Below are 55,631 nucleotides of genomic sequence, written 5' to 3'. Positions count from 1 at the left end.
GCCGGAGGACGTGGCCGGTACATGGCCCGTACAGTTGCAGCGGCGGCCAGGACCGTTCGGTAAGCGGTACGACGGCACGCACACCGGTGGTACGGCCGCGTCCGGCCGACCCCGCCACGGCGAGCGAACGGAAGCACGCATGCACCACGCCTCCGGCCTCCCGGACGACGACTCCGGCACCCTGTTCGGGCTCGACGCGCTCGGACCCGCCCCCGCCGCACGGCACTCGGCCTTCCGGACCTCCGCCGGGGCCCGCCGTCTGCTGCCTGTCCGGCGGATCTACGCCGAGCCGGCCGCCGCGGCCTCCCCGCGGGGGCGGCAGGTCATCGCCCGGTACCCCGACGCCGAGGTGATCCCCGTCGCCTCGCACTGGCGCATCCCGGGCCTGCACGGCAACGAGGGCAACATCGACCGATGGGTGCGGGTCAAGGGCGAGACGCTCGTGCTCGGTGAGAAGAAGACTCTCAACACCCGGCCCAACGGCCGGTCGGCGGACTGGATCGCCCCTGGCCCCTCCAACGGCTGCGCGATGGCCTGCGCCTACTGCTACGTGCCCCGCCGCAAGGGCTACGCCAACCCCGTCACCGTCTTCACCAACATCGACCGGATCATCGCCCACCTGGGCCGGCACGTCGCCCGGCAGGGACCCAAGCCCGAGCCGAACCAGTGCGACGCCGAGGCCTGGGTGTACGACATCGGCGAGAACGGCGACTGCTCCGTGGACGCCCTGATCTGCGACAACACCGCCGACCTGGTGCACGCCTTCCGGCAGTGGCCCACCGCCAAGGCGTCGTTCGCCACAAAGTTCGTCAACCCCGACCTGCTGGCCCTCGACCCTCGCGGCCGTACCCGCGTCCGCTTCTCGCTGATGCCGCCGGACGACTCCCGGCTCCTCGACGTGCGCACCTCGCCGGTCGCCGACCGCATCGCCGCCGCGGCGGACTTCCTCGACGCCGGGTACGAGGTGCACTTCAACCTCTCACCCGTCGTCGTACGGCCCGGCTGGGAGGACGCCTGGGCCGGCCTGCTGCGCCACTTGGACGACGTGCTGCCCGCACGGGTGAAGGAGCAGGCGGCCGCCGAGGTGATCATGCTGACCCACAATCAGGAGCTGCACGAGGTCAACCTCGGCTGGCACCCCCGCGCCGAGGACGTCCTGTGGCGGCCGGAGATCCAGCAGGCCAAGCGGTCGCAGAACGGCGCCCGCAACGTCCGCTACCGCAACGGGACCAAGGGGGAGTCCGTGGCGACGCTGCGCGCCCTGATCGACCGGCACGCCCCGTGGCTGCGGGTGCGGTACGCGTTCTAGTTAGACGCGCCGTGTGCGGGGTAGTCGGGTGCCCCGTACGGACGGCTCATCCGGCGCCCCCTCAGCCGGTGGGCCGTACCCGTGTGGCAGAACACGGCGAGGCGCCTGACGATGGGTGGGCCATGCATAGTATCGAGCAGACAATCGAGGTCGCGGTGCCCGTGCGCACCGCGTACAACCAGTGGACGCAGTTCGAGCACTTCCCGCGCTTCATGACCACGGTGCGGGAAGTGGACCAGATCAAGCCCTCCCTCACCTCCTGGACCCTCGCCGCCGGTCCCCTGCGCGGAACCTTCCAGGCGGAGATCGTGGAGCAGGAACCCGACTCCCACCTCGTCTGGCGCAGCCTCGACGAGCGCCCCGGCCACCGGGGACGGGTGTCGTTCGCGCCGACCCCGGCCGGCGGCACGGCCCTCACCGTGCGCATGGAGGTCGGGCCGAACGGCCCCGCCGGGCTGGTGCCCGGTGTCTCCGAGGTCGCCGACCGCCTCGTGGCCCGCGAGCTGGAGCACTTCAAGGAGTTCATCGAGGGGGTGGGGCAGGAGAGCGGGGCCTGGCGCGGCACCATCCGCAACGGCCGGGTGCGGCGCGAGGAGTCCGAGCGGCACATCAGCGGAGTGCCCTCCTGGCCCCACGGCTGATCCCCCGGTAACCGCACGACTGAGAGGCGACTCGCGATGAAGAAGGCGCCCGGCGACGAGCCGGACGAGGCCCTGACCGTCACTCCGCCCAAGAAGTGGGCCGCGGGCGTCCCCGCGGTGGCACACGCCCTGGAGTACTCCCTGGAGGAGACGTCGGCCCGGCGCACCGGCACGACCCTGCTGACCATGAACCAGGTCGGTGGCATCGACTGCCCCGGCTGCGCCTGGGCTGATCCGGCCCCGGGCCACCGGCATCGCAACGAGTACTGCGAGAACGGCGCCAAGCACATCAACGACGAGGCGACCACCCGGCGGGTGGGCGCGGACTTCTTCCGCGAGCACTCCGTCACTGACCTCGCCCGCCGCTCCGACGCCTGGCTGAACCAGCAGGGCCGGCTGACCGAGCCGATGGTCAAACGACCGGGATCGGACCACTACGAGCCGATCAGCTGGCACGACGCCATCGGGCTGATGGCCGAGGAACTGACCTCGCTCGACACCCCGGACGAGGCCGTGTTCTACACCTCGGGCCGGGCGAGCAACGAGGCGGCGTTCGTCCTGCAGCTGTTCGCCCGCGCCCTGGGCACCAACAACCTGCCCGACTGCAGCAACCTCTGCCACGAGTCCAGCGGATACGCCCTGCACGAGACTCTGGGCAGCGGCAAGGGCACGGTCAGCCTCCACGACCTGCACCACGCCGACCTGATCTTCCTGGTGGGCCAGAACCCCGGGTCCAACCATCCACGCCAGCTTTCCGCGCTCGAACAGGCCAAGCGCAACGGCGCCCGCATCATCGCCGTCAACCCGCTGCCCGAGGCCGGGCTGCTGCGGTTCAAGAACCCCCAGAAGCCCCGGGGCGTGATCGGCCCGGGCACGCAGATCGCCGACCGCTTCCTGCGCATCCGCAACGGCGGTGACCTCGCCCTCTTCCAGGCCGTCAACCGGCTGCTGCTGGAGGCCGAGGACGCCCGGCCGGGCGAGGTCCTGGACCACGACTTCATCGACGCCGACACCACCGGCTTCGAGGAGTTCGCCCGGCACGTCCGCGGCATCGAGTGGGACGACGTCCTCGCCGCCACCGGCCTGACCCGCGGGGAGATCGAGCAGGTCCGCGACGAGGTGCTGCGCAGCGAACGCGTCGTCGTCTGCTGGGCCATGGGGCTCACCCAGCACAAGCACGCCGTGCCCACGATCCGCGAGATCGTCAACTTCCTGCTGCTGCGCGGCAACGTGGGCCGGGCCGGCACCGGCCCCTGCCCGGTGCGCGGGCACAGCAACGTGCAGGGCGACCGCACCATGGGTATCTGGGAGCAGATGCCGGACTCCTTCCTCGACTCCCTCAAGGAGGAGTTCGGCTTCGACCCGCCGCGCGCCCACGGCTACGACTCGGTCAACGCGATCAGGGCGATGCGCGAGGGCCGGGTGAAGTTCTTCCTCGGCCTGGCCGGCAACTTCGTGCGCGCCACCCCCGACAGCACGGTCACCGAGGAGGCCGTCCGCCGCTGCCGGCTGACCGCGCACATCTCCACCAAGCTCAACCGGTCCCACACGGTCTGCGGCGACACCGCGCTCATCCTGCCCGCCCTGGGCCGGACCGACCGGGACGTGCAGTCGACCGGAGAGCAGTTCGTGACCGTGGAGAACTCGATGAGCGAGGTGCACACCTCACAGGGACGGCTGCGGCCCGCGTCCTCCCTGCTGCTCAGCGACATCGCCATCCTGTGCCGGCTGGCCCGCCGCACCCTGGGCGACAAGCCCGACATCGCCTGGGAGCGGTTCGAGGCGGACTACGGCGTGATCCGCGACCACATCGCCCGCATCGTGCCCGGTCTGCAGGACTACAACAGGCGGGTGACCCGCCCCGGCGGCATCCAGCTGATGAACCCGGTCAACGAGGGCGTCTACGCCACCGGCACCGGCCGGGCGCTGTTCACCCGCAACAGCGCCGAGGCGCCGCGCGTGCCCGAGGGGCATCTGCTGCTGCAGACCCTGCGCTCGCACGACCAGTGGAACACCGTGCCCTACACGTCCAACGACCGGTACCGGGGTATCCACGGCAGCCGGCGGGTCGTGCTCGTCAACCCGGACGACGTGCGCGGCCTGGGGCTCAGCGACGGCCAGCGCGTCGACGTGGTGAGCGTATGGTCCGACGACGTCGAGCGGCGTGCCGAGGACTTCCGCGTCGTCCCGTACCCGACGGCCCGGGGTTGCGCCGCCGCGTACTACCCGGAGACCAATGTGCTGGTGCCGCTGGACAGTGTGGCCGACCACAGCAACCAGCCGACGTTCAAGTCGATCGTGGTCCGGCTGGAGCCTGCGCGGGTGGGCGCCCCGCAGGAGTGACAGGGGGGACGGCCCCGGACGCCATCACCGCGTCCGGGGCCGTCCCATGTCCCGGCTCAGCGGCGGGCCGGCCGTCCGCCGAGGTTGCGCCGGAAGGAGCCCGGGGCGCGCGGGGCCCGTTCGATCTCCACCGGCACCATGGTGGAGGCTCCGCCGACGGCGAGACCGAGGAGAAAGCGTGCCGCGTTCAGCGTCCCGAGGCGACGGCGGCCGCCGCGGCCCCGGCCGCGAAGACGACGGCCACCCACAGCACCACCCGGCGCCGCCCGTGCCGGGCGGCGAGCCGCCCCGAGCACAGCGCGCCGGCCATGGCGCCGACCAGGATGACGCTGACGACGATCCCCTGTCCCCGGGAGGACAGCCCGAGCTCCTCCCGCAGGTGCAGCAGCGCGCCGGAGATGATGCCGGTGTCGTAGCCGAACAGCAGGCCGCCGAGCGCGGCGACGGCCGCCACCGCGTACACCTGACGCGGCGGCCGGGCCGGCGCCGCCGACCCGGTGCGGGGCGGTGGCCGCCTCAGGCATCGCCCATGACCAGACCCTCGATGGTGTGCTTCTGCGTGAGGGGCGTCAGCTCGTCCACGACGGCGACGTCCAGGTGCCGGCGCACCCGCTCGGGCAGCGCCTCCCAGTAACCGCGCGTGACGGCGGCGTCGTGCCGCTCGCCGTTGGTGCCCTCCGGTCCGTCGACGCCGAGGACCAGGACCGGGCGCGACGTGCTGGACCGGTTGGCCGTGCCCCGGTGGATGGTCAGGGCGCTCCGGGCGGAGATGTCACCGCGCTGGGGGTACTTGCGCACGGCGCGCTCCGCGTAGCGCGGGTAGTGCGAGCGGGGCGGGAACATGCCGTGCCCGAACTCGGGGCCGTCGTCCCACTGCGTGCCCGGGGCTATCTCGAAGGGCCCCATGTCCTCCGCGGTGTCCACGGTCGTGACGTTGAAGGCGAGCGAGGTCAGCCGGCGCTCGCGCCGCGTCTCCTCGGGCATCGGGAAGTCACGGTGCCAGGGCTGGTTGACGGCGCCTTCCAGGGGGACGTCGAAGCCGAGCTCGACGATGCGGTAGCCGGGGCCGAGGACGGCGGCGCACACCGAGCGGACCCACGGGTGGTCGACCAGCTCGACGAAGCCCCGGATCTGCTCGGGGTGGATCTCGACGTAGTAGCGGTGGGGGCCGCGCCCCACGGCGCCGCCGGGGCGGGACAGCGCCTCCTCGAAGGCCGAGTCGACGTCCTCGCGCAGCCGGTCCACCCACTCGACGGAGAAGGCGCCCTTGCGGGCGGTGATCCCGTCGCCGTGGAGCGCCTCGACGTCGGGACGGACGTCGACGTCCAGGGTGGCCGGGTCGACTCCGGGGTACAGGTGCGCGGTCATGCGGTGCCTCCTTGTACTGCGATGGATCCCCCACATCGTGCAACGTTGCATGCAACGTTGCAATACCCCGCCGCAACGATGTCGGATCGCCGTGGACGCGTGGGAGGATGGCCACCGTGAGTAGTCGCCTGAAAGATGTCGCCGCCCTCGCGGGCGTCTCGGTCCGGACCGTGTCGAACGTCGTCAGCGGATCGGGCAACGTCGCCGAGGCCACCCGGCAGCGCGTCCAGCAAGCCCTCGACGAACTCGGCTACCGGCCCAACCTCGCCGCACGCAATCTGCGCGCGGGCCGCACCGGACTCATAGGTCTCGTCGTCCCGGAGCTGTACTCGCCCTACTTCGGCGAACTGGCCAGCCTCATCGTGGAGGCCGCGCAGCAACGCTCCTGGACCGTCGTCATCGACCAGACCTTCGGCGACGCCGAGGCCGAACGGCGCCTCCTCGACGGCACCCAGGGCCGGCTCGTGGACGGCCTGATCATCAGCCCCTGGGCCCTCGGCCCCGAGGAGGTCACCACCCACGCCCGCAACGCGCCCGTCGTGCTCCTCGGTGAGCGCCCGCCCCGCGGACTCGCCGACCGGGTCGCCGTCGACAGCGTCGCCGCCGCCGACGAGGCGACCACCCACCTCCTCGAAGCCGGCCGCCGCCGCATCGCCGCCATCGGCCTCCAGCCCCACCTGCGCAACGGCACCGCCGACCAGCGGCTGACGGGCTACCGCAACGCGCTGCGCCGGGCCGGCGCGGTCGTGGACGACGCGCTGGAACGCCCGGTCCGCCAACTGCACCGCAAGGACGGCGCCGAGGCCATGGCCTCCCTGCTGGACGACGCCCCGGCGGCACCCGACGCCGTCTTCGCGTTCACCGACGAACTTGCGCTCGGCGCCCTCCACGTGGCCCACGAACGCGGACTGCGCGTGCCGGAGGACCTGGCCGTCGTCGGCTTCGACGACATCGAGGACGGGCGCTACGCCCAGCCGCCCCTCACCACCGTCGCCCCCGACAAACGGCAACTCGCCGAACGCGCCCTGCAGTGCCTCGCCGACCGCATCTACAGCCCGGACAACGGCGTGCCCCCGCTCGACGTCGTCGTGCCGCACCGCCTCGAAGTGCGGGGGAGCAGCGGCCAGAAGGTGTGAGCACCCGGCGGGCCGTCTCCGTGGGGGTCGCGGGAGCGGCGGGTACGGGCCGCACGTCCGCACCTGACCCGGGCGGAGGCACCGACGCCCGGCACCGAGGACCGGGACATGACATGTTCACTGGAGGAGGTCATGGGGGTGTGACGTCCACCCGGAGGAGGGGGCAGGAAGCAGGACGAGGAGGACCTCGCCCTGCCGCGGTTCCGGAGGAGGTCGGCGCCACGCAGCAGCGACGGCCCGGCACCGCGCCGTCCCGGGCGCGCTCCTGGCAGCGCCGGTGCTGATGCGAGCGTGGCGCGCAGGCGGCACCAGGGGTGTCCCGGCGCGCCTCGAGTGGTCGAACTGCCTGCCCCTGAAGGCGGTTGCGTCCGTCTTCCACCGCTCGCGTGACATCATCCGCCCATGAGCGGCGACCTGGAAGTAAGTGCTCTTGCGGTCAATGTCGTGATCCCGGAGGCGCTCCGCTGGACGGACACCCGACGCGGTCAGGAGTTCTCGCTGACGACCCTCAACGTCCGGCTCCTCCCCGACGGCCATCTCGCCGTGAAGGCGTACGGCAGACCGGTCGGCGGTGGCCGCGGCGCCTACGTCTCGTTCCCCGTGCCCGACCGGCCGGAACTGGCCGCCCTGGTCTCCGACGCCGCCGACCGCGCCGGGGAGTTGTGGGCCGCCCATCGCGGTCTCGGCTGATCCCCGCCCGTCGTCGCCGCGGGTCCGCGGCCGGGTGACGCCGGCTACGCCACCTTCTCCGTACGCCCGGAGGCCCGTACGGGGGTCGACCGGGCCCGCACGTCGATCCGTACTCCCCCCGTCCGGGGCACCGCGGGCGTCTCCTGGGAGCAGAGCGCGACCGGTTTCCGGATGGAGCTGGGGATGCCGGTGGGCGCGGTCGCCAAGGTCCACGTCCCGGCGGCCGGTCCGCACGACGTGACGGCGCCGCAGGGAGCCCGGTACCTGCGGACGGACCGGGGGTTCGCGGTCCGTCGGGTCGCGCACGGCACCTGGTGCTTCGGGCCGGCGCCGAGCACCGATGAAGGAAGGCCGGGCGGCCGGGGGACCGGTCTGCTCGGCCTTCCGGCGGTGAAGGTGCCCCGTCGTCCTCCCGGTGTCACCGTGAAGAAAGCCCCGGACGGGGTATGCGAACCGAAGGAACGACGAGCGGAGGATCCCGATGTTCGAGGCCGGTGACATCCGGGAGTGGCGCGGTCACGACGTGGTCGACGCCGAGGCGCGCAAGATCGGCAAACTGGAGTCGATCTACGTGGACACGGCGACCGACGCCCCCCACTTCGCCACCGTCACGGTCGGCATGCCGACCCGGCACCGCCTGGTGTTCGTGCCCCTGGTGGGGGCGACGGTCGGCCCGGGGTATCTGAAGGTCGCGTATCCGAAGAACCTGGTGAAGGACGCTCCGTCCATCGACATGGACGGCGTCCTGCCCGCCGAGGACGAGAAGGCGGTCTTCGACCACTACGAGCTGAGCTACCGGCCCGGGGCCGGCGGCGAACGGCGGCTGGCCCGCCGCTGACGGCACCAATCGGCGGAGGCCACCATGGCACTGTTCCTGTTCCTGCTCCTCGTGGCCGTCGTGCTCGGCTTCATCGGGGTGCTCGCCAAGAGCCTGTTCTATCTGCTGGTCATCGGCGTGCTCCTGGCGGTCGTCGCGTTCCTCTACGGCGGTCTGCGCATCCGGCGCAGCGGCCGCCGCCCCACCCGCTGAACCGCCCCGACGACCGGTGCGCCCGCGCGTGACCGGGCGCGACGGCAAGCGCTTGCGCGCCCCGAACACGCCCCTTCGGCCCCGTGCGCGCCGGGGGTGACATCATCGCGCCGGCAGGCCCGTACAACTCCTTGTCAGTGCGCGGACGTCGCCTGTATAACGTTGTAAATGTCAAGCAGGGACTCGGCGCCAGGCTCACGGTGACGACACCGTACCCGCACCGACCACCCGAGTCGGGCCGCTCTGAAAGGAATGCCGTGCGGGTCAGCCTCAAGGACGTCGCAGCCCACGCCGGAGTGTCCATCAAGACCGTCTCCAACGTGGTGAACAACTACCAGCACGTCACCCCCGCCATGCGCGAACGCGTGCAGCGGTCCATCGACGCGCTGGGCTACCGGCCCAATCTGGCCGCCCGTCATCTGCGCAAGGGGCGCACGGGCATCATCGCGCTCGCCCTGCCCGAACTCGGCAACCCCTATTTCGCCGAACTGGCCGCCGCCGTCATCGACGCCGCCGCCGCCCACGACTACATCGTGCTCCTCGACCACACCGGCGGACACCGCGAACAGGAGGTGCTGGTCAGTCAGGGGTTCCGCGCCCGTGTCATCGACGGCCTCATCCTCAGCCCCATCGAGCTGGAGCGGGAGGACCTGCGCGACCGCGCGGAGAACGTCCCGCTGGTCCTCCTCGGGGAACGCGACTACGAACTGCCGTACGACCACATCGCCATCGACAACGTGGCCGCCGCCCGTGCCGCCGTCCGGCACCTTCTCGACCTGGGGCGCCGGGAGATCGCCTTCATCGGGGCGCGGCGGGGCCGCAGCGAGACCGCCCAGCTGCGGGTGCGCGGCTGGCGCGAGGAGCTCACCGCCGCCGGACTCCCCGCCGACGACGGGCTGGTGGCCGCCACCGAAGGGTGGGGTCATGCGGACGGTGCTGCGGCGATGACCCGCATCCTCGACTCGGGGCGGCGGCCCGACGCGATCTTCGCCTACAACGACCTGATGGCGATCGGCGCGATGCGTGTGCTGTACGAGCGCGGGCTGCGCGTTCCCGAGGACACCGCGGTCGTCGGCTTCGACGACGTCGTCGAGGGGCGCTTCGGCGCGGTGACGCTGACCTCCGTGTCGCCGGACAAGGAGGCCATCGGACGGCTCGCCGTCGAGTCGGTCCTCGCGCGGCTGGGCGGCGAGGCGCCCGAACCCCGGCGTGTCTGGGCGGACTACCGCCTGGTCGCCCGGGAGAGCACGCTCGGACGCGCGGCGCGGGAGGACGGCACCGCGAGGTGAGGGGCCGGTGCGCCCGTGTGCCCGTCGCCGGTCCGTCGCCGGCGCGGGCCGGCTTGTGACGCGCCGGGCCCCTCCCGGTACCGGACACCCCCTGGCCGACCGGCCGACGGGGGCGTTCGGCATGCCCGCCGGGCGCGCTCCGCGGCCCCCGCGCGCCCCGCGGACGGCCGCCCCGCGGTGGCCGTCCCCGCCCGCCCGCCGCACGCTTTCCCGGCGCGGGGGGCAACAGCTCTGTGCACAAGGGGTTTACAGCGTCCTTCCAACGATGTAAAAACCTCTTGCGCGGGCTGGACAACGTTGCCCGCCGGGGGAGAGGCACCGTTTCCTCACCTGCGTCGACTCCCCAGTTCCCTTTCAGCGTCGCCCGGATCGGGGTCACCATGCAGCGCACCACTCACCGTCCTCGCCTCTTCGCCCGCCCCGGGGTCGTGGCCCTGGCCGCCGCGGTGGTCTTGACCGCCGGCGCCTGCGCGAAGTCGGAGGACGACGCGTCGAAGGACACGAAGTCCCCGGCCGCCGCGGGCGCCGAACAGAAGGTCGTCACACCGAAGCCGGGCAGCAAGTCCTGCACCATCGACGCCTACGGCGCCAAGAAGATCGACCTGAAGAACGCCACCGTCGGCTTCTCCCAGTCGGAGAAGGAGACCAACCAGTTCCGCATCGCCGAGACCCAGTCCATCAGGGACGAGGCGAAGAAGCGGGGCGTCAAGCTGCTGACGGCCAACGCCCAGTCGCAGTTCTCCAAGCAGATCAGCGATGTCCAGGACCTGCTCGCCAAGGGCGCCGACCTCCTCGTCATCGCCCCGCTCAACTCCGACGGCTGGGATCCGGTGTTCCAGGCCGCCGCCGCCAAGAAGGTCCCGATCGTCACGATCGACCGCAAGATCAACGCCACCGCCTGCAAGGACTACGTCTCCTTCATCGCCTCCGACTTCGTCGAGCAGGGCAAGCGCGCCGCCGACCAGATGATCGAGGCGACCGGCGGCAAGGGCGAGGTCGCCATCCTGCTCGGCTCCGCCGGCAACAACGTCACCACCGAGCGCACCAAGGGCTTCAAGGACCGGATCGCCGAGAAGGCCCCGGATCTGAAGGTGGTGTTCGAGCAGACCGGTGACTTCGTCCGCGAGAAGGGCCAGCAGGTCACCGAGCAGCTCATCCAGTCCAAGCCCGGCATCAAGGGCATCTACGCCGAGAACGACGAGATGGGCCTCGGCGCGGTCGCCGCGCTCAAGGGCGCCGGCAAGAAGGCCGGCGACGTCAAGATCGTGACCGTCGACGGCACCCGCAACGCCGTCCAGGGCATCGTGGACGGCTGGATCAGCGGCGTCATCGAGTCCAACCCGCGCTTCGGCCCGCTGGCGTTCCAGACCCTGGACACCTTCACCCAGGGCAAGGACGTCCCGCAGGACATCATCATCCAGGACGGCGCGTACACCGCGGACAACGCCAAGACGGACATCGCCAAGGCGTACTGATCCACCCGGGGGCACGGGCGACCGTGCCCCCTCGCCTCCCCCTCACCACGTTCCGCACCCTTCACTACCTGGAGGCACAGGTGGCACCCCCCGCCGAAGTCCTCGCCGTCCGCGGACTGAGCAAGACCTTCCCCGGCGTCCGGGCCCTGGACGACGTGGACCTCACCCTGCACGCAGGCGAGGTCCACGCCCTGATCGGCGAGAACGGCGCCGGCAAGTCGACCCTGATCAAGCTCCTCACCGGCGTGTACCGCCCGGACGCCGGCGAGATCACCTTCCAGGGCGCGAAGGTCTCCTTCGCGACCCCCCTGGACGCACAGAAGGCGGGCATCTCGACCATCTACCAAGAGGTCAACCTCATCCCGCTGCTCAGCGTCGCCCGCAACCTCTTCCTGGGCCGCGAACCCCGCAACCGCTTCGGCGTCCTGGACGTCGCCCGGATGAACCGGGAGGCCGAGGAGATCCTCCTCGGCCACGGCGTCCACGTCGACGTCCGCCGGCCGCTGCGCACCCTCGGCGTCGGCGCCCAGCAGATGGTGGCCCTGGCCCGGGCCGTGGCCGCCGACGCCCGCGTCGTCATCATGGACGAGCCGACCTCCTCGCTCGAACCCCGCGAGGTGGAGACGCTGTTCACGGTGATCCGGCGCCTGCGCGACGCGGGCATCGCCGTCGTCTACGTCAGCCACCGCCTCGACGAGCTGTACGCCGTGTGCAGCACGGTCACCGTGCTCCGCGACGGCCGGCGCGTCCACCACGGGAACCTGGCCGACCTCGACCGGCTCTCCCTGGTCTCCACCATGCTGGGCCGCGACCTGGGCGAGGTCCGCGAGGAGGGCCTCACCAAGTTCACCGGCGACCACCACGCCGCCGACAGCGAACCGGTGCTGGACGCCGCCGAACTGACGGTGCCGCACAAGCTGCACCAGGTGTCCCTGAGCATCCGGCCCGGCGAGGTCGTCGGACTCGGCGGACTGCTCGGCTCCGGCCGCACCGAGACCGCCAAGGCCATCTCCGGTGCCCTGCCGGTCCGTTCGGGCCGGGTCACGGTCGCCGGGACGTCGCTGCGCGGCGGTTCGGCGCCGGCCGCGATCCGCGCGGGCATCAGCCTGCTGCCCGAGGACCGCAAGAGCGAGGGCATCGTCCCCGGCCTGTCGGTCCGGGAGAACATCGCGCTCGCCGCCCTGCCCCGCCTGTCCCGCTTCGGCCTCGTCTCCGAGGCCAAGGTCGACAGCGTCGTCGACACCTTCATGAAGCGGCTGCGGATCAAGGCGTCCTCCCCGCACCAGAAGGTCGGCGAACTGTCCGGTGGCAACCAGCAGAAGGTGCTGCTCGCCCGCTGGCTCGCCATGAACCCCAAGGTGCTGCTGCTCGACGAGCCCACCCGCGGCATCGACGTCGGCGCCAAGGCCGAGGTGCAGAAGCTCGTGGACGAACTGGCCGCCGACGGCCTGGGCGTCCTGCTCATCTCCTCCGACCTGGAGGAACTGATCGAAGGGTCCGACCGCGTGGTCGTGCTGAAGGACGGCGCCGTCGTCGGTGAACTCACCGGCGACGACGTCACCGAGGACAAGCTCATGCGCACCATAGCCGGGGACAGCCGCCCGGAGCCGGTGGCCGAGGGGGTGGCGAGCGATGGCTGAGGCCACCCTGCGCACCGCCCCGCTGGACCGCACCCGGGTGCTCCAGTGGCTGCAGACCTACGGCGTCTACGCCGGCGTCGCCGCCCTGCTCGTGGTGAACATCGTCATCACCCCGCACTTCCTCTCCGCGGAGAACTTCCGCACCCAGGCCGTCCAGGTCGCCCCCGTCATCGTCGTCGCCCTCGGCATGGCCCTGGTCATCGGCACGGAGGGCGTCGACCTGTCCGTCGGCGCGGTGATGGCGCTCGCCGCGTCCGTCACCGCGCTCTACCTCGGCTACGGGCTGCTGCCCGCGCTGCTCGTGGTCGCGCTGTTCGCCGCCGCGGTCGGCCTGGCCAACGGGGCCCTCGTCGCCCTCGTCGGCGTCCAGCCGATCGTCGCCACCCTGGCGCTCATGGTCGGCGGCCGCGGCATCGCCCAGGTGCTGCTGCCCCAGCTGAAGGACCTGCGCAACCCGTCGCTGGCCTCGCTCGGTTCGGGCGACGTCGCCGGCATCCCCTACCTCATCCTGATCGCCGCCGTCCTGGCCCTCCTGGTCGCCTTCGTGGTGCGCCGCACCACCTTCGGCCGTCAGCTCCTCGCCATCGGCGACAGCCGGCCCGCCGCGCAGCTCGCCGGTCTGCCGGTGCGCCGCGTGCTGATCCTCGTGTACATCGCGTCGGCGCTGCTGGCCGCCGTGGCCGGTGTGCTGGCCACCGCCCGCCTCCAGGCCAGCGACCCGACGTCGCTCGGCAACCTCATGGAACTGTCGGCGATCACGGCCGTCGTCGTCGGCGGCACCCCGCTGACCGGCGGCCGGGTCAACATCGCCGGCACCGTGGCGGGAGCCGTCCTCATCCAGCTGCTCACCGCCACCCTCATCAAGCACGATCTGCCGCCCTCCTGGACCCAGATCGCCCAGGCCATAGTGATCGTCGCCGCGGTGTACGCGGCACGGGGACGGGGGAAGCGATGACCGTCACGAAAGCGGACGTACCCGTGACCACCGCGAGCAACGAACCGGCGGGGGAGAGCGAGCCGGTCGGCTCCGCCCGCTCCGAACGGCTGAGCGCCCTGATCCAGCAGCACGGCGCGCTCGCCGTGCTGGTGATCGTCTCCCTGGTGGCGTCGTTCTCCTTCGACTCCTTCGCCACCGGCGACAACGTCGGCAACATGGCGACCAGTTCGGCCTTCCTGGCGATCGTCGCGCTCGGCATGACCTTCGTCATCATCACCGGCGGCATCGACCTGTCCGTGGGCTCGCTGTTCGCCCTCGGCGGCGTCCTCGCCGCCTGGGGATCACGGCACGGCACCCTGGTGGCGCTGCTGCTGCCGCTGCTGGTGTGCGGGCTGATCGGTGTCGTCAACGGGCTCCTGGTCGCGAAGTCCCGGCTCGCCCCGTTCATCGTCACCCTCGCCGCCATGCTCGGTGCGCGCGGCCTGCTGCTGGCCATCACCGACGAGGGCGCGGACACCTTCCTCATCGGCAAGGGCTCCGTCCTCGCCGAACTCGGCCAGGGCACGACCCTCGGCCTCGGCAACCCGGTCTGGATCATGCTCGCCCTGTTCGTCGCCGGTGCCGTCGTGCTGCGCCGCACCCGGTTCGGACAGCACGTGTACGCGGTCGGCGGCAACGAGGACGCGGCGGCCCTGATGGGCGCCCCGGTGGCCCGGACGAAGATCCTCGTCTACACGCTGTCCGGGCTCCTCGCCGGTCTGGCGGGCGCGCTCAACGCGGCCTGGCTCGCCTCCGGCGTCACCATCCTGGGCAGCGGCATGGAACTGGAGGCCATCTCCGCCGTGGTCATCGGCGGCACGCTCCTGACCGGCGGCCTCGGCTACGTCAGCGGGTCCCTGGTCGGCGTGCTGCTGCTGAAGGTCATCCAGAACGTCATCAACCAGATCGGCTCCCTCGACTCCTCCTACCAGCAGGTGGTCAGCGGCGCCTTCCTGGCCCTCGTCGTCGTCGCCCAGACCTGGCTGGGCCGCAGAAGGCAACTCATGTGACGGGTCCGGGGTCCGGGCGGCCGCGCCCCCACGGCCCGCCGCCGGACCCGGTTCCGGGCGACCGGACTCCCCTCCGGCCGTCCTGAGGGGGTGTCCGACCCTTCCCGGCCCGCCCCGCGGGCGGACGGCGGGAAAGGTCGGACACCCCCTGGCACGCGCACGTCTCCCCACCCCACGAAGCAAGGAGGCACGATGCGTCGAGTACCCGCAGGCCGGCAGAGGTTCGCCTGGCTGAGACGTCGAGCGCGGTGGGCGATCACCGCACTCGCCGTGTTCGCCCTGGCCGCCGGCACGGCACTGACGGCCACCGGATCCGCGGCCGCCGCACCCCGGGCGTGGACCCCCAAACCGTCCCCCATGACCACCCCGTGGACGAACCAGGTCCCCACCGACACCCCGCTGCCGGAGTATCCCCGGCCGCAGCTCACCCGCCCCGACTGGGCCAACCTCAACGGCATCTGGGACTTCGCCGTCACCTCGGCGGACGCCGGACAGCCCGCCACGTTCCCCGAGCAGATCCGGGTCCCGTTCGTCGCCGAGTCCGCGCTCTCCGGCATCCAGCGCAAGATCACCCAGAACGACAAGCTCTGGTACAAGCGCGGCTTCACCGTGCCCGCCGGGTGGAACGGCCGCCGCGTCCAGCTCAACTTCGGCGCCAGCGACTGGCGGACGACCGTCTGGGTCAACGGCCGGCAGGCCGGGGCCACGCACAGCGGCGGCTACGACGCCTTCTCCTACGACGTCACCGACCTGCTCACCACCGGCACCAACACCCTCGTCGTCTCCGTATGGGACCCCACCGAGACCGGCACCCAGGCCATCGGCAAGCAGCGCATCCGTGACGTCGCCCCGCACCCCGGCGGCGGCATCCTCTATACCGCGGCGTCCGGCATCTGGCAGACCGTGTGGCTGGAACCCACGGCCTCCGCGTACGTCAGCCGTCTCGACATGGTGCCGGACCTGGCGAACAAGCGCCTCAAGGTGACGGCCCGAGGCACCGGGACCAACGGCCACCAGGCCCGCGTCACCGTCTCCACCGGCGGCACCACGGTCGGCACCGCCACCGGCCCGGTCGGCACCGAGTTCACCGTGCCGGTCCCGAACCCGCACCTGTGGACCCCGGAGGACCCCTTCCTCTACGACGTGAAGGCGGACCTGCTGTCCGGCGGGACCACCGTCGACTCCGTCGGCAGCTACACCGGCATGCGCACCATCTCCCTCGCGAGCGTCGGCGGCCGTCAACGCCCGGTGCTCAACGGCACCTTCGTGTTCCAGACCGGCACGCTCGACCAGGGTTACTGGCCGGACGGCATCTACACCGCGCCCACCGACGCGGCCCTGCGCCACGACCTGCAGAAGCACAAGGACCTCGGCTTCAACATGGTCCGCAAGCACATCAAGGTCGAACCGCAGCGCTGGTTCTACTGGGCCGACCGCCTGGGACTGCTGGTCTGGCAGGACATGCCGTCCATGGAACGCACCCCCGACGCCGCCGCCCGCACCCAGTGGGAGGCCGAGTACGACCGGATCGTCGACCAGCACCGCAGTTCCCCGTCGCTCGTCCTGTGGGTCAACCAGAACGAGGGCTGGGGCCAGTACGACCAGGCCCGTCTCGCCGACAAGGTCAAGGCGTACGACCCCTCCCGCCTCGTCGACAACATGAGCGGCGTCAACTGCTGCGGCGCCGTCGACGGCGGCAACGGAGACGTCGTCGACCACCACGTCTACGTCGGCCCCGGCACCACCGTGCCCAGCGCCACCCGCGCCGCCGTCCTCGGCGAGTTCGGCGGCCTGGGCTTCAAGGTCGCCGGGCACGAGTGGTACCCGGGCGGCGGCTTCAGCTACGAGGACCAGCCCGACCTCGCCCATCTGAACAACCGGTTCGTGGGGCTGATCGACGCGATCCGCGAGGTGCGCATGCCCCGCGGCCTGTCCGCCTCGGTCTACACCGAGATCACTGACGTCGAGAACGAGGTCAACGGCCTGCTCACCTACGACCGCCAGGTGGTCAAGGTCGACGAGGCCCGGGTGCGCGCCGCCAACCGCGCCCTGATCGACGCCTCCCGCGGGACGACGGCCCCGCTCACCCTTCCCGTGGACCAGTACCGGTCCCTGCGGGTCACCACACCCGGCCACACCGACCGGTACATGCGCCACAAGGACGGGGCGGTCTTCACCGAGGTGGTGAACGCCGGCAGCGACAGCCTCCTGAAGAACGACGCCACCTGGCGGATCGTCCCCGGACTGGCGGACAACACCTGCTACAGCTTCGAGTCGCGCAACTACCCCGGTCAGTACCTGCGGCACCGGGAGTACCGCGTCTACAAGGAGGCCGGCAGCGGCGACCTGTACCGGGCCGACGCCACCTTCTGTCCCGTCCGGGGCGCCGACGGCGGCGTGCGGCTGTCGGCCTACAACTTCCCGGAGCAGTACCTGCGCCACTACAACGCCGAGCTGTGGCTCGCCACCCCGGGCGGCACCCACACCTGGGACAACCCGGCCCTCTTCACCCAGGACACGACCTGGACCGTGGAGGCGCCCTGGGCGCCGTGACGACGCGGTAGCCGGCCGCTCCCCCCGTCCTGGACAGGTGTCCATGTATGCTGGACACCTGTCCAGGAAAATGTCCGAGGGGTGGGGGTCAGCGATGGAGACGACGGCGAGCGTCCTGGTCGGTCTGGTGGCGGCGCTGCACGCCTACATTCTGGTGCTGGAGATGTTCCTCTGGCAGCAGCGGCCCGGCCGCGCGCTCTCCGGCTTCGACGCCGAACTCGCCCGCGCCAGCGCGCCGTTGGCCGCGAACCAGGGCCTCTACAACGGGTTCCTGGCCGCCGGCCTGGTCTGGGGCCTGATCGCCGACGACCCGACCGGGTTCCAGGCACGGGTCTTCTTCCTCGTGTGCGTCCTCGTCGCCGGCCTGTACGGAGGCGTCACCGCCAACCGCCGCATCCTCGTCGCCCAGGCACTGCCCGGCGCCCTCGCGCTCGCCGCGGTCCTCCTCGCCCGGTGACCGGCCCCGAGGGCGACGCCCGCGCCGTCCGCACCCGCGCCAGGCTGCGCCGCGCGCTGCTGGACGCCTGCGCCGAACAGCCGCTGGCGGAGGTCAGCGTGGCCGCCCTCGTGCGGCGGGCCGGCGTCGGCCGGGCCACCTTCTACGTCCACTACGCCGACCTCGAAGCGCTCGCGGTCGACGCCTGCGCGGACGTCGTACGCGACGCGGTGGACGCCCTGCACGCCTGGCGTGGCACCCCCGACCCCGCGTCCCCGCCGCCCGCACTCCTCGGCTTCTTCGCCGGACTCACCGCGCACGCCGGGCTCTACCGCGCGCTGCTCAGCCCCGGTGGCACAGGGCCCCTGGGCCGGCAGCTCCACCAGGACCTGCGCGCCCGCAGCCGCGGCGAACGCGCTCTCGTCGGAGCGCCGGAGCCGGACCTCGTCGCCTCCGCGGTCGCCTCGGCCTTCACCGGGGTCCTCGCCGACTGGCTGCACGGCCTCGTCTCCGGCGGCCCGGACGAGGTCGCCCACCGCGTCTGGCGCCTGCTGATCGCCCTGCACCGCACCCCGCTGCCCTGAGACGGCGGACGGCCCCGGCGGGAAACGCTCCCGCCGGGGCCGTCCGTGCGCCGAGCCGCTACGGCTTCCCGTCCGTGTAGAGCGCGCTCACCTCCTCGGCGGTGAGCGCCTCGTCGAACGCGTGGACCTCGTCGACGGCACCGTTCCAGAAGTCGGTGTCGTCGCCGCCCCACTGGGCCCGGCCGACCGCGAGGGAACCGGTGCTGGGGTAGGCCGCACCGCCGGTGGCGGTCGCCGCCCGTTTCCCGTCGACGTACAGCGTGATCGTGTTGTCGCCGCCGTCGCGGACGCCGACCAGGTGGTACCAGCGCCCCTTCTCCGGGGTCGTCACGAGCCGGGCACGGTGCTCACCCGGGGTGCTGAAGGCGAACGCCCCCTGCCCGTACTGGAGGTAGAACGGGCTGGCCTGGCGCCGGGTGTCCTGGCTGACCGCGGTGGCGTAGTTGCCCGGCAGTTCGTCCAGTCGCACCCACGCGGACACGGTGTAGCTGCCCGTCGTGTCGAGCACCGGACCGGCGGTCTCGGCGTACTGCCCCTTGCCGTCGAACTTCAGCGCGCTGCCGCTGACACCCGGCGTCCAGCTCGTGCCCTCGCTGAGCGTGAGGGGCTTCTCGTTCGGGCCGTCGTCCTTCGCCGTGGTCCCGGTGCCCTCGTCGAGGGACCAGTGCCCACCGCCCTTCAGCGGGAGCCGGTCGCCCGCCGAGGCGCCGGCGGCGATGACCTTCCGGTTGATGTCGCGGACCCGCGCCGGGTCGACCTTGATCTCCCGGCGGTCGTACGTGTAGAGGCCGTTGAGCTCGTTCTCCAGGTCCGTGATCTGCGTGTACACCGAGCCGGACAGCTCGGCCGCGGCCTGGTCCAGGTAGAACTTCTCCGTGTTGTCCACGTACTTGCGGGTCAGCGCCTCCTTGGTGTCCACGCCGCTGTAGATCACGGTCGGGGCGCCCGGCCACATGTGCCCGGGGGAGCGCAGTGTGAAGCCGCCGTGCTCGCCGTCCATCGCGGCGCGCTGGGCGTCGGGGAACGGCGGGTCCTCGTTGTTGTAGTCGTGGTGGTCGATGATGTCGCCCTTGCCCGAGTCACCCTTGGAGTTGCAGCAGTTCACACCGCTGTGGGCGTTGACGACACGGGACGGGTCGGCCTCCTTGACCGCCTCGGTGATCTTGCCGGTCTCGGTGCGGTCCCACTCGCCCCAGCCCTCGTTGAAGACGATCCAGCCGATGACGGAGGGCGCGTTGTGGTGCTCGCGCATGATCTCGCGGCCCTGGTCGACGAAGGCGGTCCGCCCCGTCTCGTCGGTCAGGTTGCCGGAGACGAAGTCCTGCCAGACCAGCAGGCCGAGCCGGTCCGCGTGGTAGAACCAGCGCGCCGGCTCCACCTTGATGTGCTTGCGCACCGCGTTGAAGCCGAGCTCCTTGTGCGCCTTCAGGTCGAACGCGAGCGCCTCGTCGCTGGGGGCCGTGTACAGGCCGTCGGGCCAGAAGCCCTGGTCGAGGGTGGCGAGGGAGAAGATCGGCTTGCCGTTCAGCACCAGCTTCTGGAAGCCGCCGACCTTCGCCACACCGATCTCGCGCATACCGAAGTAGCTGCGCACCTTGTCCGTCGACCTGCCGTCGGTGAGCGTGACGTCGAGGTCGTAGAGGTACGGGTCGTCCGGGCTCCACAGGTGCTGGTTCGCCACCGGCAGCCGCAGCTGCCTGCCGGCCGGTCCGCTGACCCTGCCGACGACCCTGCCGCGCTTGTCCCGCGCCACGGCCTCGACCCGGGCGCCCGCGGACGCCTTGGCCGACTCCACCGTCACCGCGAGCGTGCCGGAGTCGATGTCGGGGGTGGAGACAACGTTATCGATCGACGCCTTCGCGACCGGTTCCATCCACACCGTCTGCCAGATGCCCGACGACTGGGTGTAGAAGATGCCGCCCGGGTTCGTGGACTGCTTGCCCATCGGCTGGTCGGCGCCCCCGGTGTCGGTGACCGCGACGACGATCTCCTGGGGACCGGAGCCCTTCAGCGCGTCGGTGATGTCGGCGCCGAACGCGTCGTATCCACCGGTGTGCTCGGCGACCTTCGTGCCGTTGACGTAGACCCGCGCCTGGTAGTCGACCGCGCCGAAGTTCAGCTTCAGCCGGTTGTCCTTGCCGCTCCTGCCGACCTTCCAGTCCTTCGGGACGGTGATCGTGCGGCGGTAGAACATGTGGTCCTCGTGCCGCTCCAGCCCGGAGAGCTGCGACTCCACCGGGTACGGCACGACGATCTTCTCGCGCAGGTCCTTGCCGAACGCGGGCTGCTCACCGGCCTTGGCGCCGCTGAACTGCCAGGTGCCGTTGAGGTTCTTCCACTTGGAGCGCACCTGCTGCGGGCGCGGGTACTCCGGCAGCGGGTTCTTCTTGTCGACCTTGTCGCCCCACCGGGTGGTGAGCCGGTGCGTGGAGGCGTTCTCCGCGTACCGGATGACCTTCGGGACGGTCTCGCCGCCGGACGTCAGTCCGCCCACGCCGTCGTAACTGACGCGCACCTGCTGGGCCTTCTGGATGGGCTCGGCGAGCGTCACGATCAGGGAGTTGCGGTCGTCGGGGGCCACGGCCACCGACTTCAGGGGCATGGCCGTGGTGTCGGCCTCGATCTTCAGATGGTCCTTGACCGTGCTCAGGTCACCGACCCTGCCCTCGAAACGGGCGCGCAGCTTCCTGCCGTCCGCCCCGACGGTCAGCTCCACCGGGTAGACCTCGAAGCCCTCGGGCGGGGTGAACGCCGACATGGGGACGAGCTGCTTGGCCAGGCCGGGGCCGGACCAGCGCAGGAACATGTTGGCGCCGCCGAAGTCCTGGAACATCTCCAGCCGGAAGTCGTGCTTCTCCCCGGCGTTCAGCCGGATCTTGGCACTGGTCTGCTCCTTGTCCCAGTCGGGCTCCCAGTGGTCGATGACCGGCTCGCCGTCGATGAGGAGCCGGAAACCGTTGTCGCCGATGGCGTAGAACGTGTAGTCGCCGGTCTCCGGAGCCTCGATCTGGCCGGTCCAGCGGGCGGTGGTGTGCTCCGTCCGGCCGGTCAGCTCCTGGAACGTGCTGGTCAGACCGGAGAAGTTGATCTGCGGCTCGAGGAGCGTGCCGCCGAGCTGCGCGAAGTCCCGGGCGCCCGGCGCCGACATGGCGAAGTACTCGCCCTTCAGCCCGTGCACCACGACGTCGGACGCCTGGGCGGAGGGGGCCTGAGCGCTGCCGGCCGACTCCGCCGCCGACGCCGTGGCGGCCAGGCCGCTCGGGGGGACGACGAGGGCGGCCGCGGCCAGCAGCGCCCACACTCCGGCTCGTGGGCGGTTGTGTTGTCTTGTCATCGAACCTTTCCTCGCACGGAGGCCGCGGACCGGTGCCGGTCGTCCGGCGGGCCGTGGGCCCGCCGGTACACGGGTGGGTCGCAAGACCGGCACGGACGCGGTCGGGGCGGCTCTTTCAACGTTGGAAATTCTTGCGACAGCGGAATGACAACACGCCCTTCGGACGGCTGTCCAGACCTCGCGCAGCACTCTGTCGCTCAGTCACCACGGCACGCTGCGCGCCGACATGGGGCACGAGCGGCTCACCGAAGCGCTCGCGCCGCCGCGCGATCTGCGGCTTTGCGCCGGTGCGCGGGGGGAGTTCAGCCGCAGTCGTACGTGAACCGCGCGTTTGCCTTCAGCCGGGCGGGCGACAGGATCTCCACCTCGGCCACGGCCGGGCGGCGGCCCTGGCCCTCGAAGGTCCAGCGCAACGTGAGGCGCGCCTGCCGCTGGTCGCGGGCCACCACCTCACGCAGCACCCCCGAGGCCGTCCCGTCGCTGCGGGTCCACCGGTAGGTGAGCGTGCCCGGACGGCCGTCCGTCGCCACCACGGCGACGACGTCCGCGGTGCCGTCGCACGGCAGCACCGCGGGCCGGACGGTGACGGCCACCGAGCGCACCTCGACGGACGGCCCGAGCCGCTGCCAGGCCAGGAACGCGAGGACGCACAGCAGTACCAGCGCGGGCAGGGCGTGCCGGCGCAGCCGCCGGGGGGCCGGTGCCGCGGGCGGCGGCAGAGCGGGCAGCGTGCGGTGGGTGCGCTGGGCGACGGCGGCGGTGACACCGGGGCCGAAGCGCAGCACCGTGTCCTCGACGCGGTCGGGCCGCGGCGCCGGTGCGGCGAGGGTGCCGTCGGCGTCCGGCGCGGGCCGCTGGATCCAGTGGCTGCCGAGCACGGTGGCGCTGTAGCCGGTGTCCTCCGCGGGCTCCGCCCGGCGCGGGCCGAGGTCGGCCGTCCGGTCGTCGGGCGCGCTCATCGGAGGTCACACTGCCGGGTCAGGAGCTGCTGGGAGGCCGCCCCGCCGGTGGCGGCGGGAGCGGTCGTGGCCTGCACGGACCAGTAGCAGCCCCGGTTCCGGAAGGTGTGGTCGACGGGGATCGTGTACTGGGTGGCGCCGCTGCGGGTGAAGGTCTGGGCCGCCCCGTCGGCGGAGCCGGGCAGCCCGGCGAGGTCGCCGGTGGACCAGGAGACCGTGACGGAGACCGGGCCGGTGCCGTCCGTGGTGACGACGACGGTCGCGGTGGCGGTCGTGGGGCCGGTCTGGGTGAAGCCGGACACCGCCACGTCCTTGACGGCCGGCGCGGTGGGCGTCGCGGGCGGATCGCCGGTCGACGGCGACGCGGTGCCGCCCGTGCCTCCGGGTGCCGTACTCCCCGTCCCGGAGGGAGTGCCGGAGGCCGGGGCACTCGTGCCGTCCGTGGCCGCCGCCGGGGTGGGCGCCTCGTCCGGCGAGGACGATACCGAGGGGGACCCGGACGCGGAGGCCGACGGGCTCGGCGTGCCGGGCTCCGGCGTCGGCGTGCCGGGCCGGGCGCCGGTCGTGGCGGCGGCCTGAGCCGTGTCGCGTGCCGCGTCGTCCGGGGCGAACGGGACCCCGTACGTCAGGAGCACCCCGAGGAGCACGGCGGCGGCCGACGCCAGCATCCCGGCCCGGCCCGGCAGCCAGGCCCGCACGGGGCCCGGGCCCGGCGCGGGGCCGAGCACCGTGCGCGCGGTGGCCGTGGTGCCGCGGGCGCCGTCCCGGGCCGAGGGCAGCAGGAGGGGCAGCAGGGCCACCAGCGCCGCGAGCCGGTCCCGTCCGCGGTCCTCCCAGCCCGCCCCGTACGCCGCCCCGGCCACCGCCTCGAGCTCCCGGACGAACTCCGCGGCCCGCGAGGGGCGTTGCGCCGGGTCCTTCGCCAGTCCACGGCGCACCAGCTCACGTACCGGCTCGGGCGCCTCCTCGGCGGGCACGGGTGCCTCGACGTGCCGCAGCGCCAGCTCGGCGATGTTGTCGCCCGCGTACGGCTTGCGGCCCGTGAGGCACTCGAAGAAGGTGGCCGTGGCGGCGTACACGTCGGCGGCGGGGGAGGCGGGCGCACCCGTCCACTGCTCCGGCGCCATGTAGGAGGGCGTGCCCGCCACCCCGGCGTCGGTGCCCGCGTCCACGGCGATGCCGAAGTCGACCAGCTTGGACGTCCCATCCGGCAGCACCAGTACGTTCTCGGGCTTGTAGTCGCGGTGGACGACGCCGACCCCGTGCGCGTCGGCCAGCCCGAGCAGCGAGCCCTTGAGGACGACCAGCGCGGCCTCGGGCGTCAGGGGGCTCTCACGCGTCAGGAGGGTCCGCAGCGAGACGCCGTCCACCAGTTCCATGACGATGGCGGCGCCCCGCGGGCTCTCCACGTACTCGTACAGCCCGGTCACGTACGGGCTCTCCAGCCCGCCCAGCAGCCGTGCCTCGGCGCGGAAGTCGCGCACGAAACCCGGCCGGGTGCGCAGGGACTCGCTCAGGTACTTCACAGCGACCGGGACACCGGTCTCCTCGTGGACGGCCAGCACGACCCGACCGCTCGCCCCCGACCCGAGCTCCAGCGACCCGGTGTATCCGGGCACTTCCCACGTACTCATGCGCGTCCCCCCAGACCGCCCGTCGGCACCGGCGGGCCGTGTCGCCGCCGCACCGGAGCCCCGGCCGTCCGGCGGCGGCCGTGTCCTGGGCTCAGATACACATTTTCGGCCGTTGCGGTTGCGTGGCCAGAGCGGACGCCGAGGCGTGCCCCGACCGTGACAGAGCCGTCGCGGACCCACGACACGGGGAGCCTCCGGCCCTCGGCGCGGATGCCTGTGACGGAACATGTTTGCTGCCGCGGGGAGCGGCAACGCGGTGTCCATGAGCCCATCCAACAACGACACCAACCACGATTCCGCAACCGCCAAGAAGGCGGCCGCCAAGGCAAGTCAGGCCACGTCGCGGGCGACCGCGCCGGCGTCGAAGGCCGCGGACAAGGCGGCGGACAAGGCCGGTGACACGGCGTCAGCCGCCGTGAGCACGGCCGAGCGGACCGCCAAGGCCACCTCCGCCGTGGCCCGGTCCGCGGCCCAGCGGGCCGACGCCGGACGCAAGGCCGTGGTGGCCGCGTCCGGGCAGGCCGTCGCCCTCGCGACGACGGCCTGGACGGTCCTCGCCAACCGCAAGGCCGTCGCCGCCGGAGTCGGTACGGGACTGGCGGTGCTGGGCGCGTCCTCGTACGCGGCCGGACGGCGCGCCGGTAGGCGCACGCTGGGCCCGATCACCCGGCTCACCGGTGGCCGGATCTGATCGCCGAGCCACGCCGGTCCGTGAGACGGGCCGGCCCACCGGCACGGCAGGGCGGTGGCGCCCTCGCACCGACAGCGAGGCGCCGCCGCCCTGCCGTGTACGGACGGCCAGCGCGCCCCGCACCCTCAACGCCCCGTTCAGGGCCGTGCCCTGCGCCCTACCACCCCAGAGGCCATGTCCGCCGACCCGCACCCCTTGGGTACGCTTCCCACGGCATCCGCCGTCGCGCCGCGGCCGCGCCGCGTCCCTGAAACCTGGCTGCCCGCCCTGCGCCGCACCCCGGGGTCGATGTGGCGTGACGACATCTCCGACTACGCGGCCGCCCTGACCTACTACGCCATCCTGGCTCTGCTGCCCGCGCTGATGGTCACCGTCGTGGCGTTCAGCCTGATCGGCCCGGACACCGCCGAGGACTTCATCCGGCACGTCACCGCCTACGCCCCCGGGCAGGCGAGCGGCCAGCTGCACGACGCGCTGGTGAGCACCCTGCGCAGCGGCACCGCCGCCTGGACGCTGCTGGGCGCGGGAGCCGTGAGCGCGCTGTGGTCCGCGAGCAGTTACCTCGCCGTCTTCCGGCGCGCCCTGCACCGGATGCACGGCGTGGCCGACCAGCGCTCGCCCTGGCGCACCGCCCACCGCATCCTGCTGACGGCCTTCGCCCTGCTGGGCCTGCTCCTGCTCAGCTCGCTGGTACTCATGCTGTCAGGACCGGTCGCCGAGGCGGTCGGCCGGGTCCTCGCACTCGACGTCATGGCGGCCTGGGCCTGGACCCTGCTGCGCTGGCCGCTGCTGCTCTGCCTGGCCGCCCTGCTGGTGGTCACCGTGTTCCACACCGGCCCCACCCAGGCCCGAACCCGGCACCGCAGCCTGCCCGGTGGCGCCCTGGCCGCCGCCCTGTGGCTGGCCGTCTCGGGCCTCTTCGCCCTCTACACCTCGGCCCTGAGCACATACAGCCGGCTGTACGGCTCACTCGCGGGCGTCGTGGTGTCCCTGATCTGGCTGTGGCTGTCCAACCTGGCCCTGCTCGCGGGGGCCCAGTTCACGGCGGAACTGGGCAAGGCGGAGGAGCGGCACCTCAACGCAGCGGTGAGTCAGCCGAGTTGACGAGGCGGGCGTCCCCTCGGGCGGCAGGTCTCGGGTCGATCCACAGGGCCTCCGACAGCGCGCACAGCTCGCCGTCGGCCGTCGCCAGCGCCACGCCCATCGTGTGTTTGCGGCCGCTCTCCGACAGCAGCCAGGCATAGGACACATGCGGCTCGCCCGCCGTCACCGGCCGTAGGATCGTCCCCGTCAGGGAGGCCGTGACCGCGCCCGGCCGCTGGGTGCCGAGGAAGCGTCCCGCCCAGTGCCCCGGACAGTCCAGGGCGCCCCAGACCACGACGTCGGGCAGCAGCCCGTCGGGACCGGCGAACGTGGGGGACGGCGTCCAGCCCGTCGCGACCAGATTCCGGCCCGGCACCGGGGAGCAGTACACGCGCAGACCCTGGTCCGGAGTGCGCAGTCCGCAGCCGAAGCAGTCGACCATCGCCTGCGGCGGCTCGGCCCGGAACCAGTCGGCCGCGGCCGACGCCTCCTCCCAGGACGGCGCGCCGGGCGCGTCGAGCGTCAACTCGGCCGGACGCGCCGTGGCCAGCGGCCGCTCCGGACCGCCCAGCTCCACCCCGCCGTCGCCCGTCCCGGCCAGCCGGACGGGCACCTCGACCGGCACCGGCCCGCGGAAGTCGACCCGGACCGTCCCCGCCCCGGACGCTTGTGCGAGCACTCCGGCGACATACCCGCCGAAGGCCACACCGGGGTAGCCGGAGTACAGCTCGGGCACCACGACCGCGTCACTCGTCGTCATGATCCCCACTTCACCACACGGGGCTGGCCGTCACCTGATACCTCCGAGGATGCCCCGGCCTTCAGGCGGGGGAGGAATCGGACCCGTGCGGGGCAGGGCGAGGAAGGAGCTATCGCCGTCAGGGCGATTGGTCGTCGCCGTCCACGGTGGTGAGGGCGACCTCGAGCAGATGCAGGATCTCGGAGTTGAGGGACCGCCGGTCGGCGCGGGCGGCTTCAACGAGGCGTGCGTGCAGTTCCGTTGGCAGGCGGAGAGAGATCCGCTTCTCATCGTCCATGCTAAAATCATGCCATGACGACACCACGGAAGCAGCAGGAGGATGCCGGGCACGCTCGGTACACCTACCGACTGCGCGTGTCGTCGACCGCCCGCACCGCCCTGCTCGCCGAGTGGGACCGCTGCCGGTGGGCCTGGAACGAATGCGTCGCCAAGTCCCGGCAGATACACGCCCGCAACCGCGCACACCCGGACGACAAGCTGACGTGCGGCCCGGCCCAGCTCGACAAGATGCTGACCGAAGCCCGCGCCACATTGTCGTGGCTCCGCGACGGTGCTTCGGTGCCGCAGCAGCAGGCCGTCCGGGACTTCGCCAAGGCGAGGTCCAAGGCGCTGAAGGACATCGAGAAGCGGTTGCCGGTCCGCCGGCGCGCGGGCATGCCCAGGGTGAAGAAGAAGCGTGAGGCGCTGCCGACGCTGAACTACACCAGGCGGGGATTCCGGCTGAAGGACAAACGTCTGCACCTCGCGGGCGGGATCGTGCTCACGGTGGTGTGGTCGCGGGACCTGCCCTGCGCACCGTCCTCGGTGCGCGTGTACCGCGACAGTGTCGGGCACTGGTACGCGTCGTTCGTCGTCGCCACCCAAGCCCAGCCGCTCCCGGCCACGGGCCGTGTCCTCGGCGTGGACTGGGGCGTCAAGGAGACCGCGACCACCACGTCCGACGCCCACGACCTCCCCCACGCCCAGCATGGGAAGAACGCCGCACACAAACTCGCCCGCTACCAGCGGATGATGGCCCGCCGCAAGGCCGCACGCGGGCAGGCCGCGTCCAGGGGCTACCGGCAGGCGCAGGTGCAGGCCGCGAAGCTGCACAAGAAGGTCGCCCGGCAGCGGCAGGACACCGCCCGCAAATGGGCCAAGTCCGTGGTCCGCGACCACGATGCGATCGCCGTCGAGGACTTCCGGCCGAAGTTCCTCGCCAAGTCCACGATGGCGCGCAAGGCGGCGGACGCCGCGATCGGCGCCACCAAGACCGCCCTGATCGAGATGGGTCGCAAGCACGGGCGGGACATTCGCCTCGTCAATCCCGCATATACCACCATGGACTGCGCGTCGTGCGGAGCGAGAACCAAGCACGCACTTCCTCTTTCGGAACGTACCCACACCTGCACCGCGTGCGGAGTCGTGTCCCCCAGGGACAAGAACTCCGCCCGCGTGATGCTCGTCCGGGCTGGTCTCAACCCGGCTGGTGCCGAGGGCGTAAGACCTCCGGGAGCGCTGCTCCCGGAGGCAGCCTGAGCCAGGAATCCCCTCCCTTCAGGGAGGGGAGGATGTCAACATTCCTTGATCGTCAATTCGCCGTGCACCTGCGAGGATCCCGGCACACGACAGAGCCACCTCGCGTGGCTGGAAGGGGAGGGGACTCCGTGTGACCACGGTCGACGCGTACCAGGACCGCTGCGAGCAGCTGTTCACGGCGGGGGGCAACGCGGCCGTGCGGCGCGCCGCCCAGGAGGGCCTGGACGAACTCGGCTCCCACCCCGACCTGTACTGCTGGCTGGCCCTCGGGCATGCGGCCGAGGACGACGACGATCACGACGACCGCGCGGAGGAGGCGTTCCGGGCCGGACTCACGCTCGACGGAGACCACCTCGGGCTTCTCGCCGGCTACGCCGAACTGTGCCTGCGCCGACGCCTTCGAGTACCCCGGCCGTGCCGCCCGCGCCCGTGTCCTCGCCGGGCGCCTCGACGAGCTGGCGCCGGAGTCCGCGGAGGCCCAGCAGGTCGCCGCCGCGCGACGCTGGGCGAACCGCAGTTACTGGGACGAGCTCAGATGGGGCGCGGCCGCCGCCATGGTCACCGGCCACGACACCGAGGAGCAGGCCCGGACCCTCGACGCGGACCTCCAAAAGGGCGGCGGAACGGCGCCGGGGGAAGCGGACACCGTGGACCGCGACGCCATCGTGCGCGCCGCGACCCTTCAGGCGCTGTCCGGCCCCTGGAACGCGCCCGTGCGCTTCCTCGGCGGGCACCGCACGGCCGCCTGGACTGGCTGCGGCATCCTCTGCGTCCTGACCAACACCGTGCTGCGGCAGACCGGAGCCGTCGACTCCTTTGCGCCTGTGGGGCACGCTGTAGGTCGTGCCGCTCCTGATCGTCGACCGCCGCTTCGCCGCCGTCCGCAAGGAGGCGGAGGCCCGGCACATCGCCGCGCTCGAAGCGTCCCTGGCCGGGTGGCGGTGACCGGCGGGCCGATCAGATCTCCTGCTGGGGCCAGCCCAGCAGGCGCGCCCCGATCACGGCCGTCTGCAGGGTGTACCGGTGCATGGGGTCGGCGGGGTTGGCGCCGGTCAACTGGTGGATGCGCTCCAGCCGGTAGGTCAGCGCCCGCACGCTGAGCGACAGCCGGCGGGCCGCCTCGGCGGCGGTGCAGCCGGAGTCGAAGTACACCTGGAGGGTGCGCAGCAGCGGCTCCGCACCGCCGCGGGCGTGCCGCAGCGGACCCAGCGCAGCGAGCACCAGGTCGGCCATGGCCTGCCGGTCGCGGGCCAGCACCGGGTACACGAGCAGGTCGGCGGCGTGCACCACGGGGTCGTCCAGGCCGAGGCGCTCGGCGAGTTGGAGGCTGTTCAGCGCCTCCTCGTAGGAGTGCACGACGCCGCCCGCCCCGGAGCGGGGCCGGCCGATGGCCACCCGGCTGCCGTCCGTGGCGGCGTGGGCCTGCTTGGCGAAGTGCAGCAGGACGTCACGGTCGTCGCCGGGCGCGATGCAGACCAACTGCCCGTTCTTGGTGGCGAGAAGGATGTGCCGGTCACCGAAGCGCGCGATGAGCGCGTTCTCCACGTGCCGGGTCACGGGGTCGGTGTCGTCGTACGCCTCCGGCCCCTCGGCGACGGCCACGGCGTGCGCCCGGGACAGGACCAGCCCGAACCGCTCCGCCCGCTCGGCGAGCCGCCCCAGGTCGCTGCGGCCGTACAGCAGGTCGTCGATGAACTCCCTGCGCGCGGCCTCCTCCTGGCGCACGGCCAGGCGCTGCGCGCGCTCGTAGCCCTCCGCGAAGGCGTCGACGGCCTGTTCGACGGCCGCCAGCACGCTGTCGGGGTGACGCGGTGGGGACGGCCAGTCCTCCCGGGTCGCCCCGAGGTGCGCGCGGACCAGGGTTCGCAGCGTGTGCCCGTGGTCGGCGGCCTGTTCGCCGAGGGCGCGCCGGGACTCGATCTCGTCCCGGGTCAGTCGGCGTCCGGTGGTGGAGACGTCCGAGAGGATCTCCGCGTACCCCTTCAGATACGGCCTCATCGCCTCCGGCTCGCTCACGCCCCCGCCCTCCGTCCCTGGTGCGCCGTCGCCGGCCGGGTGACGGCCGTCGGCATGCAGACCCTAGTGAACTCTGCCGGGAACCGGCAATGCGGAAGGTGTCTCCCCGCTCCATCATGGCCCGTGGGGAGCATCACGGATGGTTGCGGTGCCGCGGTTTTGCCGGATCTCGGCAGGGCCGCGGCACCGCAGCCGACGCTTGTCCCCGCCCGGGCGGTTCGGATGCCGTCAGACCGGCATGATCGTGGCGTCGTCGTGCGGCGGTGGTTCTTGTGGAGGGTGCGGATGCGGCGGCGCCGGGTCTCCTTGGGATTGCTACCGGCCCGAGGGGAGATGCGCGGGGGAGTCCAGGACCTGCGGCACGACATGGCCCTCGCGGTTCAGGGGCGGTGGCGGGTGCCCGTAGTTGATCCGGTGAACGTCATGTTCCTCGCCGGGCGCGGTCCTTGGAGTCCGGACGGCCCGGTGCTCCGCGTTCGGCCGCATGTCCGGCGGTTGGCCCGCACGGGGGACTTCGGCGGTGTTACAGGTGTAAATCATTCCCCAAGGGGCACTCGGGGCTCAGCTCGGCGCGATCGGCGCCGGGCTCCGGTGTGTGGTGCCGGCACTCAGCCTGTTCGTCGCGGTGACCCCGCCGGGTGCGGGCTGCGTGCTCACAGAGGGGACTTGCCATGATCCTGCCGTCCGAGAAGGAACTGCGTGCCGCGCTGGCCCGCTTCGCCGAAGTGCGTTTCGCGCACGACGTGCACCCCACAGCTCACAGCGGTCGCGCCCTCGAGGACGCCACGTACACGCTCTGCGTCATGGTCGGGGCCCGCACGGTCGCCGAGGCGCTGGCGGCGGCGGATGTGCTCCTCCAGCGGTTCGTCGCCGACCGCAAGGCGATCCAGGGGGACAAGACCCTGGCGGCCTGACGGACGAGCCTTTCCTGCCGCCACAATCCCGGGCACGGCGCCGCGCGCGCCGTGCCCTCGTGTCGTTCCAGGGTCGGTGCCGGGTCGGCCGGGAATGAGCGGGCCCCGCCCCGCGTTCCCCCGCACGACCCCCGGGTCCGCCGCTCCTCCTCGCGCCGGCGTCGTCGGCGGGGGAGGGAATGAAACAGCGGGTTCGGTGGTTGAACCCACTGTCTGACATGTTCGAGTCAGTCGGCTCGTGTGCGGACGGAAAGGAAGGACCCCCATGGCACGCAGCACCGCACGTCCCGTCGTGAAGCTGAGGTCGACGGCCGGCACCGGCGTCACGTACGTGACCCGCAAGAACCGTCTCAACGACCCCGACCGACTGGTCCTGCGCAAGTACGACCCGGTCGCCGGCGCGCACGTCGACTTCCGCGAGGAACGCTGACGCCCGCGTCCCCATCCGAACCACGGCAGGCCCCGGCGAAAGGACATCCCATGAGGCCCGGCATCCATCCCGACTCCCGTCCCGTCGTCTTCCGTGACCGCGCGTCGGGGCACGTCTTCCTCACCCGTTCCACCCTCGACTCCGCACGGACGATCGAGTGGGAGGACGGCCAGATCTACCCGCTGGTGGACGTCGAGGTCTCCTCGGCGAGCCACCCGTTCTACACCGGTACCTCGCGCGTCATGGACACCGCCGGACGCGTCGAGCGGTTCGAGCGGCGCTACGGCCGTACCGCCGCCGCCCGCTGACGAGGGACACACCGGTCCGCCCAGTCCGAGAGGAGACCGCGATGAAGGTGCGCAACTCACTGCGCTCGCTGAAGGCCAAGCCCGGCGCCCAGGTGGTGCGCCGCCGCGGCGTGACGTACGTGATCAACAAGAAGGACCCGCGCTTCAAGGCCCGCCAGGGCTGAGCGTCGAGCCCACGGCATCGGCCCGGCATCCGCGTCCGCGCGGGTGCCGGGCCGTCGTCATGTCAGGGAGCCGTCAGAACCGGGGAGCCGGGGCCTGGCTCTCCACCATCTCCGCGGCCTCCCGTGCCGTCGCGACCGACGGAGGGGAGCCCGCGAGCGGCTGCCGTGCCGTCTCCTTCGTGAACGCCACGGCGACCACACCGACCAGCGCCGCGGCCATCGCGTAGTAGGCGGGCATGAGGTCGCTCCCGGTCGCGGAGATCAGGGCCGTGATCACCAGTGGCGTGGTGCCGCCGAACAGGGACGCGGAGAGGTTGTAGCCGACGGACAGGGAGCCGTAGCGGACCTGGGTCGGGAACAGCGCGGGCAGGGTCGCCGACATGGTGCCCAGCAGACACACCAGCGACAGGCCCAGCATCAGCATCCCGGCGGCCACGGCCACCAGGCTGCCCTGCCTGACCAGCAGGAACGACGGCAGGGAGAGGAAGAGGAAGCCGAGCATCCCCGCCATGAGGAGGGGCTTGCGGCCCACCCGGTCGCTGAGCCTGCCCACCTGGCTGATGACCAGCATCAGGACCACCATGGTCGCGATCAGGACCAGCAGACCGTGCGTCTCGGAGTAGCCCATCTCGTCCGACAGGTACGTCGGCATGTACGACAGGAGCATGTAGTCGGTGATGTTGTAGGCGCCGACGAGGCAGATGCAGAGGATCAGTGCCGGCCAGTACTGCCGGAAGATCTTCTTCAGGTCTCCGGTGGCCGTCGTCTCCACGCTGGAGGCGGCCTCGGAGGCGCGGTGCGTCGACTCGTCCCCCAGCTTCTGGAAGGCGGGCGTCTCGTCCAGCTTCAGTCGCAGGTAGAGCCCGACCAGCCCGATGGGCCCGGCCACCAGGAACGGCACCCGCCAGCCCCACGCCTCCATGCCGCCGCTGCCCAGCGCCGACGTCAGGATCGTCACGAGGCCGGCCGCGCCGACGTACCCGGCGAGCGTCCCCAGCTCCAGGAAGCTGCCGAAGAAGCCGCGCCGCTTGTCGGGCGCGTACTCGGCGATGAAGGTCGACGCCCCGCCGTACTCGCCGCCGGTCGAGAAGCCCTGCACCAGCCGGAAGAGGATCAGCAGCACCGGGGCCCAGAAGCCGATCGTCGCGTACGACGGGATCAGGCCGATGGCGAAGGTGCCGATCGCCATGAGGATCATCGTCAGGGCGAGGACCTTCTTGCGTCCGATCTTGTCGCCCATCGGTCCGAAGACCATGCCGCCGATGGGACGCACCAGGAACGACACCGCGAACGTCGCGAACGACGACAGCAGCTGCACGGTCTCGTTGCCCGACGGGAAGAAGACGTGCCCCAGGGTGACCGCGAGATAGCTGTAGATCCCGAAGTCGAACCACTCCATGGCGTTGCCGAGGGAGGCGGCCTTCACCGCCCGCTTCACGGCCGCCTCGTCGGTGACCGTGATGTCCGTACGCCGAAGCGGAGGGTTCCGGCGGCGCTTCACGGCCCTGAAGAGCGTGCGGTGACGCCGGACGGCCCCCGGATCGGTATCGGTCTCGACCAGGTCCGAGTCGCTGACCGCCATGAGGGGTCCTTTCTGCCGAGCGCTGATGTGCAGAGCCTCGCCTGCTCAACCGCGCCGCTCGCAAACACGGCGACCGTCCGATGTCGTCGCCGTCACGTCGGCGCCCGGCCGGGTGTCCCGTCGGTCCCGCCGCGGTCCTCCCGTCTTCGCGTCCGCGGCGCGGACCACCCGAACGAAGCCGCCTCCCGCGGGTGCGGGCGGCACCGTCAGGGCCGGGCCCCGCGGTCCGCGTCGCTGTCCTGGCGGAGCTGGTCGGCGTGACTGGTGAGGTCGTCGATCCGGGTGGCGAGCTGGGGGTGGTGGTCGCGCAGATGGGGCTCGGTGTCCGTCAGGGGCGCCAGCAGCAGCGCGGCGTCGTCGTCGGCCAGGGCGTGCGCGAGCCGCCGCAGCGGCGGGAGCGCGGCCTCCGGCAGATCGGGCAGCGCGGCGATCTGGCCGGCGAGGCTGCGCAGCTCACCGGCGTGGTTCCGGGCCCACGCGGTCACCTTGCGGTCGGCGGCGCGCCGGTCCCGGGTGGCCTTCACGCGCTGCTCGCGTGTGTCGCCGTCACCGCCGGGGCGCCCCCGCAGATAGCGCCGCTCGGCGGCCTGGCGGCTCGCGACGCCGAGCGGGCCGGCGAGGTCCGCCCAGCTGGCGCCGGCCGCGCGGGCGGTCTCGATCAGGCTGGGCTCCCACTGCGCGAGCTGGTGCCGTACGTCGCGCAGCAGCACCAGGACGGCCAGGGCCTGGTCCGGGGCCGGCGGGGTGTCGCCCGCGTCGCCCGCCGGGCCGGTCCGCGCGGAGCGCACCGCGTCCGTCATGGCGCGCAGTGCCGTCTCCGCCGCCAGGAAGGACGCGGGGGTGCAGTCGGCGGATCGCTCGTCGGGCGTCGGCACGGCCCTCCTCCTTCGTTCCGGGACTCGTCATCACCTCGATGACATCTGGTTTGTCATCGTTCCGATGACATGCTACAACCAAGACAGGTGAACCGCATGGGCAGCGAGTACTGCCCGACACACAGGAGGTGTTTTGCCGATGTTGATGCGCACCGACCCCTTCCGTGAACTGGACCGGCTCACCGAGCAGGTCTTCGGTACGTCCGGCACCTGGTCGCGCCCGGCGGCGATGCCGATGGACGCCCACCGCGAAGGCGATGTCTACGTGATCGAGCTGGACATCCCCGGTGTGAGCCCGGACGCGATCGACATCGACGTCGAACGGAACATGCTGACCGTCCGGGCCGAGCGCCGGCCGAGCACCGCGGACGACGTCCGGATGGAACTCTCCGAGCGGCCGCTGGGCGTCTTCTCCCGCCGCGTGATGCTCGCCGACACGCTGGACACCGAGAACATCGAGGCCGAGTACGACGCCGGGGTCCTCACCCTGCGCATCCCGATCGCGGCGCGCGCCAAGTCCCGCAAGATCGTCGTCGGCGGACCGTCACGGCGCAAGGAGCTCTCCGCCTGATCACCGCCTGATCAGCGACTGATCGGCGACGCCTGCCGGCGCCGTACGCCCCGCGGGGCCGGTGCCCGCCCGCCGGGCCACCGGCCAGGCGGGCGGGCACCTCGGCGCACACCCGGCACTCGGGCGCGGCAGGCGCGTCCGGGGCCCTCGCGGCCCGGACGCGCCGCCCGTGCCCGCCTTCCCGGTCACCGCCGGGAGCGACCAGGGCGCAAAGCTCGCACAGGATCGTCCGTGCGCCCCCAGGTCCCCGCGTCCCGCCCCGCGATGTGCGCGCGGGGACACCCACGCACGAGCGGAGCCCGCCCGCCCGTCGACGGCGACGGCCCTCGGCCCCGGCCGCCCGCGCGGGCCCACCGAGGCTCCCCGACACGAAAGGCACGCCACCTCACATGACCGCGCAGCTCCACGACCGCCGTGACGCCGCGACGACCTACGACGCCCTGCTGGCCAAGGTGCGCTACGAGGGCGCCTACCCCACCCGGGAGCGGGCCGAGGAGGTGACGCTCCACGTCCTCGCCGCGCTGGGCCGCCAACTCACCGGCGACGAACGCGTCGAACTGGCCGCCCGGCTGCCGCTGCCGGCCGCCCTGGAGTTCACCGGACAGGTGCCCGCCACCGAGCAGTCGACCGGCTGGGGCTTCGTGAAGGACCTGGCGCGCCGGACCGGCACCACCCCCGCGGTCGCCCGCTGGAACACCGGCACCGTCTTCAACGTCGTCGCCCACGTGATCGGCCCTGACCTGGTGGACCGCATCCTCGACCAGCTGCCCGAGGGCTACGCCCTGCTGTTCGGGCGGCCCGAGCTCCAGCCGCGCCGGCGCCCCGAACGGCAGGCCGCCTGAACCGGACCGGCGGCGGACGGCCCGCCCGGGAGAGGTCGAGGACCCCGCGAATTCGTCAAGGTGTTCCATTTGTGGAGGGCGGCAGGTTAGGGTCATTCCGAACGATCTTGTACGGAGGTGTGTCGGGATGGACGACACTGCGCCCGCCCGCCGGGGCCGCCCCCCGGGTCCCCGCGCACCCGCGGGGGAGTTGACGAACCGCCAGGCGGACATCGTCCGCTTCATCACCGAGACGGTCGAACGGCAGGGATACCCGCCGTCCATGCGGGAGATCGGCCAGGCCGTCTCCCTCGCCAGCACCTCTTCCGTCGCGCACCAGCTGATGGCGCTCGAACGCAAGGGCGTCCTCTACCGCGACCCACACCGCCCCCGCGCCTACCAGGTGCGGCCCTCCTGGGCACCCGACCTCGGCGTCACCGGCACCGCCCCGGTCGAGGTGCCCCTGGTGGGCCGTATCGCAGCCGGCGCGCCCCTGCTCGCCGCCGAAATGATCGAGGACGTCTACACGCTGCCCCGCCAAGTCGTCGGCGACGGCGACCTGTTCGCCCTGACGGTGTCCGGCGACAGCATGATCGAGGCCGCGATCTGCGACGGCGACATCGTCACCGTCAAACGCCAGGACAGCGCCGACCACGGCGACATCGTCGTCGCCCTCCTCGACGACGAGGCCACCGTCAAGGTGCTGCGCCGCCAGGACGGGCGGGTGTGGCTCATGCCGCGCAACCCCGCCTACGACCCGATCCCCGGTGACGACGCCCGCATCCTCGGCAAGGTGGTGGGCGTCCTGCGCCTGCTCTGATCGCCCGGCCGCGCCGGCGACCGCCCCTTCCCGGGAGCGGGACACCCCCGCACCTGCGCGAGCGGCCTCCCAGTGCGTCTGTGATACATTCGGAGTTCGGCCTTCTTCGCCATTCGGTCGGTTGTTGGAAAAACAGCAGCTTCGCCAAGGCGCCTGTCCCCGCCCATCACCGACCCGACCGCAGCATGTCGCCCGGTGCCGTTTCCGGCACATGGGACGACTCCACGGCCCCCGCCGCTCTCCGCCTGAGGCGAGCGATTCCCCGGGGCTCAGGTCGCATCATCCCTGGCCGCGCTGCACGGCGGGGAGAGGAGCGACCATGACCGACACGGCCGCGGATGTCCTACCGGACTCCGCACGCCCATCGCCCACGCCCACCCGCTCCCTGTCCGAACTGGAGCGGCTGGCGCTGCTGGCCGACACCACCGCCCAGCTCATCTCCAACAACGACGTGGAAGAGGCGCTGCGCCGGGTGGTGCAACTCGTCCTGCCCCGGCTCGCCGACTGGGCCGTCATAGACCTCATCACCGACAAGGGCGATGTGAACCGGCACCTCGTGGTCCAGGCCGACGGGACGAGGCTCACCGCGCGCGAGGACCTGCAGGGCCCCATGCCCCCCGTCTGCGAGGCGTCTCCCATGCCGCTCTCCCGGGCCCTGCGCGGCGTGGCGTCCAACATCGCCGGCCCCGAGACCTACCAGGGAACCCCCGACAGCGGCATCGCCGTCGAGCAGCGCCGGCTGTTCCAGGTCACCGGCATCAAGACCGCCGCCATAGCCCCCATCCGCGGCCCGCGCGAGGTCCTGGGCGCCATCACACTCGCCCGCTCCGACCGGCCCCAGGCCTTCACCACCGCCGACCTCGCCCTGCTCCAGGACATAGGGCGGCGCATCGGCCTGGCCCTGGAGAACGCCCGCCACTTCCAGCGCCAGCGCCAGGTCGCCGAGACCATGCAGCGCTACCTGCTGCCCCAACTGCCGCGCCTGCCCGGCGTGCAGATGACCGCGCGCTACCTCTCGGCGCCCGACGCCTCGTACGTCGGCGGCGACTGGTACGACGCCTTCCCGCTGCCCTTCGGGGACACGGCCCTGGTCATCGGCGACGTCGTCGGCCACGACCTCGAGGCGGCCGCCGGAATGGCCCAACTGCGCAACATGCTGCGCGCGTTCACCTGGTCCCAGGACCGGCCCACGCACCACACGGTCCAGCTCCTCAACGACGCCATGCGGCAGATCAGCGACGTCCGGATGACGACGATGATCCTCGCCCGGCTGGCCGCGGACACCGACGGCACATGGAAGCTGCGCTGGACCAGCGCCGGCCACCCGCCGCCCCTCCTCATCGGCCGCGACGGCCTCACCCAGTACCTCACCGAGGCCAACGGCATGCTCCTCGGGATGCCGTCACCACGGCCGAGAACCGAGGCCCGGCTCACCCTCCCCCCGCAGTCCACGCTCGTGCTCTACACGGACGGCCTCGTCGAGTCCCGCCGCCGGCCCCTGGACGCTGGCCTGGAGAACCTGCGCCGGCACGCCGCCTCACTCGTCCACCGCGACCTGGACGACTTCGCCGACCAGCTGCTGCGACGCGCCCGGCCCGACGACAACGACGACGACGTCGCCCTGCTCGCCCTGCGCCTGCCGTCGTGACCGCGGGCGGCCCGCCCCCGCGTGGCAGGATGGCGGCATGGAACGAGTGCTCGGCATCGGCGGATACTTCGTGCGAGCCGGTGACCCGGCGGCCCTGAGCGCCTGGTACCGCGACTGCCTCGGCCTGGACGCCGACGAGAACGGCGTGTGGCGGCAGGAGGCCGGCCCGACGGTGTTCGCCGCCTTCGACTCCGGAACCGACTACTTCGGCTCCCGCTCCCAGGGCATCATGCTCAACTTCCGGGTCCGCGACCTCGACGCCATGCTGCACCAGCTTCGCGCCAAGGGAGCCGACGTCGCGGAGGAGACGCAGGACATGGCCGGCGTCGGCCGGTTCGGCTGGGTCACCGACCCCGAGGGCAACCGGATCGAGCTCTGGCAGCCCGCCTGACCGCCGGCGCGTGAGCCCTGATGCCCTGCGGGTATCACAGACGCCGAAAGAGGTCTTGGACGCGGTTCCGCCCCCGGACGCAGGCTGGTCCACGAAGCCACCCGGCACGGCGACGCGACAGGAGCCACGACCATGAAGACCTTCCTCACCGGCGGATCCGGATATATCGGCAAGGCCAAGATCAGCGCCCTCGTCCGCCACGGACACACGGTGGAGGCGCTGGCCCGCACCGACCGGGCCGCCGACACCGTCCACGCCCTCGGAGCGACGCCCGTACGCGGCGGACTGGGCGACCTCGACGTCCTGAACCGGGCCGCGGCCCGGGCCGAGGCGGTGGTCCACCTCGCCCAGGCCACCACCGGCGCCGAGGACCTCGCCGCCGCCACCGCCCTTCAGGACGGTAACGGCAGCGGCCCGTACCTCCACACCGGCGGCACCTGGGTCCACGGCGACACCGACGGCGTCGCCGACGAGAGCGCCCCCTGGAACCCACCGTCCCTCGTCGCCTGGCGCCGGCCCGTCGAGGAGGCCGTGCTGGCCCGCGCCGAGCAGGGCGGCCGTCCCGTCCTGATCCGCCCCGGCCTGCTGTACGGCGGCGAGAACCGCCTGATCGACACGTTCTACGGCACCCCCGGCAAGGCGGCCGGAGCCGTCCCCTGCATCGGCGACGGCGGCAACCACTGGCCGCTCGTCCACATCGACGACATCGCCGAGCTGTACGTCGCCGCGCTGCGGGCCGAGCCGGGCGCCGTGTACGTGGGCGTGGGCGGCATCAACCCCACCGCGAGGGACTGCTCCCTGGCCGTGGCGCACGCCGTCGGCCTCGACGGCAAGATCGTCACGCTCACGCCGGACCAGGCCCGCGCACAGATGGGCCCCGTCGCGGACGCCTTCGCCCTCGACCAGCAGTTCACCCCCGCACGGGCCGAGGCGGAGCTCGGCTGGGTCCCGGCCCACACCGACCCGCTGTCGGTCCTGGCCGGAGCATGACCTGAGCGACCGGGGCGGCGGCGCCCGCCACCAGGAGGGATGAGTTCCTTGGACCTCGATCTGCGCAAGCTGCGGTATTTCGTGGCCGTGGCCGAGGAACTGCACTACGGGCGGGCGGCCGAACGGCTGCACATCGCGCAGCCGGTGCTGTCCCGGCAGATCCGGAGCCTGGAGGACGACCTGGGCGCCGAGGTCTTCGACCGGAGCCGGCGCGGCACCCGGCTCACCCCGGCGGGCCGGCAGCTCCTCGAGGACGCCGTCCCCCTGCTCGCCTCCGCCGAGGCCCTGCGCCGGCGCGTCACCACGGCGGCACGCGACACGCCGACCCTCACCGTCGGCTTCATGCCCGGCATCACCGTCACCCCGGCGACGGCGGCCTTCGCCGGACGGCACCCGGGAGTCGACGTCCGCCTGCTGCGCACCAGTTGGGCCAGCCAGGTGGAGGTGCTGCCCGACGGACGGGCGGACATCGGGGTCGTCCGGCTGCCCGTCGACCGCCAGGGCCTCGAGGTGCGGCCCCTCTTCCAGGAGCCCCGTGTCGTCATGCTGCCGCTGGGGCACCCCCTGGCCGGCCGCGCCGCGCTGTCCGTCGCCGACCTGGCCGCCGAGCATCTGCTCCAGGACCCGGACGCCGTACCCGAATGGCGTGACGTGGCACGGGAACTGCGCGACGGGCACCGCCCAAAGGTGCCGGTGATCCACCAGGTCGAGGAGAAGCTGGAGCTGGTGGCGTCCGGCGCGGGCATCTGCGTGCTGCCGCTGTCCACCGCCACGTTCTACACCCGGTCCGACGTGGTGCCCGCACCGGTGCGGGACATCGGCCCCAGCGAGGTGGCGCTGGCCTGGCCGGCCGCCCGCCGCTCCCCCCTCGTGCACGACTTCGCCGAGGCCGCGCTGGAAACCATGGGCGAGCCCCACGGCGACGGACCCGAGCAGACCTAGGGGGGTGTCGCGCCGATCATGCCGGGCTCCCCGGCGTCTGGCAGGACAGACACCCCCTGGAACCGCAGACCCTCCCTGGAACCACAGACACCCCCCGGAACCATCGTGGCGCCCATGCCCGCCCCGCGGACGGCGAGCACCGGCCCCGGCCACGTACGGGTTCGGAGTTCGGCCACGGCGACCCTGGCCGATGGCCGCGACGGTGCCGAGCGGCCGACCGGCGGGCCTTCCGTCATGCTGGAGACGTCGGCACCTCCCAGGCGACAAGGAGCGGACATGGCCAACGACACGGTCGGACGATTCCTCGCGGCCTTGGACCCGGAGCACCGCCGAGCGGTCGGCGACAGGTCGCGGCAGGAGCAGGAACGCCTCGCGGCGGCATGGGAGTGGGAGCTGGAGTTCGACGACGAGCTCGACACCCTGGACGAACTTTCCCCGCCCGCGGCGGAGGCGGAGGCGGCCCACCGCGTGCTGCAGCGAGAGGACCAGTAGCCACCCGTGCCGCGCGTCGCCGCGCCCCTGGCGGGTCTCGGCGGCGCACGGCACTCCGAGGACGTCCTCGGCGCCTTCTCCATGGAACGGCTGGGCTCGCGGCAGGTCGGCGGCGGCATCTTCGACGATGTGACCTGGTCGGCGCCCGGTTCGACGGGCTCGGTCTCCGTCGAGGCGCGGATCACCGTCGAGATCACCGATGCCACCGGTACGCCCAGGGTGGCCGAGTCCGAGACGTACGCCTCGTACGGCGCCGAGCCGCACGCGAAGTGGGGTCGCGTGCGGCCCGGCTGCCCGGGGCCCCGCGGGTCAGGGCTGGTGGGGGAGGGAACGGCAGTTGGAGGTGGCCGGGGTGCCGGAGAGGCGGTCCGTCAGCCAGGCGATGGCGTTGCCCTGGTCGAGGAGCAGCGGCGCCACGTGGTTGGTGAGCAGCCCGTCGCCGAGGTTGGGCAGCCGTATGGGCTTGTAGGTGACGTCGGCGCCCTTCGCGCACCAGTCGACCGCGAGCTGGCGTGCCTGGCCGTGCGGCACGATGTCGTCCTTCACGCCGGTGGCCACGCGGACCGGGGCGGCCGGGGTGCGGAGGCCGATGCGCTGGTCGTCGAGGACCTTCTGCATCAGGGGCTCGGCCTTCACGATGTCGTCGAGGGACTTGCCGCTGGTCGTCCACGAGGTGCTCCTGCGGAAGCCGTAGCCGAGGATGGCGTCCCCGACGCAGGCCGTGGAGAGGTCGGCCAGTGCCCTGCGGCCCGCGCTGTTGAGGTGCGCGTCGGCGATGGCCCGCAGTTCGGGCGTGTTCTGCAGGAACCCGTTGATCGACCAGCCGAGGGCGCCGGCCAGTGCAGTGCCGTCGATGCCTCTGGTCACCGCGACGAGGTCGGCGGGCGGTGCGCCCGAGTAGGCGCCGGCCAGGGCGACGTCGGGGGCGTACGTGGGCTGGAGTTCGGCGGCCGAGGCGCTGGCGCCGCCTCCCTGGCTGTAGCCGTACAGGCCGACGGGGGAGTCCGCGGAGACGGAGGACCGGGGCAGGGCACGGGCCGCGCGCACGGCGTCGAGCAGGGCGTGGCCGCCCTCGACGCGGTTGACGTAGGTGTGCAGCCGGTCGGTGGCGCCGAGCCCGACGTAGTCAGTGACGACGACGGCGACGCCGGTGGCCAGCAGCCGGTGGACGGCGATGTCCTCGTAACCCACCGACATGGTCTGCCCGTTGAAGGAGATCGGCTTCTCCAGGCCGAGGGACGCGGCGCACTGGTCGCCCTGTCCCATGGTGCCGGGGGCCAGGGCGACGACGGGACGCGGGCCGCCGCCCTTCCAGCGGGCCGAGGGCTCGATGTAGGCGCCGGTGACCGCGACGGGCCGTCCGTTGGCGTCGGTCGACTTGTACATCAGGCGGGTCGCGGTGCCGGGCAGCGGGCGGCCGTCGAGCCCGGGGAGGCTGAGGGCCAGGCGCAGCGGTTCGGTGCGGACGATCGCCCCGTCGGCGGCGGGCAGGGTGGCGGGCGGCTGATAGAAGGCGGGGATCGGCACGCCGCGCGAGACGACGGGGCCCGGTTCCGTGGCCCCGGCGGGGATGGCCTGGGCGCCCAGGCAGGCGGCGACGGCCAGGGCGCACAGGAGGCTGCGTGCGCCGGGCGTGTGGTGGGTGGGAGCTGATCTGACCGGGGGCTCGGGGGCGTGGGTCGGCGCGGCGTGCGTCATGCGGCTCACTCCTTGCTTCGTCGAAGGGCGCGTGGCCTCGGTCCCGGAGGCACGTGGGGAGAACGACGAGAGAACCGGCTCGCGTGGCGGGGGACTTACTTGCGAGTCAGCTACTGGAGAGTAGGAGTGCGTGTCACTCAGTGACAAGACGTCTGCATGTGTCATTTGTGGGCGGCACTATGCTGCGGTGATCGGTGACGCAGTGAGATGGGGCGGCGACAGTGGGCAAGGCATCCGGAACCGTGACCGCGATGAGTGAATCGGCGGTCGCGCTGCCGCTGGCCGAACGCCGCAGAGCCGCCCTCCGGTTGGAGATCGCCCGAGCGGCGGTGGGCCTGTTCGCCACCCAGGGGGTGACCGGGACGACCGGCGAGCAGATAGCCCAGTGCGTGGGCATCTCGGCCCGCACACTGTGGCGTCACTTCCCGACCAAGGAGAGCTGCGTACGCCCGCTGCTGACCGCCGGGCTCGACGCCGCCACGGACCGGCTACGCCACTGGCCGCCCCAGGTACGGCTGCTGGACTACCTCACCGACTCGTGCCGGCGGGGGACGCTTCCCCCCGTCGACCCAGCCGTCCTGGACCTGATCCGTATGACCGTCGACGAACCGGCGCTGCGGGCCGTCTGGTTGCAGGCCCACGAGGACGCCCTGTCCGTCATCGCCGGACTCCTCGCCGGCCGGGCCGGCACCGGCGCCGACCGGCTGCAGGTGAAGGTGCACGCCAGCATGGTCAACGGGGCACTGCGGCTCGCGGCGGAGGACTACGCGGCGAAGTGCGCGAACGGCGGTGAGGCATCGGCGGAGGCGCTCGCCGCCTGCCTCCACGCGGCGCTCCGTGCGGTCACCGAAGGACTGCCCTATTGAACTCGGCGTCCCGCACCCGGAAAAGGCCGCCAGATCACCCGGTTCCGGCCTGAACGGAACCGGCCTCCCGGCCGTATTCTTACCCGATCGGGGGACGGGTCCGGCCGGACCTCCCGGTCTTCATCGGTGTGGGCACACGGTCGCGCGGACGGCGGCCACGGGGGAACGAGGACGACGATGACGGCGGCGACCAACGAGATCCGGACCGGCACCCTCCCACCGGTGGCCGTGGCCCGCCGGGTGATGTGGGCGTTCGTCCTAGTCAACGTGGTGATCGTCGAGTCGCTGTTCATCGGTGCCGGTTCCGGCAAGAACGACGTGCTGACCGTCGCCAAATTCTTCGGACTGCACGCCGCACTGCTGATGTTCCTCCAGCTGCTGCTGGTGGCCCGGCTGCCCTGGCTGGACCGCCGGATCGGAATGGACCGGCTCACGGTGTGGCACCGCTGGGTCGGCTTCACCCTGCTGTGGACCGTCCTCACCCACGCCACCCTCGTCGTCCTCGGCTACGCCACCCTCGACGACACCACCATGGCCAAGACGTTCGTCGCGCTCAGCGGCGTCCCGGCCTCCCTGCTCGGCATGCTCGCCGCCGCCGTACTCGTGGTCGTCGCCGCCGTCTCCACCCGGCCCCTGCGCCGGCGCCTGCCGTACGAGGTCTGGCACGGGCTGCACCTCACCCTCTACGTCGCCCTCGGCCTCGCGTTCGTGCACCAGTTGCAGGAGACGACGACCTTCACGTCGTCGGCGTTCGCCACGGCCTACTGGTGGCTCCTGTGGCTGTTCGCCTTCGGCGCGCTGCTGACCGGGCGCCTGGTCCTGCCTCTGTGGCGCAACGCCTACCACCGGTTCACCGTGTCGGCCGTCGTGCCCGAGTCGGACAGCGTGGTCTCCGTGTACGTCACCGGCCGGCACCTCGACAAACTCCCCGCCCGCGCCGGGCAGTTCTGCATCTGGCGGTTCCCCGGACACCACCACTGGTGGCTCGCCAACCCCTTCTCGCTCTCCGCGGCCCCCGACGGGCGCGGACTGCGCCTCACCGCCAAGGCGGTCGGCAGCGCCAGCGCCGGCCTGCGGAACCTCCCCGTCGGCAGCCGCGCCTTCGTCGAGGGTCCCTACGGCGCCTTCACCGCCCTGCACCGCACCCGGCCCGGCGCCCTGCTCATCGCCGGGGGCGTCGGCATCACCCCGGTCCGGGCCATGCTGGAGGAACAGACCACCGGTGACGTCGTCGTCCTGTACCGCGTCCGCGGCGAGGCCGACGCCGTCCTCCTGGACGAGGTGCGCCGGCTGGTGGAGCAGCGCGGCGGACGGCTGCACCTGCTCACCGGCCGGACCGGCGAGGCCGGGGCGCCGCCGTTCGCCGCGGACAGCCTGCGCCGGCTGGTGCCCGACGTCACCGAACGCGACGTGTACGTGTGCGGCCCCCCGGCCATGACGGCCGCCGTCCTCTCCGGCCTGCGGGACCTGCGGGTGCCCGCCCACCAGGTGCACGCGGAGAAGTTCGGCCTGGCCTGACCCGGAGCACGTCCGGGCGGCAGGGACCGCCCCTGCCCGCGTACACCGAAAAACCGGTGGAAGCGCCCGGCGGCCATCACTACCGTGCTGCCCGGCCCCACCGCCGGACGAAGGACGTGCCGTTGTACGCCGTGTGAGACCTCCCGACTGCTGATGTGTCGCGCGTCGCCCCTGTGCGCCGCGCCCCTTCCTGCTGCGGACTTCTCACTGAAACCGGTGTACTTCTGTGCTCCAGACCTGGGTGGTCGCACCCACCTGCCTTCCGCATGTCCTCCGCCGCTGCCCCACCTGCGCGTCCCCGCGCTCGCGGCCGAGCGGCAAGTTCCGCGTCAACGCCCACCACAAGCTCCTCGACGCCTGGCTCCTCGTGCTCTGCGCATCCTGCGGCCGCACGGCGGGACTCACCGTCCTGGAGCGGGCGAACGTACGCTCCGTACCCGCGGCCCTGCTGGACCGCATGCACGCCAACGACCTGAGCCTGGTGGCCGAGGTGCTCCAGGACCCGGTCGTGCGGCGCCGCAACCGCGTCGGCCTCGACTGGGCCGGCGCCTGGCACCTCCACACCGGCGACCCGGGACCGCTCGACTCCGAGGTCGTCGACGTCGCGGTGCGCTTCGCCGCACCCATCCCCGTCCGGCCGGTCCGGCTGATCGCCGACGGCTGTGGCCTCCCCAGGGCCGAGGTCGAACGACTCGTCGAGGAGGGGAGGCTGGTCTCCGCAATCCGCCTGACCGGCAGGGTCTCGGACGACTTCACGTTCACACTGAAGCGCTGAAGCCCCGGAGCGGCCTGCTGCGGGCCCGGCGCGGGCCCCGGGGGCCGGGGGATCAGGGGCCTGTCCGAGCGTTTCCACGTCGGACAGGCCCGCCCGGCCCGCGCCCTCTGCCGGGGCTCAGGACAGTGGAGGCAGCTCTCCGCCGGAGGCACCGCCGTCCGACGACAGCGTCTCCTTGATGGCACGCAACAGGGACCGCCGCTCGACGACCTGCGCGCCCCGGGCCTCCGCCAGCGGTTCCGGTCGATGCCCGAAACCCGCGGGGAGCACGGGCAGTCCGAGCGCCGTCATCACCTCGTCCAGGTGCCGCCGGGCATCTGCGGTGCCCCGCAACGCGGCGGCGAGGGGGCGGTGGTCGTCCTTGCCGTACGCCGCAGCCAGAGCGGTCGCCCGCTCCGCCGCCTCCTGCTGGGTCGGCATCTCCGCCGGATCCGCCCACCACACATGGGCCGTCACGAGACGGCCGTCGCGCAGGAGCCGCAAGGTGTAGTCGGCGCCCTCCTTGGCGGCGACCAGGACCGGCCACGTCTCCCCGCGGCTGAACGTCGTGGCGAGGCGGGCCAGTTCGCCCTCGCCGAGCAGCGTCGACCGGAGGCCCTTGCGCCGGCCGGGCGGCTCCGTCGAGGGCGCCGTCTCGACGAACGTGCCGCCGCCCGGTGCCGGAGCCAGGCGCATGGCCGTCCCGGTGATCAGGACGGCCTCACGGACGTCGGACAGAGAAGCACGCACGTGCGCCACGGCCAGGGCCGCGGGAAGGACTGCCGGAGTCTCCGCGGCCGCTGATGCCGGGGCGCGGCCGGGAGCCGGGACGCTGCCGCGGAAGTACGGCGTCCGGCGCGCGACATGAACCCGTACCCCCTGCCGCATCTGCAGGAACACCTCACGGGAGTCCCCGAGGTAGGCCCAGGGGAACATGCGCGCGTCCGTGCCGATCAGCCGGAAGACGTCCAGGGCGTCGGCCTCGCGCCCGGAGCGGATCAACGCGAGCGCCAGGTGGTTGCGGAAGCCCGCCGCCCGTCGATCGCCCGGCTCGTACCCACCGGACAGCTCCAGGCCCGCCTCGACGATCGCCTCGATCCGTGACCAGGGCACCGGCCCTTGCTCCACACCCGCCTCGTGTTCGAGCGCGTACTCGGTCACCGCGTGCAGCGGAAGCCCCCGCAGCGGCGATCCCTCCGGGGCCGCGGCCGCCGCCGACTCGGCGAACGCGAACATCTCCGCGTGCGAGCCGTACCACTTCTGCGCCAGGTACTGCACCGCGCGCGCATGCAGGCCCACATGATGCGGATCCGCCGCCCGCCCGCGGTCGAGGTACGCCTCGAACACGTCCCGTGGGGCGCCCAGCCCCATGGCGTGGGCGATGAACACCCGCCATGGCACCGGATCCCCGGGGTTGAGGTCGGCGGCCGCGCGCAGCACGGGCTCGGCGTCGCGCAGCACCGCGTGGAAAGCCTGGAACTGCTCCCGCGACACGTGGCGCGCCCGTGCGGCCGTACGGATCTCCCAGGCGCGGTCGATCGCCGACTCCGCGGCGACGAGGGCGGCATCGGGGTCGCCGGGCCGAGCCTCACGCCACTCCTCGAACCACCCGGTGTGATGCAGCGCGAGCTCGGCGAGGCCCGCGCTGCAGCGGCCGCGCTCCTCCCAGTCCCGGTCGGCGCGCGTCCGTGCCATCAGTTCGGCCGCGGGCTCCCAGGCCCCCGACCGCGCCGCGTCGAGGGCGGCCCGTAGAGCGGCGTCCGGCGCGTCCACCTCGACCGCTGCGTCCGGCTGCAGTCCCTCGCCGGTGGCGGCGAAGTGCCGCACCATCCTCGGCAGCGTGAAAACGCCCGGCAACCCGCCCACGACCAGCCCCTTCCCGACGGCCGTACGGCCGCGCCCGTCGATCACCGACGGGCGAACCCTACCGAGCGGCCGGTCGGGGAGGGCCGGGGGGCTCAGCAGCCGCCGCAGTTGTAGAAGGTGACGTCCCAGTGGTTGCCCTCGTCGGCATACACGTTGCCGGCGCCGGAACGCCACTGCGGGGCCCCGTCGCCGCGCACACCGATGTAGGTGAAGGTGTTCTTCACGTAGTTGGTCACGCACGTGCTCTTGCTGAAGTCCAGTTTGTAGCCGTTCCAGTGCGAGTACGTCCCGGAGGCGTGTCCGGTCTCGGTGCCGCCGGTGATGTTCAGCGCGCAGCCGCTGGCGCCCTTGAGGGTCTGGGCCCCCTGGGCGGTGGCGAGGTTGAGCTGCTCGAACGACGTACACGTGGAGACGTTGCGGTCGGAGCAGCCGCCGGACGAGGACCAGGTGATGCCGACCTGCCGGAACATCGAGGTGGCGGTGGAATGACTGATCTTGCTCACGGCCGACGCCTCACCCGCGGTGCCGAGGACGGCGACACCGGGGGCGACGACGAGGGCGAGTGCGGTGAGTGCCGACCGGAGCTTCGGCGAGGGAGCGACCTTCATGTGTCAGAGCCTTCCTGCTGGGGCCGTGTTTCCTGTGGGGCGGGGCGGCGGTGCAGGTGGTGCAGGTGGTGCTGTGACGATGGTGCCCTTGTCTACGCGCGTTGGCCAGAGGACAAAAGGGGCCGGCGGGGAGAGGAGCCGCCGGCTCGGATCAGGCGAGCCAGTAGTAGGGCAGGCGCAGGAGTTCGGCGGCCCGGGCGGCGACCGCCTCGGCATGGGGAGGGACGTCCTCGTCGGCGATACCACGTGCCAGATGCAGATGAAGGGACTGCAGGGTGGCGAAGGTGTTGAAGGCCCACACGGGGACGGGGCCAGGACCTCCGCCCTTCAGTGCCTCGGCCGCCACGCCCAGCCAGCCGGTGGCCTCCTCGGCCGTCAGCCCGGGAGCCTGGAGGACCCGCACCACCGCCCGGGCCAGTCGCGCGTCCTCCAACTGTGCGTAGCGGTAGTCGGTCTGAGGTGCCGTCATTCTCCGGGCGCACAGGTCGAGCAGGTCCGTACGGCGGTGCGGGAGGACCTTCGCGAACGCGGCGACTGCGTCGGCACCGTGCGCGACGGCGTGCAGCCAGCCCAGGGAGTCGTCCCAGCCGCGGGTGTCCCGCTCCTCCGGATACCAGTTGGAGAAGGCGGCGTACCAGTGCTCCGCGGCCTGCTGCGAGACGAGACCGGGAACACCGGCCGCACGCGTCAGCACCGAGGAGACGATCAACGGCGCGAAGGCGCGGGCCTGTATCTCCGGATGGGCGAACCGGCCGGCCGCGGAGTCCGCGAGCCCCTCCAGAACGGCGTCCAGACGTCCCTCCCTGATCCAGCGGGCGGCCGCGGCGCAGGCCCCGTCGTCACGGGTCCCGGGATCGGTCGAGACCAACGCGACCGCCAGCTCGTCGACGAGCCGGGAGGCCGGTAGGTGCCCGGGGAACGGGAACCCGTCGGCCGCGAGGGACGGCCAGTCGATGAGGGCGGCAGTCATGGGCGTCAGGTTTCCACACGGCCGGCGCTCGCCGACTCCGGGCACGGCAAATGGCAGGCGGCAGGCCCCGGTCATCCATGAGCATGGCCGCATGGAAGCTCGCTGCCTCGGCATCGCCGAACTGACCCAAGTCCCCTCCGTGGCCGTCGTGATCGACGTCATGCGCGCCTTCACGGTGGCCGCCTGGGCGTTCGCGCGGGGCGCGGAGCGGATCGTGCTCGCCGAGTCGCTGGAGGAGGTTCTGGCCCTCAGGGCACGCCACCCGGACTGGGTGGCGATCAAGGACGGCCCACCCGCGCCGGGGTTCGACACGGTCAACTCACCAGGCATGGTGCGGTCCATGGACCTGTGCGGACGAACGGTCGTGCAGAAGACCACGGCCGGAACGGTCGGCGCCCTCGCGGTCAAGGAGGCCTCCCTGGTGCTCTGCGCCGGCTTCGTGGTGGCGGAGGCCACGGCTCGGCTTCTGCGAGCGCGTGCCTGCGACACGGTCACGTTCGTGGTCACCGGGGAGGACGGGCGGGCCGAGGAGGATCTCGCGTGCGCGCGGTACATCGCGCTGCGGGCGACCGAGGCAGCGGGGACCGCTGAGGGAAGCGGGCAGGCCGCCGCGTTCCTTCGCCGCGCCGCCGGGTCACGTGCCGCCGGCGAGCTGGCGACCGGCGTACGCAAGGGCGTCCACCCGGACGATGTCGCCCTCTGCCTGGAACTGGACCGGTTTCCGTTCGCCATGGTGGCGGACTGGGACGGGGCCCGGATGACCTTGCGGCCGGTCTCACCGTGAAACGGCCCGGGAAGGCGCACCGACCGCGGTGACCATGCCGCTGAGGACCAACACATCCGGTCACGTCAGTCAGGCACCCGGCCGGCGCCCTGTACGCGTAGCCGTACCCCACTCCGCCCACCCTGCCGTCCTGGCAGCCCCGTTGGATGTGTAGCCTCGCCTCCCACATCATTGGGGAGGGATCATGCGAGGCAGAACGGCCGGCGCCGTGGCTGGTGCGGCGGCGCTGACGCTGCTGTGCGCGACGGGAGCGCACGCCGAGGGCCGCGGGGACGTACGGGTCACGAAGACCGTCGTGAACAGCGGCAACAACGTCATCATCGGCACATCGGCACGGGTCACGTACCCGATCGCCGTCACGATCCGGGACAACTCCGGGGCGAAGGGCCTGAGCCGCGTCAGCGTCTTCAGCAAGTCCAAGGGCTGGGGCTTCAGCGACTGGACGGACACCCGGTGCGAGAAGCAGAGCTCCACCACGTCGGTGTGCACGGCCACCATGACGGTGGCCCCGGGATGGCTCCCGGACAGCGTGCCCGGCGACATCAACACCATCGCCGGTGTCTGGCAGGTCAATGCCACCGTCAAGGCCAACGACGGTGACTACTGGATCTCCGACGACATCGCCGAGTTCAAGATGAAGCGGGCGTCCAAGCTCACCACGGACGCCACGCCCGAGCCGGTGGCCAAGGGCGCCTCCCTCACGATCACGGGCAAGCTGTCCCGTGCGAACTGGGAGGACCTGAAGTACCACGGCTACACCGGGCAGACCGTGAAGCTCCAGTACAGGAAGGCGGGCACCGCCCACTACAGCACCGTCAAGACGGTGAAGACGGACAGCTCCGGCAAGCTCCGCACCAAGGTCACCGTCCCCTCGGCGGGCAGCTGGCGGTGGTTCTTCCCCGGCACGACCACCACGGCGCGGGTCGTCTCGACGGGCGACGCCGTCACCCTTAAGTAGTCCCCCGCTCGTCGGCGCCTCGCGCGACCCGCCGGGAGGCGCCGACGGGACGGCCCGTCCAGGGAATCGGGTCAACCGCCGCCCGTGAGCTCACGGGCGAAGCGGCGGACGGCGCCCGTGAAGGCGTCCGGGTCGTCGAAGTTCGCGAGATGCCGCGCCCGGGGGATCAGCTCGACCCGGGCCTGCGGATGCGCGCGGGCGAAGTCGGCCTCGCCGGCCCGGAACAGCGAGTCCTTCTCGCCGTTCAGGATCAGCACGGGAGCCTTCACGTGACGCATCGCGTCCGCGTCGAAACGCCCCAGCACCTCCGCCCAGGCCACGGGCAGCGTGTGGAAGGCGTAGCCGGACCGGATGGTCTCCGCCACGACCTCCGGCGGGTGGAGCCGCCGCAGCATCCGGTCGTTCCACCGGGTCAGCCGATCCTGCGGTATCCGGGTCACCAGCCGGGCGACCCACCGGTACGGCGCCGTCCACGGCCCTCGCGTGGGGGCGCTGGCGCCCGCGAGGACCAGCCCCCGCAGCAGCTCCGGACGGCAGCGGGCGAACTCCAGCGCGGCGTATCCGCCGAGCGAGTGCCCGACGACCAGAGCCGGTCCGCCATCGAGCGAGTCGATGGCCGAGGCGATGACCTCCGTCGCGCCGCTCAGACTCCACGGCTGGTCCGAACGCGCCCCGTGACCGGGCAGATCCACGGCAGCCACCGGGAACTCGTCGCGAAGAGCAGCGAGTTGTACGCTCCACTGTCCCGCGCTGAAGCGTGTGCCATGGACGAAGACGATGGGCACCGCGTCCTTCGCCGCCACCAGATCCCACCCCCCTCCACGTGTTCCCTTGGCGCAACTCGGGCTCATGTTAGGACCGTCGGCGACTGCAGGGGAGATTCCCGGACGCCCCGCGAGCCGGCTGGAACTGTGCGACGAGGAGAAGGACAGGACACGCGCCGTCGAACTGGCCGCGCTGCTCGTCCTCCTGTCCACGGCGGGCCGTGCGGTGCTCCCTCGGGGGTGGGCCGGACCGCCCTGACACACGCGAGTGCACCCGGCCGTGGGAGGCCGGGTGCACTCAGGCGGGTCGGGTCGCAGCGTGGACGGGGGACTTCAGTTCACGGACCGCGCCGATGGTCAGCGGTAGTGGTGGTACCGGCCCTGGTGCTCGCCTCCGTGACGGTGCTCGCCCCAGTGACGGTGCTCGCCTCCGTGACGGCGGTAGCCCCACGACTCGGTGTCGACGCGGCGCCCGTAGTCGTTGCGGAGGGTGGCGGTGTCGGAACGGTTGTCCCAGACGTAGTGGCGGAGGTCCTGGTAGAGGTCGGTGCGGCTGTCACGGCCGATGCCCGTGTGGATCCGGACGGTGGCGCGGCCCTCGAGGCGGAAGTAGTCGAAGGTGTAGGTCTCACCGTCCCGGTTCCGCAGGGTCCAGCCGTCGAGGTTGACGCTGCGGCGGGTGGTGTTGGTGATCTCCACCCACTCGCGGTTCAGGGAACGGTTGGAGTAGTTGTCACGGCCGGGTGAGTCGTACTGGACCGCTGTGATCTCCACCTGCCCCCGCTGGTGGCGGGAGTGGTCGGCGGCGGAGGCCGGCAGCGTGATCGCCGAGACGAGCGCGCCGGTGGCGAGCGACGCCGCGGCGACGCGGCGCACGGTGACGTAGGCGGGGGTGCGGGTGGAGGTGGACAAAGGGTCTCCTTGTAGTGCGGACACCGTCCCCCGGGACGCCTGGGTGGCTGCCCGGGGAGCGGTGCGGTGTGCGATGGCGACCGGTTGGCCGCGGACGCCATTTGTCCACGCCGTGAGGGAGGGAGCGCGAAGGCAATGCCCGTTGTTACCGTTTGTGGATATTTCTATGACTCTCGACTGCAATAGTCATCTATGAGAGCTTGTGTGACGCAAGCGGGGCCTGAGGGATGAAATGCGTCTGTGACCTGGGAGGGGATGTTTCGGGAGGAAAAGGGACATCGCCGGGCTGGGTGATCTTCACCCGAAAGTGAGTAACAAATCGTCCGGCGCCGGGGGAGGGGCCGGTGGTCCCGCGTGACCGGCCGTTGTCGGTGGTGGCTGCGACGCTGGTGCCATGAACGGCGATGAGCAACTGCTGAGGGGCCGGGTCTACGGCCACGACCACGACGACCCCCACCCGTGCGCCCTGCCGCACCGCACCTACGCGGCGCTGACAGGCGGGCCGTTGGACGGTTTGCTGCTGGACATCACCGGATGGCGTGCCGACGAGATCGACGGGGGCGTGGCGCTGCAGACGGAGCTGGGCCGGTTCCCGGGCGGCCGGGCCCTCTACGACGCACGTCCGGGGGAGACCCGCGGGCCGGGCCCGGGCGTGGCCTGCCGCCTCTACCACTCGGGGGACACACCGTGAGGGGGTGACCTGCGGGTCGACCTCCGTGACCTGCTGCGAAGGGGGCCCTTGAAGCAGTCGAGGGCCGCACCTGCGGCATCGGTTCAGCTCGCGCGGCCGCATCCGGCGGCGCTTTTCGCCTCGGCGACGCCGACGGCCGGGTCGTCCGCCTCCTCGGCCGGGGTGCGGCAGGCGCCGACGCCACGGCAGCAGCTGTCCGCAGCGTGTGCCGCCCGGGTGTCCCGACCTGTCGTGGCCGCGGGCTTGGTGGCGCGGACGACGGCGGAGTGCCTGCCGTCGGCGACGCCGTGTGCCGGGACGATCTCGACGCCGGTGAAGCAGAGGTTGATCACGCAGTTGGAGATCGCCACGTCGATGGTGTTCGCCGGCAGCGGGATCGCCTCGATGGTGCCCTTGAGGGAACTCGACGTTCGTGGCGGCCGCCTTCCCGGCGTTCGCCACGGGCCAGGGCCTGACGGTCCCGCGGAGGGGCGAACCCGTGCCGCTGAGGGCTCCTGGAGGCCGCTCGGGAGGAGACCCAGCCCGGGCGGGCCTCGATAGGCTGACGGCATGGTGCAGAGCAGCGCGGAGGACGTCGACGGGTACCTGGCCGAGGTGCCCGAGGGACGCAGGGACGCCCTGGCCAGGTTGCGGGAACTGTGCCGGGCGGAACTCACGGGGTTCGACGAGGTGATGGCGTACGGCATGCCCACCTATACGCGGGACGGCGCCCCGGAGATCGCCTTCGCGAGCCAGAAGCAGTACGTGTCCTTCTACCTCATGCGCGGGGACGTCCGGGAGGCGTTCGAGGAACGGCTGAGTGGGCGGGACATGGGCAAGGGGTGCCTGCGTTTCCGCAAGCCGGGAGACATCGACTTCGATCTGGTGCGGGACCTGCTGAGGGCGGTGGCCGCTACCCCGGGCAAGAGCTGCTGAATCGCGGGCCGCCGCACTTTACCTCGAACGGCGGAAACGGCGGGGTGGGGGAACGGGTCTCCGGCCCGACCCGTTGCACCGGCATGGAGACGAAGAAGCGGGCGGGATATCAGGGCACCGGACCCGGTGCGATCACACCGGACGGCTGCGCGGTCGAGCTGTACGCGCGACTGCCGGTCGGGTCGGAGCCGGACATCGTCGCCGCGGCCGTGCCACCGGGCGCGCGCATCCTGGAGCTGGGGTGTGGTGTGGGACGCGTGACCCACTCCCTCCTGGACCGGGGCTTCGCGGTGACGGCCGTCGACGAGTCCCAGGAGATGCTGGACCGCGTCCGCGGGGCACGCACGATATGCAGCCCGATCGAGGACCTCGACCTGGGTGATTCGTTCGACGTGGTGATGCTCGGATCGTTCCTCGTGCACGCGGCGGATGCCGAGGTACGGCGAGGGCTGCTGCGCGCCTGTGTCCGGCACCTCGCACCGGGCGGCTGCGTGCTGATTCAGCGAGAGGGCGAGGGCTGGCACACGAACCTGCCGCGCGAGCGGGTCGACCCCAGCGGCTTCACGGTACGGGTGGTGTCAGCGGAGCCGACGGGTGACGGGGCGAACTCGGTGTTCGTGGAGTACGAGTTCCCGGACACCACCTGGACCCAGACGTTTCCCTCCCGGCCGCTGACGAAGAAACAGTTCGAGGGCGCTCTCGCGGAGGCGGGCCTGACGGTGGAGACGTACCTGACGGAGGACGGCACCTGGGTGCGGTCACGTCTGGCGGCCTAGCCGGGGAGCCACATCAGTTGACAGCAGGACACGCTCGTTTCGGCCAGGCCGGGGATGACTGCCTCCAGGGTCCAGCCGTCTGCGGTCGTGGCATCCCGGCGCAAGAGGCGCTCCAAAATCGGTAGCTT

Annotated in this window: 54 protein-coding genes and 2 pseudogenes; 39 read left to right on the top strand and 17 right to left on the bottom strand. The window is 72.3% G+C overall.

Annotated elements, in window-relative coordinates; all coding sequences use genetic code 11:
- Positions 1-139: 139 nt before the first annotated feature.
- The 3 genes from ABZ899_RS26670 to ABZ899_RS26660 all read left to right on the top strand — a co-directional run bounded on the left by ABZ899_RS26670 (position 140) and on the right by ABZ899_RS26660 (position 4,293).
- Positions 140-1,309: a spore photoproduct lyase family protein gene (locus ABZ899_RS26670; protein ID WP_361350674.1), complete on the top strand. Its 1,170-nt coding sequence runs from the start codon at positions 140-142 to the stop codon at positions 1,307-1,309.
- 122 nt (positions 1,310-1,431) lie between these two features.
- Positions 1,432-1,950: an SRPBCC family protein gene (locus ABZ899_RS26665; protein ID WP_361350672.1), complete on the top strand. Its 519-nt coding sequence runs from the start codon at positions 1,432-1,434 to the stop codon at positions 1,948-1,950.
- A 36-nt stretch (positions 1,951-1,986) separates the two neighbouring features.
- Entirely contained in the window at positions 1,987-4,293 is a 2,307-nt protein-coding gene (locus tag ABZ899_RS26660) for an FdhF/YdeP family oxidoreductase (RefSeq protein ID WP_361350670.1), read from the top strand.
- A gap of 187 nt (positions 4,294-4,480) precedes the next feature.
- On the opposite strand, the gene ABZ899_RS26655 is transcribed toward ABZ899_RS26660, so the two are convergent.
- Together ABZ899_RS26655 and ABZ899_RS26650 are read right to left on the bottom strand one after the other, a co-directional pair.
- A complete protein-coding gene (locus ABZ899_RS26655; RefSeq protein WP_361350668.1) occupies positions 4,481-4,747 on the bottom strand; it encodes an MFS transporter in 267 nt (88 codons plus the stop codon).
- Positions 4,748-4,809: 62 nt separating this feature from the next.
- Entirely contained in the window at positions 4,810-5,661 is an 852-nt protein-coding gene (locus tag ABZ899_RS26650) for a phytanoyl-CoA dioxygenase family protein (RefSeq protein ID WP_361350667.1), read from the bottom strand.
- A gap of 116 nt (positions 5,662-5,777) precedes the next feature.
- Between ABZ899_RS26650 and ABZ899_RS26645 the strand changes: the two genes are divergently transcribed.
- From ABZ899_RS26645 to ABZ899_RS26585, 13 genes and pseudogenes are all read left to right on the top strand, one after another.
- Positions 5,778-6,797, top strand: coding sequence for a LacI family DNA-binding transcriptional regulator (locus tag ABZ899_RS26645; protein WP_361350665.1), 1,020 nt, complete (start codon positions 5,778-5,780; stop codon positions 6,795-6,797).
- A 402-nt stretch (positions 6,798-7,199) separates the two neighbouring features.
- The gene (locus ABZ899_RS26640) at positions 7,200-7,487 is read left to right on the top strand and encodes a hypothetical protein (RefSeq protein ID WP_361350663.1); all 288 of its coding nucleotides are present in this window, start codon (positions 7,200-7,202) and stop codon (positions 7,485-7,487) included.
- Positions 7,488-7,526: 39 nt separating this feature from the next.
- Positions 7,527-7,985 (top strand): annotated as a pseudogene (locus ABZ899_RS26635) (alpha-L-rhamnosidase C-terminal domain-containing protein); the annotation flags it as partial.
- Positions 7,969-8,325: a PRC-barrel domain-containing protein gene (locus ABZ899_RS26630; protein ID WP_361350661.1), complete on the top strand. Its 357-nt coding sequence runs from the start codon at positions 7,969-7,971 to the stop codon at positions 8,323-8,325. The pseudogene ABZ899_RS26635 and the gene ABZ899_RS26630, both read left to right, overlap by 17 nt.
- Before the next feature lie 24 nt (positions 8,326-8,349).
- A complete protein-coding gene (locus ABZ899_RS26625) occupies positions 8,350-8,517 on the top strand; it encodes a hypothetical protein (RefSeq protein WP_361350659.1) in 168 nt (55 codons plus the stop codon).
- Positions 8,518-8,774: 257 nt separating this feature from the next.
- Positions 8,775-9,806, top strand: coding sequence for a LacI family DNA-binding transcriptional regulator (locus ABZ899_RS26620; RefSeq protein ID WP_361350657.1), 1,032 nt, complete (start codon positions 8,775-8,777; stop codon positions 9,804-9,806).
- A 380-nt stretch (positions 9,807-10,186) separates the two neighbouring features.
- A complete protein-coding gene (locus ABZ899_RS26615) occupies positions 10,187-11,281 on the top strand; it encodes an ABC transporter substrate-binding protein (protein WP_361350656.1) in 1,095 nt (364 codons plus the stop codon).
- 80 nt (positions 11,282-11,361) lie between these two features.
- Entirely contained in the window at positions 11,362-12,921 is a 1,560-nt protein-coding gene (locus tag ABZ899_RS26610) for a sugar ABC transporter ATP-binding protein (RefSeq protein ID WP_361350707.1), read from the top strand.
- Entirely contained in the window at positions 12,914-13,876 is a 963-nt protein-coding gene (locus ABZ899_RS26605) for an ABC transporter permease (RefSeq protein WP_361350654.1), read from the top strand. The genes ABZ899_RS26610 and ABZ899_RS26605 overlap by 8 nt, the downstream gene beginning before the upstream one ends.
- Entirely contained in the window at positions 13,873-14,907 is a 1,035-nt protein-coding gene (locus ABZ899_RS26600; RefSeq protein WP_361350653.1) for an ABC transporter permease, read from the top strand. Before ABZ899_RS26605 ends, ABZ899_RS26600 begins: the two co-directional genes overlap by 4 nt.
- Before the next feature lie 192 nt (positions 14,908-15,099).
- Positions 15,100-17,460: an AbfB domain-containing protein gene (locus ABZ899_RS26595; RefSeq protein ID WP_361350651.1), complete on the top strand. Its 2,361-nt coding sequence runs from the start codon at positions 15,100-15,102 to the stop codon at positions 17,458-17,460.
- A 94-nt stretch (positions 17,461-17,554) separates the two neighbouring features.
- Entirely contained in the window at positions 17,555-17,917 is a 363-nt protein-coding gene (locus tag ABZ899_RS26590) for a DUF1304 domain-containing protein (protein WP_361350649.1), read from the top strand.
- Positions 17,914-18,480 carry a TetR/AcrR family transcriptional regulator gene (locus ABZ899_RS26585; protein WP_361350648.1) on the top strand — a complete coding sequence of 189 codons (567 nt, stop codon included), beginning with the start codon at positions 17,914-17,916 and terminating at the stop codon, positions 18,478-18,480. Before ABZ899_RS26590 ends, ABZ899_RS26585 begins: the two co-directional genes overlap by 4 nt.
- Positions 18,481-18,538: 58 nt before the next feature.
- On the opposite strand, the gene ABZ899_RS26580 is transcribed toward ABZ899_RS26585, so the two are convergent.
- From ABZ899_RS26580 to ABZ899_RS26570, 3 genes are all read right to left on the bottom strand, one after another.
- Positions 18,539-21,814 (bottom strand): LamG-like jellyroll fold domain-containing protein, encoded by a 3,276-nt coding sequence (locus ABZ899_RS26580; protein WP_361350646.1) that lies wholly within the window; start codon positions 21,812-21,814, stop codon positions 18,539-18,541.
- A gap of 302 nt (positions 21,815-22,116) precedes the next feature.
- A complete protein-coding gene (locus tag ABZ899_RS26575) occupies positions 22,117-22,773 on the bottom strand; it encodes a hypothetical protein (protein ID WP_361350644.1) in 657 nt (218 codons plus the stop codon).
- Positions 22,770-24,407: a serine/threonine-protein kinase gene (locus ABZ899_RS26570; protein WP_361350642.1), complete on the bottom strand. Its 1,638-nt coding sequence runs from the start codon at positions 24,405-24,407 to the stop codon at positions 22,770-22,772. The genes ABZ899_RS26575 and ABZ899_RS26570 overlap by 4 nt, the downstream gene beginning before the upstream one ends.
- Before the next feature lie 262 nt (positions 24,408-24,669).
- Between ABZ899_RS26570 and ABZ899_RS26565 the strand changes: the two genes are divergently transcribed.
- Together ABZ899_RS26565 and ABZ899_RS26560 are read left to right on the top strand one after the other, a co-directional pair.
- Positions 24,670-25,098 (top strand): hypothetical protein, encoded by a 429-nt coding sequence (locus tag ABZ899_RS26565; protein WP_361350640.1) that lies wholly within the window; start codon positions 24,670-24,672, stop codon positions 25,096-25,098.
- A gap of 174 nt (positions 25,099-25,272) precedes the next feature.
- On the top strand, positions 25,273-26,202 hold the full coding sequence (locus tag ABZ899_RS26560) for a YihY/virulence factor BrkB family protein (RefSeq protein ID WP_361350638.1): 930 nt from the start codon (positions 25,273-25,275) through the stop codon (positions 26,200-26,202).
- Here ABZ899_RS26560 and ABZ899_RS26555 read toward each other — a convergent pair.
- Both ABZ899_RS26555 and ABZ899_RS26550 read right to left on the bottom strand, forming a co-directional pair.
- The gene (locus ABZ899_RS26555; RefSeq protein ID WP_361350636.1) at positions 26,174-26,941 is read right to left on the bottom strand and encodes a hotdog fold domain-containing protein; all 768 of its coding nucleotides are present in this window, start codon (positions 26,939-26,941) and stop codon (positions 26,174-26,176) included. The two genes, ABZ899_RS26560 and ABZ899_RS26555, sit on opposite strands and share 29 nt — an antisense overlap.
- A 118-nt stretch (positions 26,942-27,059) precedes the next feature.
- A complete protein-coding gene (locus ABZ899_RS26550; protein ID WP_361350634.1) occupies positions 27,060-27,218 on the bottom strand; it encodes an Arc family DNA-binding protein in 159 nt (52 codons plus the stop codon).
- A gap of 14 nt (positions 27,219-27,232) precedes the next feature.
- On the opposite strand from ABZ899_RS26550, the gene ABZ899_RS26545 reads away from it, so the two are divergent.
- Complete coding sequence (locus ABZ899_RS26545; protein ID WP_361350632.1) at positions 27,233-28,459, top strand: transposase; 1,227 nt, start codon at positions 27,233-27,235, stop codon at positions 28,457-28,459.
- A gap of 957 nt (positions 28,460-29,416) precedes the next feature.
- Here ABZ899_RS26545 and ABZ899_RS26540 read toward each other — a convergent pair.
- The gene (locus ABZ899_RS26540; RefSeq protein ID WP_361350705.1) at positions 29,417-30,457 is read right to left on the bottom strand and encodes a helix-turn-helix domain-containing protein; all 1,041 of its coding nucleotides are present in this window, start codon (positions 30,455-30,457) and stop codon (positions 29,417-29,419) included.
- 689 nt (positions 30,458-31,146) lie between these two features.
- Between ABZ899_RS26540 and ABZ899_RS26535 the strand changes: the two genes are divergently transcribed.
- From ABZ899_RS26535 to ykgO, 4 genes are all read left to right on the top strand, one after another.
- The gene (locus ABZ899_RS26535; RefSeq protein WP_361350631.1) at positions 31,147-31,389 is read left to right on the top strand and encodes a DUF5133 domain-containing protein; all 243 of its coding nucleotides are present in this window, start codon (positions 31,147-31,149) and stop codon (positions 31,387-31,389) included.
- Between the two features lie 265 nt (positions 31,390-31,654).
- Positions 31,655-31,819, top strand: a complete 165-nt coding sequence (rpmG, locus tag ABZ899_RS26530) for a 50S ribosomal protein L33 (protein ID WP_361350629.1) — start codon at positions 31,655-31,657, stop codon at positions 31,817-31,819.
- Positions 31,820-31,869: 50 nt separating this feature from the next.
- Entirely contained in the window at positions 31,870-32,127 is a 258-nt protein-coding gene (locus ABZ899_RS26525; RefSeq protein WP_361350627.1) for a type B 50S ribosomal protein L31, read from the top strand.
- Positions 32,128-32,168: 41 nt separating this feature from the next.
- Positions 32,169-32,291: a type B 50S ribosomal protein L36 gene (ykgO, locus tag ABZ899_RS26520; RefSeq protein ID WP_062672424.1), complete on the top strand. Its 123-nt coding sequence runs from the start codon at positions 32,169-32,171 to the stop codon at positions 32,289-32,291.
- Positions 32,292-32,364: 73 nt separating this feature from the next.
- Here ykgO and proP read toward each other — a convergent pair whose 3' ends face one another.
- Together proP and ABZ899_RS26510 are read right to left on the bottom strand one after the other, a co-directional pair.
- Complete coding sequence (proP, locus tag ABZ899_RS26515; protein ID WP_361350625.1) at positions 32,365-33,873, bottom strand: glycine betaine/L-proline transporter ProP; 1,509 nt, start codon at positions 33,871-33,873, stop codon at positions 32,365-32,367.
- A gap of 206 nt (positions 33,874-34,079) precedes the next feature.
- A complete protein-coding gene (locus ABZ899_RS26510; protein ID WP_361350623.1) occupies positions 34,080-34,748 on the bottom strand; it encodes a type III effector protein in 669 nt (222 codons plus the stop codon).
- Positions 34,749-34,887: 139 nt separating this feature from the next.
- On the opposite strand from ABZ899_RS26510, the gene ABZ899_RS26505 reads away from it, so the two are divergent.
- The 8 genes from ABZ899_RS26505 (at position 34,888) to ABZ899_RS26470 (ending at position 41,423) form a co-directional block, all read left to right on the top strand.
- Positions 34,888-35,319, top strand: coding sequence for an Hsp20/alpha crystallin family protein (locus ABZ899_RS26505; RefSeq protein WP_361350621.1), 432 nt, complete (start codon positions 34,888-34,890; stop codon positions 35,317-35,319).
- 389 nt (positions 35,320-35,708) lie between these two features.
- Positions 35,709-36,161: a DUF2267 domain-containing protein gene (locus ABZ899_RS26500; RefSeq protein ID WP_361350619.1), complete on the top strand. Its 453-nt coding sequence runs from the start codon at positions 35,709-35,711 to the stop codon at positions 36,159-36,161.
- A gap of 127 nt (positions 36,162-36,288) precedes the next feature.
- Complete coding sequence (gene lexA / locus ABZ899_RS26495) at positions 36,289-36,960, top strand: transcriptional repressor LexA (RefSeq protein WP_361350617.1); 672 nt, start codon at positions 36,289-36,291, stop codon at positions 36,958-36,960.
- A gap of 319 nt (positions 36,961-37,279) precedes the next feature.
- The gene (locus ABZ899_RS26490; RefSeq protein ID WP_361350615.1) at positions 37,280-38,608 is read left to right on the top strand and encodes a GAF domain-containing SpoIIE family protein phosphatase; all 1,329 of its coding nucleotides are present in this window, start codon (positions 37,280-37,282) and stop codon (positions 38,606-38,608) included.
- 37 nt (positions 38,609-38,645) lie between these two features.
- Positions 38,646-38,999 (top strand): VOC family protein, encoded by a 354-nt coding sequence (locus ABZ899_RS26485; RefSeq protein WP_361350613.1) that lies wholly within the window; start codon positions 38,646-38,648, stop codon positions 38,997-38,999.
- A 132-nt stretch (positions 39,000-39,131) separates the two neighbouring features.
- Positions 39,132-39,989 carry an NAD-dependent epimerase/dehydratase family protein gene (locus ABZ899_RS26480; RefSeq protein WP_361350611.1) on the top strand — a complete coding sequence of 286 codons (858 nt, stop codon included), beginning with the start codon at positions 39,132-39,134 and terminating at the stop codon, positions 39,987-39,989.
- Positions 39,990-40,037: 48 nt separating this feature from the next.
- Positions 40,038-40,931 (top strand): LysR substrate-binding domain-containing protein, encoded by an 894-nt coding sequence (locus ABZ899_RS26475; protein ID WP_361350703.1) that lies wholly within the window; start codon positions 40,038-40,040, stop codon positions 40,929-40,931.
- Positions 40,932-41,207: 276 nt separating this feature from the next.
- Positions 41,208-41,423 (top strand): hypothetical protein, encoded by a 216-nt coding sequence (locus ABZ899_RS26470; RefSeq protein ID WP_361350609.1) that lies wholly within the window; start codon positions 41,208-41,210, stop codon positions 41,421-41,423.
- Between the two features lie 309 nt (positions 41,424-41,732).
- On the opposite strand, the gene ABZ899_RS26465 is transcribed toward ABZ899_RS26470, so the two are convergent.
- Positions 41,733-43,121, bottom strand: coding sequence for a lipase family protein (locus ABZ899_RS26465; RefSeq protein ID WP_361350607.1), 1,389 nt, complete (start codon positions 43,119-43,121; stop codon positions 41,733-41,735).
- 251 nt (positions 43,122-43,372) lie between these two features.
- Between ABZ899_RS26465 and ABZ899_RS26460 the strand changes: the two genes are divergently transcribed.
- The 3 genes from ABZ899_RS26460 to ABZ899_RS26450 all read left to right on the top strand — a co-directional run bounded on the left by ABZ899_RS26460 (position 43,373) and on the right by ABZ899_RS26450 (position 46,280).
- The gene (locus ABZ899_RS26460; protein WP_361350605.1) at positions 43,373-43,987 is read left to right on the top strand and encodes a helix-turn-helix domain-containing protein; all 615 of its coding nucleotides are present in this window, start codon (positions 43,373-43,375) and stop codon (positions 43,985-43,987) included.
- Positions 43,988-44,164: 177 nt separating this feature from the next.
- Positions 44,165-45,505 carry a ferredoxin reductase family protein gene (locus ABZ899_RS26455; RefSeq protein ID WP_361350603.1) on the top strand — a complete coding sequence of 447 codons (1,341 nt, stop codon included), beginning with the start codon at positions 44,165-44,167 and terminating at the stop codon, positions 45,503-45,505.
- A 226-nt stretch (positions 45,506-45,731) separates the two neighbouring features.
- Entirely contained in the window at positions 45,732-46,280 is a 549-nt protein-coding gene (locus ABZ899_RS26450; RefSeq protein ID WP_361350601.1) for a DUF1062 domain-containing protein, read from the top strand.
- A 117-nt stretch (positions 46,281-46,397) separates the two neighbouring features.
- On the opposite strand, the gene ABZ899_RS26445 is transcribed toward ABZ899_RS26450, so the two are convergent.
- From ABZ899_RS26445 to ABZ899_RS26435, 3 genes are all read right to left on the bottom strand, one after another.
- A complete protein-coding gene (locus ABZ899_RS26445) occupies positions 46,398-48,170 on the bottom strand; it encodes a hypothetical protein (protein WP_361350599.1) in 1,773 nt (590 codons plus the stop codon).
- A 47-nt stretch (positions 48,171-48,217) separates the two neighbouring features.
- Positions 48,218-48,733, bottom strand: coding sequence for a hypothetical protein (locus ABZ899_RS26440; RefSeq protein WP_361350597.1), 516 nt, complete (start codon positions 48,731-48,733; stop codon positions 48,218-48,220).
- Positions 48,734-48,884: 151 nt separating this feature from the next.
- Entirely contained in the window at positions 48,885-49,703 is an 819-nt protein-coding gene (locus tag ABZ899_RS26435) for a DUF2785 domain-containing protein (RefSeq protein ID WP_361350596.1), read from the bottom strand.
- A 91-nt stretch (positions 49,704-49,794) separates the two neighbouring features.
- On the opposite strand from ABZ899_RS26435, the gene ABZ899_RS26430 reads away from it, so the two are divergent.
- Together ABZ899_RS26430 and ABZ899_RS26425 are read left to right on the top strand one after the other, a co-directional pair.
- A complete protein-coding gene (locus tag ABZ899_RS26430; RefSeq protein WP_361350594.1) occupies positions 49,795-50,487 on the top strand; it encodes a 2-phosphosulfolactate phosphatase in 693 nt (230 codons plus the stop codon).
- A 184-nt stretch (positions 50,488-50,671) separates the two neighbouring features.
- The gene (locus ABZ899_RS26425; protein ID WP_361350593.1) at positions 50,672-51,445 is read left to right on the top strand and encodes a hypothetical protein; all 774 of its coding nucleotides are present in this window, start codon (positions 50,672-50,674) and stop codon (positions 51,443-51,445) included.
- A 71-nt stretch (positions 51,446-51,516) separates the two neighbouring features.
- On the opposite strand, the gene ABZ899_RS26420 is transcribed toward ABZ899_RS26425, so the two are convergent.
- Together ABZ899_RS26420 and ABZ899_RS26415 are read right to left on the bottom strand one after the other, a co-directional pair.
- Complete coding sequence (locus tag ABZ899_RS26420; RefSeq protein ID WP_361350591.1) at positions 51,517-52,248, bottom strand: alpha/beta hydrolase; 732 nt, start codon at positions 52,246-52,248, stop codon at positions 51,517-51,519.
- Between the two features lie 318 nt (positions 52,249-52,566).
- Entirely contained in the window at positions 52,567-53,121 is a 555-nt protein-coding gene (locus ABZ899_RS26415) for a lamin tail domain-containing protein (protein ID WP_361350589.1), read from the bottom strand.
- A 394-nt stretch (positions 53,122-53,515) separates the two neighbouring features.
- Here ABZ899_RS26415 and ABZ899_RS26410 point away from each other — a divergent pair, with 394 nt between their 5' ends.
- Entirely contained in the window at positions 53,516-53,812 is a 297-nt protein-coding gene (locus ABZ899_RS26410) for a hypothetical protein (protein ID WP_361350587.1), read from the top strand.
- 83 nt (positions 53,813-53,895) lie between these two features.
- On the opposite strand, the pseudogene ABZ899_RS26405 reads toward ABZ899_RS26410, so the two are convergent.
- A pseudogene (locus ABZ899_RS26405) lies at positions 53,896-54,253 on the bottom strand (arsenite S-adenosylmethyltransferase); the annotation flags it as partial.
- Between the two features lie 108 nt (positions 54,254-54,361).
- On the opposite strand from ABZ899_RS26405, the gene ABZ899_RS26400 reads away from it, so the two are divergent.
- Positions 54,362-54,727 (top strand): DUF1801 domain-containing protein, encoded by a 366-nt coding sequence (locus tag ABZ899_RS26400; protein ID WP_361350585.1) that lies wholly within the window; start codon positions 54,362-54,364, stop codon positions 54,725-54,727.
- 83 nt (positions 54,728-54,810) lie between these two features.
- Positions 54,811-55,503: a class I SAM-dependent methyltransferase gene (locus ABZ899_RS26395; protein WP_361350583.1), complete on the top strand. Its 693-nt coding sequence runs from the start codon at positions 54,811-54,813 to the stop codon at positions 55,501-55,503.
- The last annotated feature ends 128 nt before the right edge of the window (positions 55,504-55,631 follow it).

The organism is Streptomyces sp. NPDC046859 (genome assembly GCF_040645135.1).
In the GTDB taxonomy this organism is placed as follows: Bacteria; Actinomycetota; Actinomycetes; order Streptomycetales; family Streptomycetaceae; genus Streptomyces.
Note: the sequence above shows the minus strand (reverse complement) of the source record. Positions and strands in the feature narration are given on the sequence as shown.

Excerpts from the sequence above, each read along its gene's own strand:
- ABZ899_RS26460 (WP_361350605.1), top strand. The coding sequence starts at position 43,373 with ATGAGTGAATCGGCGGTCGCGCTGCCGCTGGCCGAACGCCGCAGAGCC.
- ABZ899_RS26545 (WP_361350632.1), top strand. The coding sequence starts at position 27,233 with ATGACGACACCACGGAAGCAGCAGGAGGATGCCGGGCACGCTCGGTAC.
- ABZ899_RS26600 (WP_361350653.1), top strand. The coding sequence starts at position 13,873 with ATGACCGTCACGAAAGCGGACGTACCCGTGACCACCGCGAGCAACGAA.
- ykgO (WP_062672424.1), top strand. The coding sequence starts at position 32,169 with ATGAAGGTGCGCAACTCACTGCGCTCGCTGAAGGCCAAGCCCGGCGCC.
- ABZ899_RS26425 (WP_361350593.1), top strand. The coding sequence starts at position 50,672 with ATGCGAGGCAGAACGGCCGGCGCCGTGGCTGGTGCGGCGGCGCTGACG.
- ABZ899_RS26470 (WP_361350609.1), top strand. The coding sequence starts at position 41,208 with ATGGCCAACGACACGGTCGGACGATTCCTCGCGGCCTTGGACCCGGAG.
- ABZ899_RS26625 (WP_361350659.1), top strand. The coding sequence starts at position 8,350 with ATGGCACTGTTCCTGTTCCTGCTCCTCGTGGCCGTCGTGCTCGGCTTC.
- rpmG (WP_361350629.1), top strand. The coding sequence starts at position 31,655 with ATGGCACGCAGCACCGCACGTCCCGTCGTGAAGCTGAGGTCGACGGCC.
- ABZ899_RS26670 (WP_361350674.1), top strand. The coding sequence starts at position 140 with ATGCACCACGCCTCCGGCCTCCCGGACGACGACTCCGGCACCCTGTTC.
- ABZ899_RS26650 (WP_361350667.1), bottom strand. The coding sequence starts at position 5,661 with ATGACCGCGCACCTGTACCCCGGAGTCGACCCGGCCACCCTGGACGTC.
- ABZ899_RS26435 (WP_361350596.1), bottom strand. The coding sequence starts at position 49,703 with ATGACTGCCGCCCTCATCGACTGGCCGTCCCTCGCGGCCGACGGGTTC.
- ABZ899_RS26465 (WP_361350607.1), bottom strand. The coding sequence starts at position 43,121 with ATGACGCACGCCGCGCCGACCCACGCCCCCGAGCCCCCGGTCAGATCA.
- ABZ899_RS26400 (WP_361350585.1), top strand. The coding sequence starts at position 54,362 with ATGGTGCAGAGCAGCGCGGAGGACGTCGACGGGTACCTGGCCGAGGTG.
- ABZ899_RS26595 (WP_361350651.1), top strand. The coding sequence starts at position 15,100 with ATGCGTCGAGTACCCGCAGGCCGGCAGAGGTTCGCCTGGCTGAGACGT.
- ABZ899_RS26555 (WP_361350636.1), bottom strand. The coding sequence starts at position 26,941 with ATGACGACGAGTGACGCGGTCGTGGTGCCCGAGCTGTACTCCGGCTAC.
- ABZ899_RS26535 (WP_361350631.1), top strand. The coding sequence starts at position 31,147 with ATGATCCTGCCGTCCGAGAAGGAACTGCGTGCCGCGCTGGCCCGCTTC.
- ABZ899_RS26640 (WP_361350663.1), top strand. The coding sequence starts at position 7,200 with ATGAGCGGCGACCTGGAAGTAAGTGCTCTTGCGGTCAATGTCGTGATC.
- ABZ899_RS26440 (WP_361350597.1), bottom strand. The coding sequence starts at position 48,733 with ATGAAGGTCGCTCCCTCGCCGAAGCTCCGGTCGGCACTCACCGCACTC.
- ABZ899_RS26455 (WP_361350603.1), top strand. The coding sequence starts at position 44,165 with ATGACGGCGGCGACCAACGAGATCCGGACCGGCACCCTCCCACCGGTG.
- ABZ899_RS26410 (WP_361350587.1), top strand. The coding sequence starts at position 53,516 with ATGAACGGCGATGAGCAACTGCTGAGGGGCCGGGTCTACGGCCACGAC.
- ABZ899_RS26605 (WP_361350654.1), top strand. The coding sequence starts at position 12,914 with ATGGCTGAGGCCACCCTGCGCACCGCCCCGCTGGACCGCACCCGGGTG.
- ABZ899_RS26615 (WP_361350656.1), top strand. The coding sequence starts at position 10,187 with ATGCAGCGCACCACTCACCGTCCTCGCCTCTTCGCCCGCCCCGGGGTC.
- ABZ899_RS26485 (WP_361350613.1), top strand. The coding sequence starts at position 38,646 with ATGGAACGAGTGCTCGGCATCGGCGGATACTTCGTGCGAGCCGGTGAC.
- ABZ899_RS26430 (WP_361350594.1), top strand. The coding sequence starts at position 49,795 with ATGGAAGCTCGCTGCCTCGGCATCGCCGAACTGACCCAAGTCCCCTCC.
- proP (WP_361350625.1), bottom strand. The coding sequence starts at position 33,873 with ATGGCGGTCAGCGACTCGGACCTGGTCGAGACCGATACCGATCCGGGG.
- ABZ899_RS26590 (WP_361350649.1), top strand. The coding sequence starts at position 17,555 with ATGGAGACGACGGCGAGCGTCCTGGTCGGTCTGGTGGCGGCGCTGCAC.
- ABZ899_RS26480 (WP_361350611.1), top strand. The coding sequence starts at position 39,132 with ATGAAGACCTTCCTCACCGGCGGATCCGGATATATCGGCAAGGCCAAG.
- ABZ899_RS26490 (WP_361350615.1), top strand. The coding sequence starts at position 37,280 with ATGACCGACACGGCCGCGGATGTCCTACCGGACTCCGCACGCCCATCG.
- ABZ899_RS26550 (WP_361350634.1), bottom strand. The coding sequence starts at position 27,218 with ATGGACGATGAGAAGCGGATCTCTCTCCGCCTGCCAACGGAACTGCAC.
- ABZ899_RS26630 (WP_361350661.1), top strand. The coding sequence starts at position 7,969 with ATGTTCGAGGCCGGTGACATCCGGGAGTGGCGCGGTCACGACGTGGTC.
- lexA (WP_361350617.1), top strand. The coding sequence starts at position 36,289 with ATGGACGACACTGCGCCCGCCCGCCGGGGCCGCCCCCCGGGTCCCCGC.
- ABZ899_RS26505 (WP_361350621.1), top strand. The coding sequence starts at position 34,888 with ATGTTGATGCGCACCGACCCCTTCCGTGAACTGGACCGGCTCACCGAG.
- ABZ899_RS26575 (WP_361350644.1), bottom strand. The coding sequence starts at position 22,773 with ATGAGCGCGCCCGACGACCGGACGGCCGACCTCGGCCCGCGCCGGGCG.
- ABZ899_RS26560 (WP_361350638.1), top strand. The coding sequence starts at position 25,273 with ATGTCCGCCGACCCGCACCCCTTGGGTACGCTTCCCACGGCATCCGCC.
- ABZ899_RS26565 (WP_361350640.1), top strand. The coding sequence starts at position 24,670 with ATGAGCCCATCCAACAACGACACCAACCACGATTCCGCAACCGCCAAG.
- ABZ899_RS26525 (WP_361350627.1), top strand. The coding sequence starts at position 31,870 with ATGAGGCCCGGCATCCATCCCGACTCCCGTCCCGTCGTCTTCCGTGAC.
- ABZ899_RS26540 (WP_361350705.1), bottom strand. The coding sequence starts at position 30,457 with ATGAGGCCGTATCTGAAGGGGTACGCGGAGATCCTCTCGGACGTCTCC.
- ABZ899_RS26660 (WP_361350670.1), top strand. The coding sequence starts at position 1,987 with ATGAAGAAGGCGCCCGGCGACGAGCCGGACGAGGCCCTGACCGTCACT.
- ABZ899_RS26570 (WP_361350642.1), bottom strand. The coding sequence starts at position 24,407 with ATGAGTACGTGGGAAGTGCCCGGATACACCGGGTCGCTGGAGCTCGGG.
- ABZ899_RS26665 (WP_361350672.1), top strand. The coding sequence starts at position 1,432 with ATGCATAGTATCGAGCAGACAATCGAGGTCGCGGTGCCCGTGCGCACC.
- ABZ899_RS26580 (WP_361350646.1), bottom strand. The coding sequence starts at position 21,814 with ATGACAAGACAACACAACCGCCCACGAGCCGGAGTGTGGGCGCTGCTG.
- ABZ899_RS26395 (WP_361350583.1), top strand. The coding sequence starts at position 54,811 with ATGGAGACGAAGAAGCGGGCGGGATATCAGGGCACCGGACCCGGTGCG.
- ABZ899_RS26500 (WP_361350619.1), top strand. The coding sequence starts at position 35,709 with ATGACCGCGCAGCTCCACGACCGCCGTGACGCCGCGACGACCTACGAC.